Consider the following 49,674-nt stretch of genomic DNA (forward strand, 5'->3'; position numbering starts at 1 on the left):
ATATTTCACCGGAATCTGAAACTGATCGGAGATTCCGATAACAACACCTCCTTTGGCTGTTCCGTCCAGCTTTGTTACTGCTAAAGCATTTACTTCTGTTGCTGCTGTAAATTGTTTTGCCTGTTCAAAAGCATTCTGCCCTGTAGAGCCGTCAAGTACCAATAGAATCTCATGGGGTGCATCAGGAATTACTTTCTGCATCACTCTTTTGATCTTGGAAAGCTCGTTCATCAGGTTGATCTTGTTGTGAAGTCTTCCCGCAGTATCGATGATGACAACGTCTGCATTTTGAGCAACCGCACTTTGTACGGTATCAAATGCCACAGAGGCAGGATCTGATCCCATTTCCTGTTTTATAATAGGAACTCCCACTCTTTCGCTCCAGATAACAAGCTGGTCAACGGCAGCAGCTCTAAAGGTATCCGCAGCTCCAAGAACTACTTTTTTACCTTCCGATTTGAACTGGTGAGCCAGTTTTCCGATAGTTGTTGTTTTTCCCACACCATTTACTCCTACTACCATAATGACATATGGTTTTTTGGAGGTATCTATATTTCCCGTACCGGCATGTGGGTTTTCAAGCAATAACCCCGAAATTTCTTCACGGAGAATTTTGTCAAGTTCGTTAACGCCTACATATTTATCTCTGGCAACACGTTCCTCAATTCTTTCAATAATTTTGATCGTGGTAGAGGCACCTACATCGGAAGCAATCAGGACTTCTTCCAGATCATCCAGAACTTCATCATCTACTTTGCTTTTACCGACTACGGCTTTCGTCATTTTTTCAAAGAATCCCTGGCTGGATTTTTCCAATCCTTTATCTAAGGTTTCTTTTTCTTCTTTTTTGAAAATATTTTTAAACCAACTCATAGTTTTAGTTTATTCTTATTTATTTTTAATCACTGCTGTGGCTTCCACTTCTATCAATACATCATCTCTGAAAAGCCTGCTCACTTCTACAAGGCTGCTTACGGGAGGGTTTTGAAGGTTGACATGCAAATCCCTTACTTTTCTGAAATCAGGTGTTTTTTTGATGTCTGTGGTATAAATTACCAGTTTGATAATATCTTTTCCTGTACCTTCATATTCTTCCAGGATGTTTTCAATATTTTTGAAAACCTGCTGCGTCTGCTCTTCAATAGTATTTCCCACAAGATTACCTTCAGAGTTCAGAGGAACCTGTCCAGATAATAAAATCATTTTAGAATTTCCACAGTCAATACTTACTGATTGTGATAATCCTTTAATAGTGAAAACTTTTGGCGAACTTTTATATTCTACAGAATTCATTGTTTTCTGACTGAATGAAAATAGAAAAGTTGCTGTACAGGCCAGAACAAGTATCTTTTTCATACTTTACTGATTAATAATCTGGTGAGCAAAGATAACAAAAAAACTACCCAAAACAGGAGTTGTTTTTTTATATGTAAACAAAGTCTTTATTATTTTTATTTCCTGAAGTTAATTATCAAGAGTTTTATTGCTGTCTCCTCAATGAAACTGATTGTCGCTATAATTCAAACTCATCTGCCATACGTGCAATATTAAATCCTTTTTCCAGTACCTCTTTACTTTGTCTGCTCTCCGGATTTAAAATTTTATTGGTATGATTAAAGTGGATAAAGAAAATTCTTTTTTTATGTTCCGGTGACAGGTTTTTAAACAGTTCCATACTTTCCACTACCAATGGATGTGGAATATCTTCAATATTTCTGTATCCTATTTCTTCCGAGTCATAGAATGTACCGTCCAGAAATGCATAATCTACTGTTTTTATCAGCTCTGCAATATTGTATTTCCATTTATTCCATTTGTCTATATCCGGAATAAATAATGCTTTTTTATGAGGGCCTTTAATGATGAAACCAACGGTTTCCGAATATTCATCACGATGGGGAACCTGTATAGGAGTAACTTCTAAATGAGAGTTCATCTTTATCGGTGTTTCATTCTGCATTTCATAAGGAATAATATTCTGCAAACGGATCAGCTGAGACCATGGCCCATTGTTTTCGAAAAACTTTTTAAGCCGCGGCATGGTGTACACAGGAATATCCCTGGAGTTCATCCCCTCTTTTCCTAAAAATATAAGACCTGTATAATGTCCGATATGAGCATGGGTGATAAAGATACCATCAGGTACCTTCTTTCTCGGTTCTGATGAATGCTCCATCAGTAATTCTACCTGTCTGGTAAAATCCGGGCTGGCATCGAAGATGTAGTTTTTCTGCAGTATTTCATCAATGACTCCCAGAGAAGTTACTTTTCTGTTTTCCTGAGGGTGTTTCCAGAGGTCCATACAACATTCTTTATGACATCCGATCTGAGGGGAGCCGGCATCCTGTATATTTCCTAAAATAATAATTTTTACATTCTCCTGAGAACTGATTTTCTTTTGAGTAGTTTGAGAATGGTAGGGAGAACCCGTAAACAGTATCGTGGAAAATAAAATAAAGAATTGTCTCATAATGTGTTTTTATGAAATGAGTATAACAAAAAAAACTACTCAAAAATATGAGTAGTTTTTTATATTGTAAACAAAGTACTGATTATTTTTTTAAATAACCATCTACTTCATCAGCATTCATTACTTTTTCTTCGAAAACGTAAGCTCCTGATTTAGAAGACTTAATCATTTTCACCACTTTAGTCATCTTTTTAGACTGACCGCTTTGTAGGGTTGCTACTACTTTCTTTGCCATGGTAAGTTATTATTTATAAATTACTTAATTTCTTTGTGAAGGGTAGATCTCTTAAGAACAGGATTGTATTTTTTCAATTCCAATCTTTCTGTAGTGTTCTTTTTATTTTTTGTAGAAATGTATCTAGACATTCCTGGCATACCACTTTCTTTGTGCTCTGTACATTCAAGGATTACTTGAACTCTATTTCCTTTTTTTGCCATGATTTATTAATTCTTTTTAATCAATCCGTTTCTAGTAGCTCTTTCAATAGCTTCCTCGATTCCAATCTTGTTAATCACTCTCAATCCATGAGCTGATACTTTCAGTGTAACGTGCTTATCTTGCTCCGGAAGGTAAAACTTCTTCTCTAATAAGTTAATTTCAAAACGACGCTTCGTTTTGTTATTAGCGTGAGAAACGTTGTTACCAACCATTGCACGCTTTCCTGTTATTTGGCAAATTCTTGACATATCTCGATGTTCTTATTTGTATAATATTTGAGAGTGCAAAATAACAAAGAATTTTTTAGATAGGCAAATCTTTTGGAAAATATTTGCAAATAAGTGGCTGATTAATAATATTGAATTTTTAAAATAGTAGAATCCTTGGGATACAGCAGATAATCAGTGCTGATATATTTCATACGGGCTTTTTTTTACAAAGAGAATTTAATATTCTATCTTTGTTTTTAATTAATCTAAATAAAAATAAATATGAAAAAGATTTATATTTTATGCTCTATGTTACCAGTCGGCATCATGGCTCAGAACTTTACCGAGGTGCAGACAAGCATGAATAACTTTTATTATTCTGCAGCTGATATTGCGGATATAGACAATAACGGTACACCGGATATCGTGCTCAACGGAGCAATAGATTCTGATGGGGACGGAAATGTAGACAGTACTTATAATGAAGTATATCAGAATAATGGGACAACCTTATTGCCGTTTGTAGGATTGGGAGCAGATGTAACCCATCTTGGAGATATTAAATTCATTGATTATAATAATGACGGGTTAATGGATATTATTTCTACAGGACTCAGCTATATGGATGTTGTTAATTATAAACAATACCGGTTCAAAAATACCGGGACAGGATTTGTAAAAGAAGCAGAATTACCAGGTAAAATTTACGGATCCCTTGAAGTTTTTGATTTTAACCACGATGGAAAAACTGATTATGCCATTAATGGAACTCAATACGCTCATGGAGGAGGTTTTGGAAATAGACTGGATTATTACAAAAACACGGGTGCAGGTTTTGATCTTACAGAAAATTGGGTAGACGGAACTCAGAGTGGAAGTTTTAAAGTAGTAGACCTTAATAATGATAATCTTCTTGATCTTGTGATTATTGGGTCAGATATCAATGGTGATGCGGTATCCAAAGTATATATGAACCAGTCTGGAGTTCTTGTTCCTACACAGGATCTTGCGCCTGTAGCAGTGGGGAAGATAGATTTTGCAGACTTTAATGCTGATGGTTTTCAGGATATCGTAGTGATTGGAAGAGATGGCAATGATGATGTCTATTCTGCTGTTTTAATAAATGATGGTAACGGAGCATTAACTCCACAGATAATTCCCGTAGGTGATATTTCAGATGTTGCACTAAGTGTAGGAGATTTAAATAATGACGGCTATTACGATTTTATCATTTCAGGAAATGAGAATTACACAGCTGTTGTGAAAACCTATATCTATGATGTTTCCAATCATATATTTAATGAAGGAACTATAACGGGGATTACTAAACTCGGAGGTCCTGGATTGGTGCAGCTTTTTGATTGTAATAATGATCATCATCCGGACATCTTATTGGGTGGGTTCGACTGGTCTGCTTCAGATTTTCCTTCACTGACTAAAATATTTAGAAATAATTCTACAGAGTCAAACGCAAAACCTGCAGCACCAACGCAGCTGAATCTGACTAAAAACGGAAACCGTTTCAATTTTACATGGAGTGGTGCTTCTGATGATAAAACTCCGGTGAATGCATTGCGTTATGAAATTACCGTAGGATCTACACAGGGCGCTCATGATATTGCTAAATATGTAGTAACAACACCATCTTGGTTCCTTGAGCTTGATCCGTCCATTCAGAATGTGTACTGGAGTGTGAAATCTATTGACGCTTCAAAAGTATATTCTGACGCTTCTACACAAGGTGTACTGGGAACAGATGAAATCAAATCTGAAAAACAACTTGTTATCTATCCAAATCCTACTTCAGATAAAGTGTATATAAAAGGAGGAAAAGTTTCAGAAGCCGAAATGTATTCAATGGATGGAAGAAAACTTAATATCAGTGTCAATGGAGATCAGTCTATTGATGTTTCTCATCTGCCTAAAGGGGTGTATTTATTACAACTGAAGATAAAAAACGAAATAACCACCAGAAAACTTACGATTAAATAATTGAATCAATTCAATCTTCTATCAATGAGAAAAGCCAGACGTCCAGCTGGCTTTTCTCTTTTTTATGGAACAAAAATCTGCGTGATCTGCAGAGTTTGCAAGTGTGCTATTTTCTCGCTGATTGTGTTATTTGTATAAAGATTCCTGTAATTTGTGCTTAAAAACTAAACTTTCTTTGTTTTCTTTTTGAACCATTCAATCAGATAGTAGAACAATAAAAATCCCAGTGCAAATATGGAAAACCTTGAAAGAAGGTCACCTGCTCTGGTGTAAAACGTCATAGTGTCATACAGATTTACTTTCGCAAATAAAGCGGTTTGGTCACCATAGAAAGTGTCAGCGGTTATCTCACCTTTAGCATTGATATGTGCAGAAATTCCACTGTTGGCCGCACGGGCAATTTCTCTTCTGGTTTCAATAGCTCTCAGTTTAGCATAAGATAAAAGCTGTTTGTGCCCTTCTGTAACGCCCCACCAAGAGTCATTGGTCATGATACCTAAGAAATTAGCTCCTTTTTTTACATAGTCTGTTACAAATTCACCATAAATACTTTCATAACAAATGATAGGGGCTAGCTTTCCTCTGTTGTAAGGGTTTGAGAAAGCAACTCTTTCTTTATCTGTTCCTAAAGAAGCTACAGTTCCTCCCAAGTTAAGCATGGCATCTCCCAGCAATGGTTTTAAAACATTCATATAAGGAAATATTTCAACACCAGGGACTAATTTTCCTTTGTGATAAGCCTGAACTTTTTGATTAGGAACCAATTGAATGGCAGTATTATAACTACTCACCCAAACTCCGCTGTTGATCTGATATGCTTCTTTAGGTAAGTCTGCAGGATTATAAAAAAAACGGTGTGAAGAAATTCCTGTGGCAAAAACAGATCCTGGGTGACTGGATAAAAATCCTTTAATATTGTTGAGAAGTAAACTCTTTTCAAAAGCAGTTTCGGAAATAGATCCTCTTCCCGGAAGAGCTGTTTCCGGTGCTATATAATAATCAATCTTACCTGTTGAGTTTTTTTCAGCAAGTGCTAATAAATCCTGTTCTATGGTCAGACTGTCTTTCGAATATTTTTCAGCATAAGGGTCAAGATCAGGCTGCAACATCAAAACATTGACCTGTCCTATGGGTTTTTCATCAAAATTGTTGTATTTGATGACTGAAATAATCATTGGCAGAACAATTAAAGCCACAACAATAGCTGAATTTTTGATGAGATCTTTTCGCTTTCTTCCTGCCTCCCATGTTCTTACGGTGTAAAAAATAAGAACATTAATAACAAGAATCCAGAAACTTCCTCCGGTTGCTCCTAAAGTATCATACCATTGGATCAGTTTTGGGTAATCTGAAAATACATTCCCAAGGTTTAGCCAGGGCCACGTCAATTCCCATCCCAAATGAAATTTTTCGAAACTCATCCAGATGGCGATCAAGAATCCTAATCCCCAATAGGTTCCCTGTGCATTTTTGTACCAGTGATAACATTGGAATACCAGTGAATATAAAAGAGAATTGACCAGTACCGGGAATACAACAGCCATCAGAGAATGGCTTCCGTCAGGGTTTTTTGAGCCATAAAGCCATCCTGTAGTAACTACGTTCCAGATCACAAAACATAGATAAGATAATCCGAAGACCACCCAGCTTTTCCTTTTATAATCTGAGAATTTTGAAATTCCATGCTCCATCATGAGAAGAGGAACAAGAGCGAAAAATATAAAAAACGGAACCCCATAAGTTGGCCATGAAACCGACAGCAGCATTGCTGAAATAAGTGTAAGCAGAACGTATTTCATTAAATTATTTTAATACACAAATTTAATGTTTTTGAAATGAATATATTAGCAGTTCCATGTTAAAGAAAATTTATAAAATCATTATTGTTCCGTATACTCTGTTTTTGCTCTATCTGATGTTTTTAGGAATGGGCAGATTTCAATATGAGGAAAATCTCATTACGGTAGAACCTTTTTTTTCTACCATAAAATTTATTCAGGGGCCTAATAAGACTATAGATATTGTGAGTATTGTTTTAGGGAATATCATAATGTTTATTCCTTTTGGATTTTTGGGCTGGATTATTCCCGAACTGAAACAGCTGAAACCTCTGATGTTTGGCTTTATCTCATGTATTGTTATTGTGGAAGCACTTCAGTATTTTACAAGAATGGGAATATTTGAGGTAGACGATATCATCCTGAATACTTTTGGAGTGTATCTTGGGTGGGAGTTTTGCAGAATGATTGAAAAAAGATTTAATTATTAAGTTCCCTGGCGCGTTTTTCGGCGTTCAGAATTCCCTGTTTCAGAATTTCTTTGAAGCTGTTTTCTTCAAATGTTTTTAAGGCAGCTTCGGTAGTTCCGCCTTTGGATGCAACATCTTTAATCAGCTCTTCAAGATTCTTTTCTGAATTATTGATCAGATGATAAGCTCCCAGCATCGTCTGTTTTACAAAAAGTTTGGAAAGATTTTCTTCAATTCCCATTTCAATCCCTGCTTTAATCATTGCATCGATAATATAATAGAAATAAGCAGGTCCGCTTCCTGAAAGAGCGGTAACACCATCCAGCAGTTCTTCGTTTTCCAGATAAACAGATCTTCCGGTGCTGTTCAATAACCTTTCAATATTGATTAACTGGCTGAAAGAAATGCCATTGGCTGCAGTATAGCCAGTGATTCCCATTCCCAGAAGGGTAGGAGAGTTGGGCATTGCTCTTACAACAAGCGGATGATTCAGTAATCTTTGGATTTTTTCAATATTGATTCCTGCCATGATGGATAAAACCATCTGGTTTTCTTTGAACGTAAATTGAATATTTTGAGCCACATTTTGAAAATCCTGAGGCTTTACAGAGATGATAATCAGATCAGCATCGATGTCTTTTACTTCTTCAAAAGTGGAAATTTTAGATTTGGGAAATTCTTCAGCTATTTTGGAGAATTTTTCCTGACTTCTGATAATAAGGTGAAGATGTTCCGGTTTGATCAGTTCGTATTTTAAAAATGATTTTGAGAAAGAAAGGCCCATATTTCCGGCTCCAAGAATAGCTATTTTCATCGCGAATTGTAATTTTTAAGCTAAAATAATGATTTTCCGGAGACTAGATGTGAATTGATTCTGAATTAATTTTTGTTGGGTACGTGAAAAGGCGCATTGATTTTGAATAATAGATCACTTTTAAGGGTAAGAAAATCGGAGGTTTTCAACAAAATTTGGATAAAAGTCATTTTTCCAAACATCTGTGTCATCTGCAAAATCTGTGAGAAATTATATTATAAAAAATATAAAATCCTTGCGTCTTTAAGTTAATCCAAAAAATGCTATAAAAAAAGACTGCATTCATACGAATCAGCCTTTATCTATTTTTAGATTAAATAATATTTACTTCCCGTTCAAGCTCTATTCCGAACTTATCTTTCACAGAATTGATGATCTCTGTAGAAAAATCAAAAATTTCTTTCCCTGTAGCATTTCCTGTAGCATTGATGATGACCAGAGACTGCAGTTTGTGTGACGCTACATTCCCGATCTGCTTTCCTTTCCATCCACATTGCTCAATCAGCCATCCGGCAGGAACTTTTACCATCTCTCCATTCGGGTAGCCCTGAATATTTTCAAACTGTTGTTTTAATGCTTCAAACTGAGCCAAAGGAATAGTAGGGTTCTTGAAAAAACTTCCGGCATTTCCGATTTCTTTAGGATTTGGTAATTTGCTTTGTCGGATATTGATCACTGCTCTGGAAACATCCTGAATGGTAGGGTTTTCAATGCCAAGATTTTCCAGTTCAGATTGGATAGCTCCATATTCTGTCTTGATGGAGTGATTTTTTTGAGTCAGTTTAAAAGTAACTTCCAGAATAACATATCTTCCTCTTCCTTCCTGTTTGAAAATAGAGTCCCTGTACCCGAATCTGCATTGTTCAAGATTAAACGTTCTCAGTTCAAAACTTTCTAAATCCAAAACCTCACAGCTTACAAAAATGTCTTTAATTTCGGTTCCGTAAGCCCCGATATTCTGCATCGGAGAAGTGCCTACATTTCCGGGAATTAAGGAAAGATTTTCAAGACCGCCATAATTTTTTTGCAGGCAGTACATTACAAATTCATGCCAGTTTTCACCTGCTTTTGCGGTTACCCACACTTCATTTTCATGGATGCTCTCTTCAGAAATTCCTCTTAAATTAAGTCTGATGGCAAGGCCGTCAAAATCTTTGGTAAGAAGAATGTTACTTCCTCCTCCTAAAAAAAGAAGCTGAAGAGACTGCGTTTCCGCGAAAGTGAGTGCTTCTTTTAACTCATCAATGGTATTGACTTCAGTGAAAAATCGGGACCTGGCTTCAACACCGAATGTGTTATAAGGCTTTAATGAAAAATTTTCTTGCATGTTTTATTGGTATTCTTTGGGAAGAATCTTGTCTAGTTGTTTTTTAAGTTGCTGTAACTGCTCGTAATGTAAAGTGTCTGCATAAGCATTCACATAGATATGAGATTTTTTGGGAGTCCGGATCTGGAAGGTTTCATCTGTTCCGCCTACAGACTGCTGGCTGGGAGAGCTTTTGATATGGTCAAGATCTGTAATATGGACGGATGATACCAGCTTTTTCCAAATTTGCGGATGGATGGCAGATGCCCATGATTTATGGGTTTTACGGGCTGTCACTCCTTTTTCTGCAAAAACAGAATCTTTTGTGGCTTTGATAATCCTGTAATTTCCAAGATTCCCTTCAATATCGGATACGCTGATGAATGTAATCTCGTGTGGATTTTTATGAGGAACTGACTGTTCTGTCTTTTTGGAATCACAAGAAAAAAATGCCGACAGCAAAAGAATCGAAAACAGGATTTTCAGATAGAGTTTTTTTGTTGTCGGCATAGGATTTATTTTACAGACTGAATTCTTCTCTGTACTTCTTTAAAGCTTCTTTAAGAATTTCAGCACTTCTTTTTAAGTCTTCTTCTTTCAGAACGTAGGCAATTCTTACCTGTTTTTTACCTAATTCAGGATTGCTGTAGAAGCCTCCTGCAGGCGCAACCATGATGGTTTCGTTGTCAAGAGAGTATTTTTCAAGCAGCCACTGGGCAAATTTTTCAGTATCGTCTACCGGAAGTTCTGCAACACAGTAGAAAGCACCTCTTGGCTTAGGGCAGATCACGCCAGGAATAGCATTTAAAAGATCTACCAATACATTTCTTCTGTGGGTGTATTCTTCTCTTACGGCTCTGATGTAGGGGCCATCATTCTGGTGAGCTGCTGTTGCTGCAATCTGTCCTAAAAGAACCGGGCTTAATCTTGCCTGTGCAAAAAGCATGGCAGCATTGCGGATCTTGTTGGAACGTGTTACCATACACCCGATTCTTACCCCACACATAGAGTAACGCTTGGATTCAGAGTCAATGATGATACAGTTTTCTGCTAATTCAGGGAAATCAAGCATTGAAATCTGCTGCTTTCCATCATATACGTATTCTCTGTATACTTCATCAGAAATGATTACGATGTCATATTTCAAAGCAATTTCTGCCAGTTTTTGAAGTTCCTCACGGGTATAAAGATATCCTGTAGGGTTTCCAGGGTTGCAGATAATGATTGCTCTTGTTTTTTCTGTAATTTTTTTCTCGAATTCCTCAACAGGAGGCAAAGCAAAGCCTGTATCAATTGTAGAAGGTACAGCGACTACATTCACATCAAATGTGCTGGTGAAACCATTGTAGTTGGCATAATAAGGTTCAGGAATAATCACTTCATCCCCTTCGTCACATAAAGTAGAAATCGCAAAGTTAAGCGCTTCAGAACCTCCGTTGGTAACAATAAAGTTGTCAGGAGTAAGATCTGAGAAGCCTAAAGAGTGGTAGTATTCTGTAAGGGCTTTTCTGTATTCAATATTCCCTTCAGAAAGCGCATATTCCAATACTTTTAAATCGATGTTTTTTAAAGCATTTAAAGCTGTTTCCGGAGTTTCAATATCAGGCTGTCCGATATTAAGGTGATATACTTTTATTCCTTTCTGTTTTGCTTGTAATGCAAAAGGAACCAGTTTTCTTACCGGCGATGGCGGCATATGCAGTGCTCTGTTTGAAATATTCGGCATTGTTCAAAAAATTTGTATGACAAAAATAGGATTTAATTTCTCAATAATAAAATTATGAGTTAATTAAGAAGGAGTTTTCTCAAGTTTTTATATACCTTTTAAATTCTAATTATTTTGATAAATTTTGATGTTGATATTTTGTTAATATTAATTAAATATTGATTTTTAATTAAAAATAATAATTTTATATTGTTATTTTTTATAAATTTCGCCGCAAATGTAATTAAAATGATAGTAAATTTATTTTCTAGAGTGGTGCCTGCCATCGCTCTCTTCTCAGCCAGTGTAATGATGGCTCAAAATTTTCAGCCAATGCCGGTTTCTTCAGGCTATACGGCAGACGTGATTGCAAACGGAATAGGTTTCTCATCAGTTTCAACAACCAATGATGTAGATGGAGTTTCTTATGCTTTTGTTGCAAGAGATTTTCAGTTAACTTCTACAAGCCCGGCGCTTACTTATGGTCTGCCAATAAATGGAATTATTAATTCTGCTGTTGCAGGAACTCCCGGACTTAGCTATGTTTTAGGAAATTTAAGTGGGAATAACTCATTAAGACTGGCTGCTACCAATGATAACGGAACTCTTACTTTTACCACTCCTAAACCCGCTTTTACTTTGTATATGCTTTCTACCAGCGGTAGCGGAACATCTGCTGTAAATGTTACAGTTAATTTTACGGATGGAAGCAGCCAGGTATTTTCCAATATAGGTCTTGCTGACTGGTATGGTGGATCCAATTTTGCCATCCAGGGAATAGGAAGGATTAAGAGAACTACGGATGCCTTAGAATCCAGTACTACGGATCCAAGACTTTATCAAAATGCATTAGTAATAGACGCTGCTAATCAGGCAAAACCCATACAAAGTGTGATGGTAACCAAAGCAAGCGGTTCGGGTTATCCTAATATTTTTGCTTTTTCAGCAGATGTGTATTCAGACTGTGCACCTCCAGCATTGCAGGCGGTTTCCGGAGTCACAGCTAATTCTGCTTTAGTTTCCTGGACGGGGAGCGCTGCCAGTTATGATGTGTATCACAGTACCTCAAACACAACTCCTGCAAATTCAGTAACCCCTACTTATCCTGGAGTAACAGGAACAAGTACAACAATAGGAGGTCTCAATTCAAATACAACCTACTATTATTGGGTGAGATCCAACTGTAATACTGCAACCAGCCAAAGCGTATGGTCTTTTGCAGGAACATTTAAAACAGCCTGTTCTACTTTCACTGTTCCATATACAGAGAATTTTGATACAACAAGTACAGGTTCAATTTCAAATACCAATGCTCCAAGCTGCTGGGCATATCTGGAAAGTGCATCATTTGCAGGTTATGGATATGTAACAACAACAAATAATTATTCAGCTCCTAATGCTTATTATATGACCAATTCAAGTGCTACTACGGGTAGTCAGATGCTGGTTGCACCTCCTGCTATCAACCTTTCAGATGGTACGAAGCGTGTAAGGTTCTATGCAAGAGGAGGAGGAAGTAATTATACATTATTAGTGGGAACATTATCAAATCCTACAGATCCCAATTCTTTTACACCCATTGGATCTCCAATTGCTCTAACAACTACCCACACTCAATATACAGTTAATATTCCGGCGGGTACTGATTTACAGTTAGCATTTAAACATGGTTTAGGAGGTTCTTCACGTTCTATTTATATTGATAATATTACCGTTCAGAATATCCCTTCCTGTCTTGAGCCAACGGCACCTACTTCATCAAACGTAACAATGAACTCAGCAACAATCGGTTGGACCGCACCCGCTTCAGTTCCTGCAAACGGATACGAAGTATATTACAGTACAACCAATACTGCGCCTGATGCTACAACGGTTTTGAATGCTTCCAATTCTGTAACTTCTACCACTATTTCTGCGCCATTGAATTTACTATCTGCGGATACGAACTATTATGCATGGGTAAGATCTGTATGCAGTGCCGGTGACAAAAGTATCTGGAGTGAAGCTACTGCATTCAGAACAGGGTACTGTCTGCCTTCATCCGGTTCTCAGAATTCCTGGCTTTCTGATTTCAGTTCTACAGGAGGACTTGTAGATATGGCTTATTCGTCCGGTTCAAGTGTTGCAGGTGGGTATCAAAACTTAACAGCAAGCAGCAACAAAATAATAAATGCTCCGGGATCCAGTACTTCAGTATCTTTTACTGCCGGTGGTCCTACATGTGGAATTGGCGTTTGGGTAGACTGGAATAATAACTTAACTTTTGAAGCTTCAGAAAGAATGTTTGTTACCAACACTTATATTACAAGTACTTCGGGATCTATCACTGTACCTGCAGGAACACCTCTTGGAACTTATAGAATGAGAGTGGTGACTGATTATAACAGTACAGCTCCTTCAAACCCCTGCACAGCTATTTCAAGAGGAGAATTCATTGATTTTACATTTGAAGTGGCTACCTCTTTATCCACTTCAGAAACGCATTTGAAGAAAAAAGAAGTGAATGTATATCCTAATCCTTTCAAAGATGTCCTGTATATTGCGGATATCAAAGATGTAAAATCTGTAACCGTTACGGATGTGGCAGGAAGAGTAGTGAAAACTATTGATAACCCAACTACGGAACTTCAGTTAGGTGAATTAAATGCCGGGTTATACTTGGTAACAATGAACTTTAAAGATGGTTCAAAATCAACAGTAAAAGCCATTAAAAAATAAAATTTTTTGAGTTAATAATTTCTGTAGGCAGCTGCATTCGTGTGGCTGCCTTTTTTGTGATCAGGTGTAACTTCCCGAGATTTGATATTCCAATTTTTATGAGGCAGATAATTTCTAGCTTCCAAGATCTATTATTCAGAATAAGTAAATAATATTCATTATAAGTTTTTTGAGTACTAATAATTTTAGCCTTTTTGTAGCTTTTTTTTGCAATTTAAGTCAATATGTTATTTATTGTTATGTGAAATAGCTTTTTTATTATGGGTTTTTTATTTTTGGATTAGATTAAACACAAAAAAGATCTCTTTATGAAAAAAAAATTATTCTTACAAAAGCTTTCATGCGTTGTTTTATTCTCTACCGTTGTAATGCAGGCTCAAAATTTTCAAACAATGCCTGTTCTGTCCGGATGGATGATGTTATAGCTAATGGTATCGGATCTTCTTATGATTCCGTTTCCAATGATATTGATGGGGTAGGGTATGCTTTTGTAGCGACAGATTTTAAAGCAGTGAGTTCTGATCCGCCTCTGGCTTTTGGTATACCTGTGAATGGTATTATTAATTCTGTAGTAGCCTCAACTCCCGGATTGAGTTATCAGTTGGGAGATCTGAATTCCAATAATTCGCTGAGGTTGGAAACTGCCGGGCAAAATGGAACCCTTGTATTTATAACCCCACTAGCAGCTTTAAAACTGTATATGCTTGCAACAAGCGGAAGTGGTGCGGCTACCGTAATGGCTACAGTGACATTTACAGATAATACTTCTCAGGTATTTTCCAATATCAGTATTCCTGATTGGTATGGCGGCTCCAATTATGCGGTTCAGGGTCTGGGAAGAGTTGTTGTGGGTATTGATGATATAGAAGCTGATAGCTTTAATCCCAGAATATATCAGTTTGCACTGAATATGGATACAGCCAACCAGTCTAAATCTGTAAAAAGTGTTACCCTTACAAAAAGCGGAGGTGATGGTATTGTCAACCTTTTTGCTTTTTCTGCAGACAAAAATACCCAACTCAGTACTGCTGAAGTAAATGGTTTTAAAAAAGGAGATATTTATCCAAATCCTTTTAAAGATGTTTTTCATATTAATGATATAAAAAATGTTAAGAGTATAACAGTTTCAGATGTGGCGGGAAGAGAGGTGAAAGCCATAGATAAGCCATCAACAGTACTTCAGTTAGGTGAATTAAATGCCGGTTTATACTTGGTGACAATGAACTTTAAAGATGGTTCAAAATCAACAGTAAAAGCCATTAAAAAATAAAGTTTTTTGAGTTAATAATTTTTGTAGGTAGCTGCACTCGTGTGGCTGCCTTTTTTTATGGGCAGTTTAATAATAACTGGACAAAATATTATCAGAAATTGTCCATAAAATTATTATACATTTGCATTGAAAACTATAACATCCATGAATAAATTTAAACTACTTTTTTTAATACCATTATTTTATTCCGAATTTTCCCAGGCTCAGCGAATTGATAAAGAAGTAATCAGTTTTCAGCTTTTAAAAGAACCAGTGTTTCCTACGGAACTTTCTAACAGAAATTACATGATTACGGTAAAGTCTCCCTATAATATTACAAAAGACGATGTCATAAGAATTTCGAAAGAAGACCATCAGAAAAAGGTAGATAATTATCATACTAATGTTGAGAATGCCAAATATGAGCATCAGGAAAGATTAAAAGACTATGATGCTGAGGTGAAAAAACTTCAGGAAAAATACAAACTGGAATCTGCAGAATACAGCAAATTATCAGCGGTTGAAAAAATTGCAGCTACCAACGGAGCTCCTGTGCTGAGGCTTCCTTCAAGACCTGTACTTAATATTCCTTCAATGCCGGTTTATCAGCAGCCCGATCTGAGAGATGCTTTAATTGTGGATAACAAAATTCTGGCTTCCCAAATAGATGTGACCGGCTTTTCAAAAGGTGGGAATTATCTTGATATTGTGATTGAAATGGAAAGAACAAATTTTCAGGACAATCAGGGAAAGACTTTTGCCAATCAGCCAACAAAAATCACAGCGAAGCAAGGCGGTACCGTAAAGCTGGATAAAACCTATTTCTCAGATTTTACAGAAATAGCAAGTGTTCCGACTAATGAAATTAATCTGAATGCTCAGGAAAAAAGATCCCTGCAAAGAACGATTGACCGTATAAGAAATATTATCAATGAAAACTTTGGTTATCAGACCATCAGTTCTACAGTAACATTGGCAACTGTAAAAAATAAAGGAGAATATGATGATCTGGAAAAAGCGTATATCTACGTTACAACCAATCTGAAGAAACTTCAGGCAAAATCAGATTACGCACCAAACAAAGTAGCCATGGAAAATATGCAGAAAGGAATTGATCTTTGGAAAACAGCTTTAACAAAAGTAAATTACAACGATAAGAAAGCTGTTTACAATCAGAAGATTGGAGAATATCTTTATTTTAACCTGATCAGATTGAATATTGCTTTAGGAAACTATCAGGAAGCAGAGAAATATTTAAATGAGTTACAGGAGCATTTAGTGGATATCAAACTATCCTATGATGCCAATCTTGAACTGAAAAGACTGGAAGAAAAAATTTATAATAACTAAAGAAAACAATATGATTAAACAGATTTTTGCTTCGGCATTAATTACCGCTTCTGTGTACTCTTACGCACAGACCAAAGTGACAGAAGGAACAAAATTCACTGTGGATGCCAATCTTGAAACGGATGATAAACTGGTACTGGCAGATGATTATAATTCTTATATGTTCAGTGTTATCAATATTGACGGACTGATGAGAAATGTTTTCCCTCACAAAAAATTGCTGATGAGAAAACTGGATCAGAACGGAAGTCTTGTGGATACTTATGTGAAAGATTATGCCAACAAAACGAATGGGGTACTTCACAATTATCTGGGATCACAACAGATCGATGATGATAAATTGATAGCATTTACGGAAGAGTATTTCGGAAAAGAAAACAGAAAAGAAGTTTTTCAACATGTTTTCAGCAGAAAGGAAGGCACTTTTACCACAAAGAGTATTGCAAAATACAGCATTGAATCTACCAACAGATCAGGAACTACTTATGTCCTTTTCTCAGAAAATGGGAAATATGCAGCCATCTTCAATGACAGATATGCGAATAAAAAGACAGATAATGTAAATGATGTGCTGGTATTGGATCTGAGAACACTTACTCCCGTTTGGAACAAAGAAATTATATTGAGCAATGATTATGTTGAAAAGTCTTTAACATTAACTAATTCGGCCAAAATAGTTGTGTTGCGTAAGGCTGCAGGCTGGAAGGAATCTTATAAGCTGGAACTGGTTTCCAATACTGAAGATAAAGACCTTCCGTTTGATGATAAATATATTCCTGAAAAATTATATGCTTTCAGTAAAAATGACAATGATTATCTGGTGACTTTTGGAAGAAAAAATGCAACAGTTACTGTTGGATCAAGTACTTTCGGAACAGTAATGTTTTATGACATGAAATCCGGAAAAGCGGTCATCAGCAATACCAATCTGGCAGGAAGTAAAGATATGAACGATGTGAAGGTCATCAAAACGATTGTGAAAGGGGATGAGACTTTAATGGCTGTTCAGCAGGAAACAGTAACAAGACCGATGCCTACAGCAATGAACCGCTTCCCTGATCCTGTATATTCTCTGGATGCGGGAATGCTGATTAAGTTTAATAAAGAAGGTGAGGTAAAACAATTTGTAGCAGCTGGAACTTCTACCGGGAAAAGAATTCATGTGGTGGAAGCTGGAGACAAGCTTTATATTTCCGCTTTCTACCCTAAAGGAGCTTTCGGTAACACAGGGTTTTCAATGAAAGTTTTTGACTTTGCCAATCTGAAACCTCAGGAAGTAAGCCTTGATTATAAGGGAAAAAATTTCTTCCAGAACTACGGTTTTGCAGACGGGAATATGATTCAGTACGTTCCGAATGTGAATAAAATGATGTTCCTTCAAAAGAGCAGCAAAGAGGTTCAGATGTTCAGTGTATACAATTTCATAAAATAATCGTATTTTAGAAAAAAATACAATATGCAGATTCAATCGGTTTCCATAGAAGATTATATTTCAAAAACTCCTGAAGAAAGACAGGAAGCTTTTAAAAAACTTTTTGATACGGTGAATAATAATCTCCCGAAAGGTTTTGAAGAAGCCACAAATTACGGAATGATAGGCTGGGTAGTTCCTTTGTCAACATATCCTGCCGGATATCACTGTGCACCCGGAACGCCGCTGCCATTCATTAATATAGCTTCCCAAAAGAATTTTATAGCACTCTATCATATGGGATTGTATTCCACACCGGAATTACTAGAATGGTTTGTGGCAGAATATCCCAAACATTCCAAAAAGAAGCTGGATATGGGTAAATCCTGTGTACGCTTCAAAAAAGCAGAAGATATTCCTTTTGAACTGATAGCTGAACTGAGTCAGAAAATGACGCCTGATGACTGGATCAAAATTTATGAATCACAGTATAAGAAATAAAAAAAAGCCCTGATATCAAATAGATTTCGGGGCTTTTTTATGCTGGAGGCGGGAAGACTTGAAGCTGGAAGTTATATTTGTGTTTTTAGATTTATTGATTGCAATTTGATGATAATTTTTTGAGTTTTTAAAAATTATTGATATTTATATGCAATTTTACATTAATCCTGTTGTTCTCTGTCATTCTGAATGTAAAGTAGTGAAATGAAGAATCTAGGCTTTATATGGGATTCTTCCTTCGTCAGAATGACAATGGTGTAAATTGTATATAGTTGCCAAATTAATAAAATGATTTTCATCTATCCACGGCTTCCATAAAACTCCCAGCACCCATCTTCCAGCTAAAAATGAATATCCCAGATTCCCGCTTTTCGCTCAAGTTCAATCAAAGCGGCTGCGTTATCTGCAAGAGCCTCATAATAATCTTTTCTTACATTGTTATACGTTCGCTGGGCATTCAAAACTTCAAGGATAGAGCTTTCTCCTCTTTTATAGCTGTAGGTAATCCCTTCCAGAATGCTTTGTGCTTCCGAAAGCATTCCGTTATGAAATTGTCTGAGCTGTTTCTGAGTGGCTGCATAGTGTTGATAAGCTTGTATCACTTCAGCTTTTATTCCCTGTTCAATCTGTTTATATTCAACTTCCGCCTGCGAATGGGCCATTTCTGCTATTTTTAATCCTGCATTTCTTCTGTTGGAAAATTTTAAGGGAATACTAATGCCCATTTTTACCGCATTTACAGCTGGGGAAGGAGCAATTTCGTTAGTCGCTTCCGTATGTCGTTCTGCTCCGGCACTGATACCTAGATCTATGACTCTGTTTGCTTTTTCAAGATTGATCTGGCTTTTGGTAACTTCCGTATTTTGTTTGGCGGCCATTAAATCTGCTCTCTCATTCAAAGCCTGGAGGATCAGATCATCCATACTGAAATCTCTGTTGAAGGCATTAAAATCTCCGGCAACGTCTCTGCCGGTTATTTTGCTGTCTCCCAGAAATACCGATAAACCGGCGATAGCCTGCTGTTCTGCACTTTCAGCCTGATATACTTCATTGAGCAAAGAAGCGGCTTCCAGCTTACTCTGTTTGGAAGCGACTAATGTTATAGTTCCCAATTGGTAGCGGATACTGTCGGATTTTGCCAGTTGCTGCATATTTTTGTAAGAATCCTGCTGCACTTCAAGCAAAGCTTTGGATTTTAAAGCCTCAATATATCCTAAACTGGCATCTGCACGAAGATTCCTGAAAAAATCCTGCAATAGTATTTTGCTCAGCTCGGATTGATTTCTGGCGAGATTAACTCTGGCTTTTCTTTTACCACCCAATTCAAGTGTCCAGCCGATGGAAGCACCGTAGGCATATCCCATATTTTGATGTACACCGTTATTAGTGGTTTCCATTTCCAGCTCAGGATCAGGAAACATATTAGCCGTCTGGATAGCAGCTTCTGCCATACTTACATTGTACTTTTGAGAAGCATAGCCTAAATTTTTATTTCCGACAAGACTCAGGTATTCTTCAAATGGTAAAAGCTCTTTTTCCTGTGCCTTCATACCTGTAATATTAAACAATACGACAGATAATATGATAATATGAACTTTAATTTTCATCTGATTCCAAATTTTGTTTTTTGCTTAGGCGTTCAGCCATAAAATAAATAGCAGGCAGCACGAATAGGGTTAAAATAGTAGAGAACATCAGCCCGTAAACAATGACAGTTGCCAATGGACGCTGTACATCAGAACCAATTCCTGTGGCCAGTGATGCCGGAAATAATCCGATTACAGCAACCGTTGCGGTCATCAGTACAGGTCTGAAACGGTCTTTTGCGCCTTTGATGGCAGCCTGTTTCAGCTCATATCCTTTCTTCCGGAGATCATTGATATGAGAAATCATAATCACTCCGTTCTGAATAGCAACTCCAAAGAGTGCGATAAATCCTACTGCGGAGGATACATTCAGAGACATTCCCCGGATATTGAGTGCGAGCATTCCGCCAAATAATGCCAGCGGAACAATAGACATCAGAACCAAAGCTTGTCTGAAATCTCCAAAGGCACCATACAGCAGCAGAAACATAATGGCCAGTGCTAACGGAACAATAAATGCCAGCCTTGAATACGCCCTGTTTTGATTTTCAAACTGTCCGCCCCATTTGATCTGGTATTTCTCATGATCGTATTTGATCTCTTTTTCAATTGTACTTTGTGCTTTTTTCAGGAAAGAAGAAAGATCAGTACCTCTTAAATTCAGCTTTACCGTAAGATGTCTTTTGTTCATTTCTCTGGTAATAGTGCTTTCGCCGGTACTCAGTTTCACTTCTGCTACCTGTGATAAAGGAATTTTTGCTCCGGAAGCTGAGGTAAGCATCAGGTTCCCGATTTTATCTGGTGTGTCGCGGCTGTCTTCTGTATAACGGCATGAAATATCATACACCTTATTGCCGATAAAGATCTGGGAAATGGCTTTTCCTCCCAATGCGACTTCAATAAGGTCGGCAACATCTGCTACATTCAGTCCATATTGCGCAATTTTGTCTCTGTTGGCAATAATCTGCAACTGAGGTAATGGCGGTTCCTGATCAATGGCAAGGTCTGCAGAACCCGGAATTTTATTTAAAGTAGACAATACATTTTCAGCAATTCTTCTGGTTTCTTTAAAATCTTCTCCATACACCTTTACTACTAATTCGCTGTGAGCTCCGGAAATTTTATCCATTACCCCGTCAATCATAGGTTGTGAAAAACCTACGGTGAATCCCGGCATATCTTTATAATCAGCTGCGAGTTCTTTGATAAGGTCTGCTTTTGTCTTTCCTGCCGGCCATTCGCTGTAGGGCTTTATTCCGACAGAAACTTCAAAGTGGGAAGCCGTCCACGGGTCGGTACCATCATCATTACGTCCTGCCTGAACCATCATATAAGTAATTTCGGGATGTTTTAAAGTACGGGCGCGCAAGGTATCGCTCATTTCCTTTGATTGGGCTAAAGAAATCCCGGGTGGCAGCTGTACCTGAAGCCATATAGAACCTTCATCCAGCTCCGGAAGGAAGTCTTTTCCTACATGCCAGGAGAGAACTCCGGCAGATACCAGGACAATCATAATAGGAATGATAACTCTTTTGGGAGTCTGCATTATTTTTTCAATGCTCTTTCGGTAAGCTGTGCTTAGTTTTTCCAGCCATTTGTTGTGATAGATCTTTTGTGGTTTTCTATAGATCACATACGCTAATCCGGGGATCAGCAGTAATGCTACAGCCAGAGCTCCCAACAGAGCATATCCAACAGTAAAAGCCATAGGGGTAAATAATTTTTTTTCCACTCTTTCAAATGCAAACAATGGAAGATAAGCAGTAATGATAATGATGGTGGAAAAGAAAATAGGTTTGGCTACTTCAATCACTCTTTGAGTAATCGTTTTTTCTTCCAGTGTTTCTTCTGAATTTTCTTCTCTTTTTTTCAGAATGGTTTCCAGCATGACGATTGCCCCGTCTACAATGATTCCAAAATCAATTGCTCCCAATGAAAGCAGATTGGCCGGAATATTGGTAAAATGCATCAATATAAAAGCAAATAACAAAGAAAGCGGAATGGTAATAGCCACTAATAATGCTCCACGCCAGCTTCCCAAAAATACAATCAGCACAATAATAACCAAAACAATTCCTTCGGTGAGGGTGTGAGAAACTGTGGTAAGCGTGGTTTTTACAAGGTCTGTTCTATCCAGGAAAGGATGGATTTTTACACCCGGTGGAAGTGTTTCGTTATTCAGTTCTTCAATAGCTTCATGTACTCCTTCCAGCACTTGCGAAGGATTTTGACCTCTTAATAAAAGTACGATTCCTTCTACGCTTTCGGAATAATTACGCTTATGGTCTGTGTAGCCAAGGATTCCTTTTCTTTCCAGATTTCCGTATTTCAATGTTCCTACGTCATTCAGAAAAACAGGAACTCCATTTTGGGTTTTGACTACAATTTTTCCAAGATCATCCAAATCTTTTACCAAACCGATTCCGCGGATTACGTACGCAAGGTTCCCACGGGGAAGCATACTTCCTCCGGCACTCACATTGTTTTTGGAGATCGTTTCGGTAACTTCGGAAAGGGATAATCCGTATTGTTCAAGCTTATGCGGATCCAGTTCAATCTGGAACTGAGTGGTAATTCCCCCGAAGTTGGTCACATCAGCAATCCCTGAAATCTGTTTAATACGGGGGATAATCACAAACTTCTGTAAATCCGTAAGCTCCCGCAGGCTGTGATTGTTACTTTCGATAATATAACGATACACTTCGCCGATGGGCGAGGTAAGGGGATCTAATCCCGGCTGTGCACCATAAGGAAGCTCCACATCCGTCAGTCTTTCCTGGATACGCTGCCTTGCCCAGTAATCGTCTATACCATCATCAAAAACCATAGTAATAATGGAAAGCCCGAAGGTACTTTTGCTTCGCATCACATGCATTCCCGGAAGACCATTCAGGGATCTTTCCAAAGGGATAGTGATCTGCTGTTCCACTTCTTCAGCGGCAAGTCCCGGAACCTGTGTTACCACCTGAGAGGTTACATCAGCAATATCGGGATAGGCTTCTATGGATAATCTGGTCCAGGAATAATACCCGAAGAACCCCAGTAAAAGGAAGAGAGCCAGCATAAGCCATCTCTTCTGTATAGAGATTGTCAGTAATTTCTTCATCGTTTTTCTTTTACATTATTTTGCATCCGGCATATAAATTCCCCCTTCGGTCATGATGGTTTCTCCGGGTTGTAAGCCTGATGTTATTCTAACTGTTTTTTCATCGGTTTCTCCTGTTGTCACAGAACGTTTTGTATATTGATTCTTACCGGTTTTTACCCATACATACTGGGAATTGTCCTGCTGCATTAAAGCGGTTACGGGAATCATCACTGTCTTTTCCGGAGTTGTTGAAAAGTTGACTGTAGCGTACATGCCTGGCTTTAACTTTCTGTCCGGGTTGTCACATTCAATAAGGATTTTGATGCTTCGGGTATCTTCGTCTACAACTTCATTGATATGGTATACTTTTCCGTTGATATTTCTGTCTGGATAGGCACTTACTTTTACAGAAACCTGATCTCCTTTATTGACAAATCGGATGTCTTTTTCTTTTACATCACCGGAAATCCAGACTTTTGATAATTCTGCGATGATTATTACCGGATCTGCATCTCCTTTCAGATATTGCCCGTTGACAATTTTGTTGGAAATAATTTCTCCGTTAATGGGTGCTCTTACAACGAGTGGACTTCCTATACCTCCGCCTTTACTGTTATAGACTTTCAAGGCAGAAGAAGCATTGGAGAGAGAGGTTTTTTTATTTTTAAAATCAGTTTCTGCTTCATCCAGTTCTTTCTGAATGCCAACTCCATGTTTTACAAGGTCCTGCTGGCGTCTGTAATTTTTTTCTGCGAGCTGTACATCATTCAGTGCATCTGTATAATCCTTTTGAACTGAAAAATAATCTGATGATAGAATTTCAAAAAGAGGACTCCCCGCAGATACATGTTGTCCAAGCTGAATAAACGATCGGGTAATTCTTCCGGAAAAAGGACTGGCAATTTCCGCATAGTGATTGGGTATTGCCTGGATTGTTCCTGCTGAAACCACACCATCACTATGTTCCTGTTCGCTAATAACCTGCGTTTTAATTTTTTTGAAAACAGGATGGGTTTCCGGAACAGTAATCTGATTACCGCGGGTCATTATTTCCGGTTCTTTGTTTGGCTGGGTTGTATTGTCTTTACAGGAAACTGCAAAGAGAATAATACTACTTAAGATTACTTTTTTCATGATCTTAATACAATTGAGTGCTGTTGCTGATTTTTACTTTTTCTTTGTTATTTTTCCTGGTACTGAGCCATTTTTTGCTTCTGGTTTCTTTCTGAGAGGCCATAGTAGGTCTCAGAAATATATTCGTAGAGACAATGAAGAGAACTGTGATGAGGGCTTCCAAAGGATATCCCAAAGCGCATAGTGCGCCTATGGCCGCCGAACACCATAATGTGGCTGCCGTGTTTAATCCTCTTACGGTAAGACCGTCTTTCATGATAACACCGCCGCCAAGGAAACCTATTCCGCTGACAATATAAGAGGTGATTCGTCCGGCCGCATCGCCACCAATTCTGATGGCAATTAATACAAAGGCTGCAGAGCCGATACATACCAGCGTATTGGTGCGAAGGCCTGCATTTTTTTTACGCCACTGTCTTTCGAAACCAATACCGGCTCCCAGACAGAATGCGGTGAGTAATCGTAGGGTGAATTCAAATGTATTCATAACTTTTCCTGTTTTATAAAGCTTTTCAGCTGTACGGGAAAAGTGAGTACAACTAAAGCTTTTAAGATTGATAATGACGGTAAGGATCTGAGTCCATATGCTTTATTTTTTACTGTGCAAAAGTAAAGACCATTATGCTTTTTTACTGTTAGAGAAGCTTTAGAATGTTATTAGAAAATCATTAGAGAAAATCTGTACGAAAATTTATATGAAATCTGTACCCCTTGTAAGAGATAAAATTTCAATACATTTGGTGCAGGCTATTTTATATGCTGAATTTTATGATTTTTATATGAAATAAGAACTTGTTTAATCCCGGAAACTTCCTTCCAACATCTTTTGAACATTATAGTTTAGAAATGAAAAAATCAAACATAGCAATACCTGCCACGCTTTTAGCCATTATATGTGTGTAGGGAGGTGCTTCTATTGCAAAGCAGCTTTTTCCTGCCATTGGAGCTATTGGTACGGTTACTTTAAGAATTGTACTTTCAGCTGTTTTGCTTACATTGATTAACCGTCCGAAGTTTTTACAATTTAACAGCCAGAAATGGAAATATTGTGCAATCTACGGAATAGGGCTGGCCGCAATGAATCTTATTTTTTATATGGCCATTCAAAGAATTCCTTTGGGACTGGCGGTTACTGTGGAATTTGCAGGTCCGTTATTTCTTGCTTTAGCTTTGTCCCGTAAACTGCTGGATGTGATATGGGCTTTACTGGCCTGTGTGGGAATCCTGCTTATTGTCCCATGGCAGAATGATCATGTAGATTTGGTTGGACTTGGGCTTGCCTTTCTGGCAGGAATATTCTGGGCTCTGTATATTGTAATGGGTGGAATGGTTTCCAAAATAATGGATGGAAAAGATGCGGTAACCACCGGGATGATATTTGCCAGTCTTGTAATTATTCCTTTTACAATATGGGATGGAGCCGTTTTCAATCTTACCCCCAGTATTTTTATAAAAGGTCTTGGTGTGGCTGTTCTTTCCAGTGCTTTGCCTTTTTCACTGGAGATGATGGCGCTGAAAAAACTTCCGGCAAAGACTTTCAGTATTCTGATGAGTCTGGAACCTGCATTTGCTGCACTTTCAGGATTGGTTTTTCTTGCTGAAGAATTATCTTTTTTACAGTGGATTTCCATTGCATGTGTGGTTACAGCAAGTATAGGAACTTCCATTTTCAATAAAAAATCTCTTTCTCATGAGTAAGAAAGAATATTTTTAAAACATTAAGCTAATTAAGGTTTTAAGGGGAATTAATATTCAAATAAATTTAAATGAAGTCTTTTTATACGTTAACTGATCATAAAATTAACTTTAAAAGTAGTTTCATTATATTCTGATACTACAGTAATTTTTGCATGATGAAGGTGAATGATTTTCTCGGTGAGAAACAGTCCTATTCCATGACCTTTTTCACTTTTGGAATTCTCACTTCTGTAGAAAGGCTTGAAGATATGCTTTAAATCGTCTTCATTTATAGCATTTCCTGTATTGGTAAAATGGATAGTGAGAATTTTTGAATCTGTACTTACGTCAATCAGGCAAGTATTTTCCGGAGAATATTTACAGGCATTGTCAATAAGATTATTGAAGGCAACCTGCAGAAGATATTCATTTCCCTGAATGATAAGCTGGTCTTCTTCTATCGAATCTTCAATGTTCAGCGAAACTTTATATCCCGAATTTTCTTTTGTGATTTTAGTATAAGATTCCAGAAGAACTTCATCAAGACGAACTTCCGAAAAGCTGATCTCATTGGGATCATAGCTTGCTTTGGCCAGATCCATTAAACTATTGGAAAGCTTTACCATATTTCGGGCATCATCCAGTGCGAATTGAATGGTTTCCTGATATTCTTCTTTGGTTTTATCTTTTTCAGAAGCGAGTTCCAGCTCGGTGATGATGGCTGATAAAGGCGTTCTCAACTCGTGTGAAATATTGGATACAAAATGTTTTTGCGAATCAAAAGAATTTTCAAGCCGTTCCAGCATTCCATTGAAGTTCTGGGCTAGTTCATTCAGCTCGTCTTTTGCTTTTGTAGTTTTCAGACGCAGCTGTAGTTTTCCGGCTGTGATTTTTTTTATCTGAATAACCATTTCAGTCAGCGGACTTAATGCTTTTTTGGAGAGAAATATTCCAGCCAGATAAATCAAAACCAGAATGATGAAGAATGAGATAATGCTGATGGTAAGGAGATGAGTAAGATATTCATATCCGTGCTGATCATAAGCTGCGGCAGTTACTGCATACGTTTGTCCCTCATATTGATACACCATCCCGATCACCTGCAAATCATTTAAAAAGAAATTAATTTTCTTCTTTTGAAAGATCTGAGAAAGCATTTGCGAAGTTTCTTTTACATAATCTACTTTGGCGTCATCATGATAAACCAGCTGCTTATGAACATCATAAATTGCTACCTGAACTTCATTGAGCGTTCTTGTATTGTTTTTATAAAGCTTGTGCATTTCCTGTTCGGGAAGTGAGCTTCGGAAAAATAAATCAGCTTTGGCAATGGCTTCGTTCTGAAGTTCGCTGTAAAAAGATTTTTCTCTGGCTTCTTTGGATGAATAATAGATTGAAATACTGTAAACGCCCAAAAGCATTGCCGTGATTAAGGTAAAAAGCAGGGTAAGTCTGGTTCTTATTTTCATCCTGATATTTTTAGTTCATCTTACTGATTTACTGTATAGTACCTGTTTCGTAGTCTTTTTTCATTATAAATCCCATGCCGGCTTTGGTATGGATCAGTTTGGTTTCAAAATCTTTATCTATTTTCTTTCTGAGATAATTGATATAGACATCAATAAAGTTAGTGCCTGTGTCAAAATGAGTTTCCCATACTTTTTCCGCAATTTCACTTCTGGAAAGAACCCTTTCGGAATTCTCCAGCATGAATTTTAAAAGATTAAACTCTTTAGGAGTCAGCTTTATGGGCATTTGATCGCGGTACACAGTTTTTTGTTCCAGATTCATTTCAATACCTTCGTATTTAAGAACAGAAACCTTTTGATGCGGCTGTTGTGAAAATCTTTTCAGGAGTACTTTAATTCTTGCTATCAGTTCACGCATTTCAAAAGGCTTGGTAAGATAATCATCAGCTCCTGCATCAAATCCTTCCAGTTTGTCATCCGTAGTTCCCAATGCAGTAAGCATTATGACCGGAAGATTGGGTTTTAAAGCTTTGATTTCGTTACAGAATTCAAGACCATCTTTTCTGGGCAATACAATGTCTGTCACTACCAGATCAAAATGGGTCTGTAAAGCCAGCTTCAGGCCTGTGATTCCGTCATATGCTACAGTGACTTCAAATTCTGCTTCCTGAAATCCCTTTGCAATCAATTTTGATAGTCTGTCGTCGTCTTCAATTAATAAAATATGCGGCATAAGATTTCTGGAATGTTTGGGTTGGTGTGAAGAATAGATCAATATTACCACAAATGTAATGAATTCTATTTTGTAATTTTGGTCCTGAAAATAGAATCGAATGTGTGAATTTAGATTAAAAAAAATAACTGCTGCAGGGCTTTTATACTGTCTGATTTTATTATTGGTACAATGCAATAATACTGTTCCTATAAGTAATATACAGCTCAAAAATGGTGATCTGCTTTTTGTGACAGCCAAGGAATCCGGGCTTTCGGGAGCGATTAATAATGTCACTCAAAAACAAAAAACAGCCTCATTTGATCATATAGGAATTCTGGAAAAAGAAGGTAACCGGATCTTTGTTCTGCACGCTGCACCTAAAGGCGGTTCTCAGAGGCAGGATGTAAAAGATTTTATTAAAGATCAGAAAAAAGAAGGGCAGGAAGTGATTGTTTACCGGTTAAAACCGGAATATCAGAAAGCTATTCCTGAAGCGGTTAAAAAGGCGAATACCATGTTGGGTAAACCTTACAATTTCAATTATATTCTGGATGAAAATTCCTATTACTGTTCAGATTTTGTGGAAAGAGCTTTTCGGGAAGAACATATTTTCAAACTGGAACCCATGACATTTACTGATCCGAAAACAGGAAAAACAAACACATTCTGGGAAGAATTTTACGCTAAAAAAAATCTGAAAGTCCCTGAAGGTGAACCTGGCTGCAATCCAAACGGACTTGCCGGTTCTGACAAATTGGAAAGAATAGGAAATTTTTAAAATATAGTGAGAAGCTGAACAGGGCTTCTTTTTTTATGTTAAATTTTTTAAAATATTAGTCTACTAATTTGGTAGACTAATATTTTTTTATATTTTTGTCACAGATTTAAAAGCAGAGTGCCCTATGATCTGACAGATTTTAACCCAAAATGTTTAGCAATGATTACACTGAATCCCGGCCTGCAGGTTTTACAAAATAAAATAAACCTGCCTAAAAAAGAATTATTACTGGAAATAGAGTTGAATGGCAAAATGAAATTTGAACATTTGATGAATACGATCTATAATCAATTCGGCATTTGTCATAAAGTGTTATCTGCTAATGTAGAGTATGTGAACGGATACAGTTTCGGTTCAGTACAGTTATATATAAATGTGAATTCAGATGATTTTCAGCAGCTTGAAGTGTATCTGAATAAAAATAAACTTATCAATACAGCGGTAGAATATACCTGCAGAACCTATTTTTAAGTGAGATTCATATAGTTTTAATTACTCAAAGTGTCTGGTTTTTACCGGGCACTTTTTATTTTATACTAAAAAAAGCAAATAATCGATTGGTACAAAATTCCCCTCCTCTGGAGGGATGGCGAAAATTCAAAGAATTTTTGACGGGGTGGTTAAAAAAAAGCGTTCAGAACCTTCTGAACGCTTTTCTATCATTAAATAAAATAATTTTAGATTCTTTCGATGTCAGCACCAATAGCTCTTAGTCTTCCATCAATATTCTCATATCCTCTGTCGATCTGCTCGATATTATGGATAATAGATTTTCCTTCTGCAGAAAGTGCTGCAATAAGAAGTGCATTTCCGGCTCTGATATCCGGGGAAACCATGGTTGTTCCTCTTAACGGAGCTTCCTGGTTTAATCCGATTACCGTGGCTCTGTGCGGATCACATAAAATGATCTGCGCGCCCATATCAATTAATTTATCTACAAAGAATAATCTGGATTCAAACATTTTCTGATGAACCAGAATACTTCCTTTTGCCTGGGTGGCTACTACTAAAATAATAGACAATAAATCCGGTGTAAATCCAGGCCATGGCGCATCTGAAATGGTAAGGATAGAACCGTCAATAAATTTCTGGATTTTATAATGTTCCTGAGCTGGAATGTAGATATCGTCACCGCTTTGCTCAAGCTGGATTCCTAATTTTCTGAAGGTATTCGGGATAACACCAAGCTGGTTCCAGTTTACATTTTTGATGGTGATCTCAGATTTTGTCATCGCTGCAAGACCAATCCATGAACCGATTTCTACCATATCCGGAAGCATCGTGTGTTCAGTTCCTCTCAGATATTCAACACCTTCAATAGTAAGAAGATTGGATCCGATTCCTGAGATATTCGCTCCCATTCTGTTCAGCATTTTACACAATTGCTGAAGATAAGGTTCACAGGCAGCATTGTAGATTCTTGTCTTTCCCTTTGCTAAAGCGGCTGCCATTACAATATTGGCAGTTCCGGTTACAGAAGCTTCTTCCAATAAGATGAATTTTCCTCTCAGTTCCTTAGCTTTTAAAGAATAGAAATATTGCTCCTCATCATAATTGAATTCAGCGCCTAATTCTACAAGTCCCTGAAAGTGAGTATCCAGTCTTCTTCTCCCGATTTTGTCACCTCCCGGAGTCGGCATATAAGCCTCACCGTAGCGGGCAAGCATGGGTCCCATCAGCATAATGGATCCACGGAGTTTTGCTCCGTCCTTTTTGAACTCGTTAGATTTTATATAATCAAAATTAACCTGATCAGCCTTGAAAGTATAATCTCCCTGTCCGTTTTTAGTAATTTTTACACCAAAATCTCCAAGAATTTCAATCAGTCTGTTAACATCATGGATATCCGGAATATTTTTGATTCTTACTTCTTCGTCCGTCAGAAGAACAGCACATAAAATTTGCAGAGCCTCATTTTTGGCTCCTTGTGGAGTTATTTCACCCTGCAGTCTTTTTCCTCCTCTTATTTGAAATGTTCCACTCATTATTTTCTGTTTTTATGATTGTTATTATGCCTTCTTTTGTTGGGCTGGTTATTGTTTTTATTATTGTTATTATTCCTGTTGTTACTATTGTTATTATTTCGGTTGTTGTTATTGCTCGTGTAATAGATTTTACTCTTCTCAAGAGAATCAATTCCGGTAAGATCCAACCTGTTTTCAGACAGTTCTTTCAGGTGGCGGAAAATAACATCATCCGTCACATGTTCTTTATTATAGACATTATAAGACTTCTTCATATTGTTGGCGATCACTTCGATAAGGGCTTCTTTTTCATCACCCGTTTCCAGTTCGATTGCTTTTTCGATCAATTGAAGAATACTTTTTCCGTAGAACTTAAAGTCACCTTGAAGTTTTGGATATTCCATCCTTTTAGGTTTTTCTGCCAATTGTTCAGGAGTAGGGAACGGATATGGGGACTCTACATCCAGATCATAATTGGCAAGAATAAAAAGATGATCCCAAAGTTTATGTTTATAATTTTCCTCGTCGCGAAGTTGTGGGTTTCTCTGACCCATAAAATCGATGATTGCCATAGCCATTTCATTCCTTTCGTCTTTGGAAGGAAGTTCTTTGCAGCGCTCAACCAACTGTTGTATAATTCTGCCATATTCCGGCATATGAAGCTGAGTTTTTTGGGTATTGTATTCCATAGTATGCAAATATATGCATTAAAAGAAAAATTGTCTCGGGAATCTGAAAAATTTATGATTTTTTAATGAAAAACTTGAATGTCTTTCTTCTTTATTTATTGCTGAAAATGAAAATATTTCCCATTGGTTTGAGTTTATATCTAATAAAATCGTATCTTGTTTAATACATTGATAATTTATTAAAGCGATGAAAAAAACAAACTTTTTCCTTTCAATGCTGGCTTTGGCATTGGTAAGCTCATGCAGAACCACTGATGAATTAACAACTGAGACTTCCAGGCAAGAAGAAGTTCATAACAAAACAGTGAATGTGACCCATCATGATGGCCGGCCATTCAGTACAGGAAGTAGTTCAGGTTCTGCGCAAGGTAAATTCACAGCCGGACCCGGTGGAGGAGTTCTGATGCAGGGCTTTTACTGGGACGTTCCGCAAGGTGGCAACTGGTGGAATACTGTTAAAGATAAACTGACAGCGTGGTCCAATGCAGGAATTGGCGCTGTATGGTTACCGCCGGCATCAAAAGCACAGAACGGAGCCTATTCTATGGGATATGATCCTACAGATTATTATGATTTTGGAGATTTTAATCAAAATGGAAGCACGGAAACCCGTTTCGGATCCAGAGCCGAACTGGAAGCTTTGATTACAAAGGCTCATACTGAAAATATGCAGGTATATGCAGATATTGTAATCAATCACAACAGTGGAGGGCAATCCGAAGCCAATCCTTTTACAGGAAACAATACCTGGACCAATTTTTCAGGGGTTGCTTCAGGAAAATTCCAGAGAAATTATAATGACTTTTACAAAAATTCCTATGGAAATAATGATGAAGGAGCTTTTGGCGGTTTTCCGGATTTATGCCATGCGAATCCTCATGTGCAGGACTGGCTTTGGGGAAGAGATGATTCTGTTGCCAAATATTACAAAAATGTAATGAAATTTGATGGCTGGAGGTTTGATTACGTTAAAGGGTTCGGTCCGTGGGTCGTTAATACATGGAATTCTAAAGTAGGAGGATTTTCTGTCGGAGAATTATGGGATTCAAATGTAAATACACTCGAGTGGTGGGCAAATAATGCCAACAGTTCCGTATTTGATTTTGCGGCTTATTACAAAATGGATGAAGCCTTTGATAATGGTAATTTAAATGCTTTGAATGACGATATGATGTGGAAAAGAAATCCATACAAAGCAGTCACATTTGTTGCTAATCATGATACAGACATCATTTACAATAAAATGCCTGCATACGCCTATATATTAACCCATGAAGGGTATCCCACTATTTTTTACAGAGATTATGAAGAATGGTTAAATAAAGAAAGACTGAACAATCTGATCTGGATTCATAATAATAAAGCTACCGGAACAACTTCTATTCTCTACACCGATAATGACGAATATATTGCAAGACGTAACGGTTATAATGGTAATCCGGGACTTGTTGTTTACATCAATACGTCTTCAAACTGGCAGGAAAGATGGATACAAACCAACTGGAGCAGCCAGCAGATCAAAGACTTTACAGGGAACTCAAACTGGTACCCAACAACCCAGGGAGATAAATGGGTGAAAATCCAGTGCCCGCCGAATTCTTATTCTGTATGGTCGCTTAATTTATAAGCAATGAGCAATGGGTAATAATAAATGATGGAATTATGAATGATAAGTTGGTAATAGGTTGTTATTCAGTTTGATTTCCATTAAACAGGAACACCTATCCGTCTTATTTGTCATTCCGTAGGAATCTATACAATGCATTAATATTGCAGGTAACTCTTACGGAATGATCTTTTTATAAGTTAAATGAAACGGTGTAAGAACAATTAATTAAACCTGGATAAACTTTTTCTTCTGCTGCTGATCCGGTAAATAACATTTCTGATTGGCCAGTTTCATTCTGTTTCTGGAAATGACATCATACACTTTGTCACTTAAAGATACAGGCAGAATTTTCCCAACAACGGAAAGTTTATAAACTCCTCCCAGTAAATTAGCGATTTCCAGTACAGCTCTTGATTTGATATGATAATACCGTCCGGGTTTCCATAAATACATGGTGTTGAATACATTGGTTTCCAGCCCTCTTTCTGATAAGAACTGCTGTCCGAAATCAGATTGAAGAGAAGCAAACATGAACTGGTCTTTATTATCCCGCTCCAAAATCCACTGCACCCAGAAATTACAGACACCGCAATCTCCATCAAAAAATACAATATGCTTATTTTTCCAATTTTCCATGATGTTATTTATTAAACAGGATTCCTCTTTCAGTGTCTTCTTTTACTTTTTTAAAATATTGAATAAGATCTGCACGCTGCTCATCAGACAGTTTAGCATTCTGATGACCTAAATAATAAGATTCAAGAGGCATCTCTTTTTTCTCAATCATTTCTATACATTCTTCCAGTTTATGAACCTGTCTCTGAGGCTCATATACTGCAAAGGTAGAAAAATTAAGATGTTTCCTGCCTTCATTAATATGGTTTTTTACCCACCATGAAGTTGGTGAAATATTGCTGTACCATGGATACTTTGTTTCATTGGAATGACAGTCATAACATGATGTTCTGAGGGTATGGGCAATTTTCTCCGGTGTATTTTTAATTTTTAGAAAGTCCATTCCCGGAGTAAGTGGTGGATTTGTTTTATCGATAGGGAAAAACTGAATAATGATAAACGTAACGAGAATTATAACAATTATTTTTTTCATAGCAGATGTTCATATTTTGTCAATATAAAGATAGATAATTTATTTTTAGTGAGATAAAGCCTGAAGTTGGGTGATGGAAGCTGGAAGTACTTTTTAGTGGGGTCTTTAAATAGGGCGTTTTTTCTTTTTTTAGAAATTCTTAATTTATATTTCATGATGCTGTTAAACTTTCTCTTTCCAGCATCCAGTTTCCTTTTCCCTTTAAATTCTTACCTTGAGTAATTCTAAATTGGACTCTATACTGCTGTTTTTATTTAAGTTAATCTGAAAAATGACTAACTTAATACCACAATTGCGTCCAGAAACTGTGCCGTTAAAAATATTAATTTATAGTTTTTAACTATCGTTGAAATAAAAATTAATAGATTGTATTTATCAATCAAACGTTGTAGGTTTGTCATAATCTTACAACAGAAAATTGAAACTGTATTAATCAACATAAAAAATAAAATAAACGACAATGGAAAAAGATTTGAATGACATCAGTAAATGCCCGTTTCACAACGGAACAATGAAGAAGAGTGTAGCCGGAGGAGGAACCCAGAATTCTGATTGGTGGCCGGATCAGCTTAGAGTAGATCTTCTGCGTCAGCATTCTTCCCTTTCAGATCCTATGGATAAGGATTTCGATTATGCCAAAGCATTTGAAAGCCTTGATCTGGAAGCAGTAAAAAAAGATCTTCATGCATTGATGACAGATTCTCAGGATTGGTGGCCGGCAGACTTTGGTCATTACGGTCCTTTGTTTATCCGTATGGCATGGCACAGCGCCGGAACATATCGTGTGGGAGACGGAAGAGGTGGAGCAGGAGCAGGACAACAGCGTTTTGCACCTTTAAACAGCTGGCCTGATAACGTAAGTCTTGATAAAGCAAGAAGATTGCTGTGGCCGATCAAACAGAAATATGGAAGAAACATATCATGGGCAGATCTTCTGATCCTTACCGGGAATATCGCTCTTGAATCCATGGGCTTTAAAACATTCGGATTTGCGGGAGGACGTGCAGATGTATGGGAACCGGATTCCGACGTATATTGGGGATCTGAGAAAACATGGCTTGGAGGGGATTTACGATATGCTCACGGTTCGGAAGGAGTAGAAGAAGGTCATTCGGCAGTTCTTCCTGCTGATGATAATGCAGATGGAGATACTCATTCAAGAAATCTTGAAAATCCATTGGCTGCCGTACAAATGGGACTTATTTATGTAAACCCTGAAGGTCCGGACGGAAATCCTGACCCTATTGCCGCTGCTAAAGATATCCGTGATACTTTCGGCCGTATGGCGATGAATGATGAAGAAACCGTTGCTTTGATTGCCGGAGGACATACTTTCGGAAAAACCCATGGAGCGGGTCCGGCAGATCATGTAGGAAAAGAGCCTGAAGCAGCCGGAATTGAACAACAAGGGCTTGGATGGGCAAGTACTTATAAGTCTGGTAGCGGAAGAGATGCTATTTCCAGCGGTCTGGAAGTAACCTGGACGGAAACGCCTACCCAATGGAGTAATTATTTCTTTAAAAACCTTTTTGAAAATGAATGGGAATTAACAAAAAGCCCTGCCGGAGCTCACCAGTGGGTAGCAAAAGATGGAGCAGATATTATTCCTGATGCGTTTGATTCTTCTAAAAAGCATAAACCAACAATGCTTACAACAGATCTTTCCTTAAGGTTTGATCCTGTTTATGAGAAAATTTCAAGACATTTTTATGAAAATCCTGATGCGTTTGCTGATGCTTTTTCAAGAGCATGGTTTAAACTGACACACAGAGATATGGGACCGCGTGCCCGCTATCTGGGACCGGATGTGCCGCAGGAAGAACTGATCTGGCAGGATCCTATTCCTGAAGTAAACCACGAACTGGTTGATGAAAACGATGTGGAAGCGCTAAAATCAAAAGTTTTAAACTCAGGATTAAGCCATTCCGAACTGATATCTACAGCCTGGGCTTCTGCTTCTACTTTCCGAGGAAGTGATAAGCGTGGGGGTGCCAATGGAGCAAGGATCAGACTGGAGCCTCAAAGAAACTGGGAAGTCAACAATCCTTCACAGCTGAATAAAGTATTGGGAGTACTGGAAGGAATTCAAAAAGAATTTAACGATTCTCAAAACGGAGGTAAAAAAATATCATTAGCCGATCTGATTGTTTTAGGAGGTAACGCCGCATTAGAAGTGGCTGCCAAAAATGCGGGTCAGGATGTAAAAGTTCCTTTTGCTCCGGGAAGAATGGATGCTTCTCAGGAACAGACGGATGTAGAATCTATGGGTTATCTTGAGCCTGCAGCGGATGGATTCCGTAATTATCTGAAGAGAAAATACACCGTATCTACAGAATCTTTACTGATTGACAAAGCTCAGTTATTAACACTTACTGCCCCGGAATTAACCGTATTGATAGGAGGAATGCGTGCTTTAGATACGAACTTTGACGGTTCAAAACATGGCGTATTCACCAGCCGTCCGGGAGTTCTTACCAATGATTTCTTTGTGAATCTTCTGGATATGGGAACTCAATGGAAAGCAATGTCAGATGATAGAGAGCTTTATATCGGAACTGATCGGAAGACTGGTCAGCCAAAATGGACAGCAACCCGTGCAGACCTTGTTTTCGGATCTAATTCTGAATTGAGAGCCGTGGCTGAGGTATACGGAAGTGCTGATGCACAAGGTAAGTTTGTAAAAGACTTTGTGGCAGCATGGACGAAAGTGATGAATCTGGACAGGTTTGATCTGGTTTAATAAATAAAAATGAAAATAGAGAAAGGCAGCTTTTATGGCTGCCTTTCTTATTGATTATAAGGAATGTATTTGCATTAATTTCAGGAGAACTAATTAATTTTGATCATTGTTAAACGTAACGTCTTTCGTAATCCATTTATATAAAGTTGTTTTAGGTATTTGGTATTCATTTATAATTTCACTTCTTGTTTTTTTTCCACTTTTTATTAGGTCTAAAATGAAATCTATTAATTCTTTGGTGTATATATTTTTACGGAATTTAGGAAGTCCTTCTTTTAAGGAATGCTTTTTTACAGAGGTTTGAGGAGCATATAGAATTAAGTGCTGGCTATATATTCTGAAAAAATCATATTCAAGTAACTTACTCCATTTTAAAAGTATATCAGTATCTATATTTTTATCATGATACATATTTTCAATTTCTTTTTCACTTATTTTCATGAAAGAACATATCCGGTCTGAATGTATACCTAAATATTGAACTCTTTTTTTTATTAATTCACCGATATTAATATTTTTATATTTCATGATTAATTAAAGATTAATTGATGTTGTGAAATGTAATGAATTGTACTTTTTTACATCTCCGATGCAGGCATTGATTAATTTTTGAGGGAAGGATCCTGCATCGAAGAATCAGTAAAGATAAAATTGAACATTTATAAAATGAGAATCTTTACCAGGATAGAATTGTGTTTTTAGAATCGTTTATCTAATAATTCTCTAAAAGTTATATTTAATAGTTTCATCATTTTTACACTGAATATTATTTATTAGTATCTGCCCCTGAATTGTAAAATACAGTATTTAAATATATTTCAACAGGTGTTATTGGATGATGCAAAAGTATGAGTCTGAATAAATCAATAAAACATATTTTAAACTAAAATCTGTAAAATGCTTTAATATTACTTATGTATTGTATTATAGTAAGTTACGATAGTTGATTTCATATAATTGATTGTTTGGTATTTATAGATGTAACTTATTCTTGAAAATAACTATTACAAAATGAAGAAGTATTTTTTACAAGATGCTTTTATTATAAATTTTGTTGCAACTATAATAAATGAATATTCAAAAAATAGAATTGACAGATTGTAGTTTTTATTTTCGGATGATGGCTCTTTTACGAAATAACACTATCAAAGATTAAATAGAAATATTAAAATTGGAAATTTTATTTAATTCTTTGAGTGATGAACTGAATTTTCTCAGTTCATTTTTATTTATCCCAATCAATGAATATTTTAAGACCTTGGTTTTATTGCCATGATAAGGAGTAAAGCAAATAAAAATTGTAGATTTTATGCTATACCTTAAAATATCAATTTGTTGTATGTAAACTATCGGGATTTCAATGGGTGGATAGAATTTATAGAAGCCAATGAGGTGTTTGGTTTTTATAGTAATTATTTCTCCTGAGTTTTCTAATTCACTATATTTCACTTTTTTGATTATAAAGAAATTTATAAATACAAGTATGCTAATTGAGACAAAAGTGATAGCCTTATGATATAATGGAGTAAAAAGGAATACTATATTGCCGGCTACGCAAATCACTGAAAATAAAAGTAAGACAATACTCATTCTATTTATATTTTTTTTATTATCTATTTTCATACGTTTGATTAAAGGATCTATTGTTTTTAATATTTTTTTTAATAAAAGATTATTGAAGTCTTAGTATAGCAGTATTTTAAATAGTCTTGTGGAATGTTAAAAAACTCCGATACTATTACTGTTTTTTAACTGATAGCATCGGAGAAAAGTAGGGTGAAAAAAAAGATTTTTAAAAAAATCTAAAAAATGAATTAATTAAGTTTTTTTGAAGGATCTGAAACGGCGTTAATCCGGAAATCTCCTATTTTGAATTTCATCGTACATATTTTCATAGTTTGGATATTCTGTACCTAACATTTTATCCCAAAACCTAAAATATAATCCATAATTTCCTTTAAATTTAGAATGATGCAGATTATGGTAGGTTGAGGTCGTTATTATAGTAAATAAAAAAGACCCTCTTAACCACTTTGGAGCAATTTCATACCCTAAATGTCCATAGGCGTTGATAAATAAAGAAGAGACAAGGAATAATAATAAACTTATAGGATGAAATGGGAGCAGAACTATGATGATGGGGACAATACATGCTTCTCCAATTGCTTCTAAAAAATGGAACGAATAGGATGCGTACGGGGTTGGATTTGTGGATTTATGGTGTGTCAGATGTGCGTATTTAAAAATACGTTTTATATGAAGCAATCTGTGCAGCCAATAAAAATAAGTATCATGAATTATTAAGCCCATAATAAAAGCCCCCGGAATCCACCACCATGAATATTGATTGATATCTGTATACCATTGGGTGTATTTTACCAAATCAGTATTTATAACTGTAACAATTGTTACAGTCATAACAAATGTAGACAGCAGTGAATTTATGATTTCTCTTCGAATGTCACTGCTATTTAAATTTTTCTTTTGAATCTTGGACTCTTTCAGTACACGACCGAATATTTTATAACAAATGATATAAAAAAAACTTGCTATAAAGAAATATTCCAAAATAGAAGTTGCGTATGTATTAATTATTTCCCTTGAATCCATATCTTAAGTTTTATTTCATGAAAACCGGAGAGAACTGATGTTTTAATATAGTTCTTTCCGGAAACATATAATAATAAAATTTGAAAATGCAGGCAGCTTACAGATTCACCACCAGAAGTTAAATTATTTCTATCTGCAAAGATAGGATCCCGGATCAATCAGAAAATATGCACGTAAATCAATTTCAGTAAAATCATTTAAATTTTATTGGTTTGTAAATTAATGATTTATGGTGTGTTTATATCTAATGGTAATTATTTTTTGATTTCATTCATTTTCTTTTGAATATAATCGGAAGGAGTAATGCCTTCAATTTGTTTAAAGACACGATTAAATGTGGATTGGTTAGAAAAACCTGATTCAGTATAAATATACATCAATGTTGTCTTTTGTAAGTCAACTTCGTCTAATAATTTTTTAATATAATTTACTCTGTAATTATTGATATAGCTGTTAAAATTAGAATATCCTTTATTTCGGATTGCTTTTGAAATATAATGATGGTTAGTATGTAAAGCAGCGCTTAATGAGGACAGATTAAATTTGCTGTCCTTGAAGAATAAGTTTTTTTCCATGCTCTCATCAATCCTGCTGAAAATATTTTCCAAAGCATCAAGATCTATATCATTATTGATCACCTGTCTCTCTCTAACTTTTGCTTTGTAAGATGAGCTATTCAGTCTGCTTTCTTCCAGTTCTAATTTTATTTCCTGTTTTCTTATTAAATCCTTATAATATACTAATAGGCATACTATCAAAATATTGGACATAAAAAGTAAGACATCGGTAACAATTATTTGTGATTGTGAATATTGCTGAAAATTAAAAGAAAAATTTTCAGCAATGATATAAATGATAATGACTAAAAATAGTAAATATCCGGTATAAATTATTGTTTGTTTTTTCTGAAAGAAGATATTTGATCCTAAAGGGATGGGGATAAGCCAACATAAGCTGGCAACAGAACTTTTCCAAAAAAAAAGTATAATATAAATATTATATAAAGGAGCTAGTATTAAATAAGTATGTACAATTGAGTTTATTGAATATCTTCTTCTTACAATAATATAACCATAGGATAGAAAGCATATTCCGCTTAGTAAATATATGATAACTATTTTATTGTATAAATAAAAATAGAAAATGGAAACATAGATAATAAATAGAGTAATCATTAACAATATATATTTATCTAATAATTCTTTTTTCAACCTCTCAATGCTATCAATTATATTTTTTTTTGCAGTCATTTTGTTATTTTGAAAGTTATTTACTAGTAAATGCTTTTTGTAGTATGTTGAATAATAGGGTTTTGTGTAATTTAAGTTATTTTAAGGTTTTTGATTTGTATTGCCTTTATTTGATTTGTTTTTCATCCTACATTTGCACCTGTATATGTCTTTCGAAAATATTTGTTTTGAAAAATTATAATGCAAAGATATAAACATTAAAAAATATTTTGAAAATTATTTTAATTAAATTATTTGTTTATTGTTGTTTTATTAAGGTTAATTTAAAATTAAGTTTAAATAATTAATAAATGATTATAATTTTAATTATTTCAGTGTGATTTATTTAATTTATTATCTGGGTCCTGATGCTGTATTATTCTGGAAACAGGTAATGGAAAGTATAAATCCATACAAATGTAAATGCCACTATTTTATATTTCTGAATTTGTCTTTTTATAACCAATCTTAATAATACAATATATTATAATTAAAATGCAAAATTCATTTGACAAAGAAAAGATGTCATTATCAAGGCCACCTCCTTATACTGGGAATAGTATCTTAAGAATCTGGTCTTCGGACCGTAACGAAGTAATTTAAATAAAAACAAAAAAACAAAAAATGAAAAAATATATATTATTCATTTTCATAATGATGATCGTTCCTTTTCAAGCATATGCTCAAGTTGGAATCAATACAACTAGTCCCAATAGCAAATCTGCGCTTGACATTGTTTCTAAAGATAAAAATACAGGAACTTTGCTAACCCGTCTTACAACTGCTCAAAGAAATGCTATTACCGGGTTGGCAGCTACTGAAGATGGGTTAACTATTTATAATACTGATGAAAAGTGTTATAATTACTATCAAGCCACTAATGCCACCTGGTTAAGTCTTTGCGGAACATATAAACCTGCTGTTTATACCGTAGACTGCAGCAAAATAAAGGTTTTTGGAACTTATACTCAAGGTACTTCCCTTAATGTAAATAATTACATCACGATGCCGGTTACAGTTGCAACAGCCGGAACCTACCATATAATTGCAAAAACAACCAATGGCTATTATTTTGAAAAGACAGGAGTATTTCCGAATGCCGGAACTTTTACCATTTCCTTGTCTGGCTCAGGAGCTCCTAGTGCAGGACCTCAGACGGATACCATATCTTTTGAATATGATGGAACTATTGACACTTCATGTACATCTGTAACTGTAGCGGTAAGCGGCTCACAAATCAGTTATGGTATCACCTGTGGTAGCGCAGTTGTAAACGGAACCTATAATGCACAAACTGTTTTGGATTATAATACCAATACGGTGACAATACCTTTATCTAACGTAGATACAGGAGGACAGGTAACCATTATTAGTTCATCTAATAACGGTGTCAATTTTACCGATACAGAAACAATCACAACAGGAAGTACTTCAATAACGCTTCACGGTTCAGGAACTCCAACAAGTGCAGGTGTATTTACTTATACTTTTACAACGAATGGTGCCAATTCACAAACCTGTACATTTTCTGTAACATTTGATACTACCAAAGGTACTTTTGCAGATCCGGCAGACAGATGTTTAGATATTTACAATCTTGGTAAAAGAACGGATGGGGAATACTGGATCAAGACTGGTTCTGCAGATGTTACACCTATTAAAACCTATTGTGATATGACTCATGGAGGGTATACTTTGCTGTGGTCATACTCTGAAAAAACCGCTTATACAGGTGGTGGTCTTTACGGAACGGCTAATAGTATGTATATTGGCGCGAACTCAGGTGCTGTAGCACTTTCTGCGAACTCACCACAGAATGTTGTTACAACTGCTGCAGGGGTTATGAATTATACTAACTACAGAATACCTCTTACAGCAATGCAAAACTCTAAAAGTGCAACTCTGGGCGACTATAGGGTTCAAATCACCAATAATCCAACTAATATGAATGATAGCTGGGGAAATGGTAATTTTTTCAATGCAAAACCAACAACAGGGTATGATTATATCGCGAATGTTGCATCAACTTGCGAGCATCCAATTGTTCCAACTACAGGTAAAATCTTCGGATATGTTTATGATGCCCGTACCAATAATGCTACTTACAATAATGTTGCGACAGCAGGGAGAGTTTGCCCGTATATTAATTCTGGTTATACTTCTCACTGGGATGCAGGAGGACGTATTGCGGGTACGATAACTGCACCTGACGGTACTTCAATAAATGCATCATCATTTAATAATTTATTCGGATTCTTTGGTGAAGTTGAAGGGAATCACCTATTTGGAAAATGTACTACAGATGATAACAGCTTTGCTACGCAAACGTGTTCTTACACAAGCCTAAGGCCACATTCTTTTAATAGTGGAGAAGGTAGATACTTGCAATGGTTTGTTAAATAATCTCATATTATAATCTATATATTATATATTCAAAGATCATAAGCCCGGAACTATTACCCGGGCTTATTTTCGAATGAGAATTCCTTGTCTCATCAACTTAATAGTCTAAAAATATCATAATATGAAATTGAATGAGTTGCAAAAGTTAATAGGACTGAGTAAAAAAGAAGTATTGTCAGAATTTGGAAGTGAATTTAATCATTATCCTGCTGATGTATGGACTTATTATTTGAATTCAAATTGGATAGGTATGAAAACCTATATCATCATCTGTTTCAATAATGAGATTGTAGAAAATGTAAAAATGGTAAAGCGATTTGGACGAATTAAGTTTTAGGAAATTTAAATAGGAAATTATGATAAAAGGACCCAATTATAAAAAAATATACCAAGACATGGTGCTTGCTAAATATCCAGGTAAAATTGAGTTGTGCAGCAATATTTTAAATAAAGAATATATGAGTATTCTTGATGTGATTAAGCTCAATAGACTTTTATTTGAAACAGATAATGAAATCGCTAATCAAAAATTGAGATCGTATGATAAAAGAACTGTTTTGGAGATTCTTCACTATCAGAAGGAAAATAAATTGAATAATATACAGACTGCAGTGCATTTTAAATTAAGTCGTAATACAATTACCAGATGGAAGAAATCATTTTTGTAAAGGAGTAAATTTTATTGATAATCAGGTATTTACCATAACGGAAGTTAATCCTAACAGACCTGCTTATCTTATAATGAATGAATCAGGAAATTATGAATATTTAAAAAGGCTTAGTTTAATCTTAAAAAATGAAACAAAACAGCGAAATCGAATTGTCTGGACTGAGCATCATATGAAGAGGAAAGGTGAAAATTTCTATCAGTGTATATAAAAAGAAATTCATTGTCTGAAAATAAAATAACCATCTAAGAATTAGATGGTTATTTTATTGTTTGTAGACCCACAGGGTTTAACCATTGAATTTAGCTGTTTTTAGATGAATCATTAAAAGCCCAGATAATGGGCTTTTTTACTTATTTGAATTAAAATGAATACAACCGAATTTAATATAATATAGCGTAAATTCGGGAGTAAATCGGAAAAATTAATTATCTTTGTACAACCCTAGAACAGGCGATTTATGGCAAATATAGAATTCGGAGTCTACAGTAAAAAAGTACCTATAAATCTCAATATACGGTTTTATCACAATAAAATTGATATTAACGCAAAAACGAACATCTTTGTTTTTGATGCGGATTTCAAATATAAGAAAATTGCGAAGGGCAAAAGAAGCTCACGGAGCGTAGATATTACTAATGATTCCGTAAAAGCGAAAACGGAGAAATTGAAAAAATTGGTGTATGAAAGGTTTGTCGAAGATTTTCCGAAAGGTCATGCCATCACTCCGATTTGGTTACATAAAATTATCAATGAGTTTCACGAACGACCAGACGGAGAAAACGATCCTAAATTTTTTGTTATCCCGCTTTTCGACCAGTATATCGCCGATGCAAAAAACAAAATCAACACCGTTACAGGCGAACCGTTGGCAGAAAAGACGATAACGAGGTTTGAGTACACTAAAAAGCATATCCAGCAGGTTGAAGAGTATTTCGGCAAAAAGTTACGAATCTTGGATGTTGATCTGGATTTCTGCAACGAGTTCATCCGTTATCATAAGGAAGTAAGCAAATATGGCAATACCACCATCAACAAATCCATCAAACAAATAAAGCAGGTTTTGAATGCATCTGTTGCAAAAGGCGTTAAAATTAATCCTGAATTGAGCAGTGACCGATTTACTATCAAAAAAGATGAAACCATTGATACCTACCTGAATGAGGACGAAATAGAACGAATCTTTAACTACGACCTGTCAGATAATGACAGACTGGATAAAGTCAGAGATTTGTTCATTACAGGGCTATGGACGGGACTTAGAATCTCGGATTTGAAACGAATCAACAGCTTTGATATTTCCAATAACAGAATTAAGATCGTAGAAATCGAGAAAACTAACAGTTTTATTGAAATTCCCATCCATCCGCAATTAAAACAAATTATCGAGAAAAGGGAGGGGATATTACCAGAGATCAGCGACCAAAAGTTTAACTTGTATGTCAAGGAGTTATGTGAGTTAGTCGGAATTGATGAAGTGATTTTAGGAGGATTGAAAAATCCCGAAACCAACCGAAAGGAGAAAGGTTATTATCCAAAACATAAACTCATTGCATCACATACCTGCCGTAGGTCTTTCGTATCAAACCATTACGGAAAACTGGATGATAAAACCATTATGGCAATTACAGGGCATAAGTCGCACAGCCAGTTCCTGGATTATGTCAAAACATCCAAAAGGGAACATGCGGAAAAGCTGGAGCAATACTGGGCGGAGCAGGAGAAAAACAAGAAAGTAAAGAGAATTAGTAAAAGTTAAAATTTGTTAAAATTTTGTTAATCAGGAAAAAAGCTATAAATTTGCAATTGAATCGGAAATCGAAGCATAATCATATCAGTTTTCGTATTCAGCAAAGGTATCTTTAACAATTCATTAAGTAGCTGTTCGTTTCAGTATTGAAATGATAACAGTGATGCCAAAATTGTATTATCACTTTTTTGATGATTTCGGGAGCCTCCGAAATTAAAATAAGAGCGCGGATTGTAAAATATGCAGAAAATGATTATCTGTATAGTGTCTGTGTAAAAAGTACCACATTTTGAAGACCTCGGAACCTCAACCTCACCAAATGACGGATTATTTTTCTTAGGATAATTATGTCTTCATAACAAATACAATTTTGATAGATGGAGTCCAAACCATTAAAAACAGCGAACGAATTAAATACTATAGGATAATTATATCCAAACATCAACGAAATTAAATCAAACAACAATATACAGACCTAACTTTTTAAGTTGGGTCTTTTTTATGCCCGAAATTGGGCGAAACAATCAGGGAACCTCAAAAGGGTTCCCTTTTTTTATGTCTAATAATTAAAAATCTACAATATGAATACTACAAATAACAATAATAACACACTACTATTCCAAATCACTAAAGAAGAACTTATGCAAGACTTTGAACAAGTGGTTCGCAAAGTAGTCAACCAAATACAGGTTGAACAAACATCAAAAGATGAGAAACAGGTTTATACTCGCAAAGAAACATCGGAACTTTTAAATGTTAGTTATACAACACTTCACAATTGGAAAGTGCAGGGGATTTTAATACCTACCAAATTAGGTAAAATTGTTTACTATTCTAAAGATAAAGTTTTGTCAAGACTCAAAGGAAATAATTGATCGAGTAAAGAAATCTTTTTCTTATTATGTCGCACAAAACACAGTAACAACCTTAAATTCCTTGTTTTATAGCGCAGTAATAGATATCTTAAACTGAACTGTAAAACTGTTAAATACCCCTTAAATCAATCTTAAACAAGCAGACAAAACCTTAGTAAAATTACATAAGGGGGCTATTGGTATGTCTGTATTTAAAATATTATGAAAAAATCATTAATAAAGTGGACAAAACACACATGGAATCCTACCACAGGATGTACAATTTTTTCTAAAGAATGTGAAAATTGTTATGCTAAAACATTCACTGACAAACTTCAAGAAAAGCTAGATCCAAAGTATATACATGGCTTTGATACTTTTGTTGAACATAATTACACATTAAAGCAACCTTTTATTAAGTGGAAAAAGCCAACCGTAATTTTTGTTAATAGCATGTCAGATCTTTTTCACAAAGATTGTAGTCTGGGATTTCTTAAAAAAGTATTTGAAGTAATGAATAATACTCCACATACATATCAAATATTGACTAAAAGAGATGCTAATTTGGTTAAGCTTTCCGATCAACTTTATTGGAGTAATAACATTTGGATGGGTGTTTCTGTGGGGAGTGTGGTTAGTGTGAGAAAAATTGACAGTTTGAGAAAATGTGGTGCAAAAAACAAGTTTCTTTCAATAGAACCATTAATTGAAGAATTGCCAGATCTTAATTTGGCTGGAATTGATTGGGTAATCGTCGGCGGTGAGAGTGGCTCGGGTAAGATAAGACCCATGAAAAAAGATTGGGTACTTAAAATCAAGAAAAATTGCGAAGATCAGAATGTCCCTTTTTTCTTTAAGCAATGGGGAGACGTAAGATCTAATCCCGATCCTAATGATCCAACCATAAGTAAAAGTCATTCTCAATATGAAAAAGGAGGTTGCATGTTAGACGGTAAGCTATATCTTGACAATCCTTGTATTGTAAAACCTATTATCGGGGAATTACCTTTTTAATATCATTACTATGCAGGAGTAGAATCTTTTTACTACTAACCGCAACCCTGCATAAAAACCATACCTAAAAATCTTTTATAACAAAACTTAAAGGCACAGTAAATCTACTGTGATAGCCATTGCTGTGCTTTTTTTTAGAAACAACAACAACAAAATGAAACAATACAAAAGTAAAAAATCAAATCGCAGTATCAACGCATCAGCTTTTTACCATGAAGGTTACCAATGGAAGGTAGTACTTCCTACAATCATAGTAAATTATCTTCAGGGAAAAGTTCAGGAGGAAACACCATTCAAAGAATTTAAAATGAATAATGCGCTGTATTTCCTGAGTTTAGTTATCAGTATTCCTGCTTATAAAAAAGATAAAGCTTATCAATATGGGTTTATTCCTATGGATTCTCAACGATTAAAAAAGAAAGATTCCAATTATAATAAATATTTTGAATATTTTGTACAGATTGGTATTCTGGAGAAAAAAAAATATTCAAAAGGTCGCTTCTGCGCACGTTATCGATACAATTGGAAAAATATTAATTTGGAAGGTGTTGAATGTCTGGATTTTTCAATATTTGAAATGACGGATAAGTTTCTAGTTAAAAATCTATTGAAAGAAAATGTAAGTAATAAAGACTGTCCGCATCTTGCTAGATGGTTTGATGATGGACTGTTCCTTGATTTTGACCGCTTGAATGATGATTTATCATCTGAGTTCTGCTACAATAAGTACAGTTTGAGTTACACCAGACTAAATCCAGTAATTGCTAAAGCATACAAATACTGGCACTCTGCATTGATGCTGAAAGAACAATGTTTCCGTATTTCCCGCAGACCTGATTCGGATAACAGACTTCATACTAATTTAACCAATATGCCGTCTAAATTCCGCCCATATTTGACATATCATAGCGAAAACATTCAAAGTTTGGATATTAAGAACTCACAACCATATTTTATGGTTTTAGTATTGGAAAGTTTGAGTAATAGTAAGATTATTGAGATTATGAGTAAAGTGTTTGGAAATAGTAATATAGGTACTATGTTGCAGAAATTACAACAAATTATGTTCAGTAAGGCGTTTCAAGAGGAATTCGTTCCGTTGAAAAAGGCGGTGCTGACAGGCGAATTTTATGAATTTTTAATGCCATTTTTTGCAGATATTAAACCTGATTATGATGGTAAGTTTAGAAAGAAATTTTATGATTCAAACACTGGTAAAGCAGAATTGTGTAAGTTCGCGACTAAACGAGATTTGATGAAAAAACTTACATTACAGATTCTTTATACTCCGCTAAAAAGACCGTCAAAAGAATATCTCATATTCAAACAACATTTTCCTTTGCTATGTGAGTGTATCGAGGTTTTTAAAATGACTTCCAATGAAAAGGATTCATTCAAACTGTTTCCCAGACTTTTGCAACAGGTTGAATCTGATTGTGTGATTGATACTATTACGAAACAAATTGCAGAAACAAATCCTGATATGCCACTTTGGACAATACATGATTCTTTCTGTACTACACAGAGTTGGTTTCCTGTTCTGGAATCTCTGGTGCAGAAACTATTTTTAAGCTATTCTAGCGGTATTTTGCCGAGTTTTAAGACTGAATTATGGTGTAATAGTGATGAGTGCCTGAAAGTGGCTTAAAATCAAAATGATTGGCTTTGCTTATCTATACTAAAGCCAATCATCATATATATTTTAATATAATTTATACTTCCCGTGAGCGTATATTTAATTGATTGATTTTAACTTTTTTAACAGAAATACATTCCATTAATTCTTGATTGAAAATAACTAAATTGTTACCTGTAATATGAACTGAACTTCTAAATTTAATTCCTTGAACTCCAGTGAAAATCTTTATAAACTCACAAATAAATTGAGTAGGAATATAATCCAATTCAGAATCATATCTTCTCATTGGCTTTGATAAATCATTACTAATATACTGTTTTAATAATGTTGATTTAATTTTTTTTGAAACTTCATTGGGATGAAATATGGTGGGGACTTCTGTAAAATCAGAAATATAAATATCGTCGACAATTGATGGTTTTAGAGTGAAAGTGGCTGTAGAAGGTAGTGTTTCACTAACTGTGTAAGTTAAAAAGTTATTCTGGAAAATTTTGAGCCCTCATAGCTCAAAAAATTTTACGGAAATAACTTTTTATTA

General features: G+C 35.8%; 44 protein-coding genes and 1 pseudogene (1 of these 45 cut by a window edge). 19 read left to right on the plus strand and 26 right to left on the minus strand.

The features are described 5' to 3' along the window. The 6 genes from ftsY to rpmB all read right to left on the minus strand — a co-directional run. Positions 1-873: the 5' portion of a signal recognition particle-docking protein FtsY gene (gene ftsY, locus BW946_RS09065; RefSeq protein ID WP_076595870.1), read on the minus strand. It extends 81 nt beyond the left edge of the window; the window shows 873 of its 954 coding nt (coding positions 1-873); the start codon lies at positions 871-873; its stop codon lies off the left edge, out of view. A 15-nt stretch (positions 874-888) separates the two neighbouring features. After that, a complete protein-coding gene (locus tag BW946_RS09070; RefSeq protein WP_076595871.1) occupies positions 889-1,356 on the minus strand; it encodes a RidA family protein in 468 nt (155 codons plus the stop codon). A gap of 157 nt (positions 1,357-1,513) precedes the next feature. After that, a complete protein-coding gene (locus BW946_RS09075) occupies positions 1,514-2,470 on the minus strand; it encodes an MBL fold metallo-hydrolase (RefSeq protein WP_076595872.1) in 957 nt (318 codons plus the stop codon). Positions 2,471-2,552: 82 nt separating this feature from the next. Beyond that, positions 2,553-2,705 carry a DUF4295 domain-containing protein gene (locus BW946_RS09080; protein WP_073175385.1) on the minus strand — a complete coding sequence of 51 codons (153 nt, stop codon included), beginning with the start codon at positions 2,703-2,705 and terminating at the stop codon, positions 2,553-2,555. A 20-nt stretch (positions 2,706-2,725) separates the two neighbouring features. Beyond that, positions 2,726-2,908: a 50S ribosomal protein L33 gene (gene rpmG, locus BW946_RS09085; RefSeq protein ID WP_027373683.1), complete on the minus strand. Its 183-nt coding sequence runs from the start codon at positions 2,906-2,908 to the stop codon at positions 2,726-2,728. A gap of 6 nt (positions 2,909-2,914) precedes the next feature. Then, entirely contained in the window at positions 2,915-3,157 is a 243-nt protein-coding gene (gene rpmB, locus BW946_RS09090) for a 50S ribosomal protein L28 (protein WP_002976757.1), read from the minus strand. A 243-nt stretch (positions 3,158-3,400) separates the two neighbouring features. Between rpmB and BW946_RS09095 the strand changes: the two genes are divergently transcribed. Then, complete coding sequence (locus BW946_RS09095) at positions 3,401-5,110, plus strand: T9SS type A sorting domain-containing protein (protein WP_076595873.1); 1,710 nt, start codon at positions 3,401-3,403, stop codon at positions 5,108-5,110. 164 nt (positions 5,111-5,274) lie between these two features. Here the strand turns inward: BW946_RS09095 and lnt are convergent, their stop codons facing one another. Beyond that, complete coding sequence (lnt, locus tag BW946_RS09100) at positions 5,275-6,909, minus strand: apolipoprotein N-acyltransferase (RefSeq protein WP_076595874.1); 1,635 nt, start codon at positions 6,907-6,909, stop codon at positions 5,275-5,277. Positions 6,910-6,965: 56 nt separating this feature from the next. Here lnt and BW946_RS09105 point away from each other — a divergent pair, with 56 nt between their 5' ends. Further along, on the plus strand, positions 6,966-7,379 hold the full coding sequence (locus BW946_RS09105) for a VanZ family protein (protein WP_076595875.1): 414 nt from the start codon (positions 6,966-6,968) through the stop codon (positions 7,377-7,379). On the opposite strand, the gene proC is transcribed toward BW946_RS09105, so the two are convergent. From proC to BW946_RS09125, 4 genes are all read right to left on the minus strand, one after another. Continuing rightward, positions 7,369-8,172, minus strand: coding sequence for a pyrroline-5-carboxylate reductase (proC, locus tag BW946_RS09110; protein WP_076595876.1), 804 nt, complete (start codon positions 8,170-8,172; stop codon positions 7,369-7,371). The two genes, BW946_RS09105 and proC, sit on opposite strands and share 11 nt — an antisense overlap. A gap of 313 nt (positions 8,173-8,485) precedes the next feature. Then, positions 8,486-9,499: a UDP-N-acetylmuramate dehydrogenase gene (murB, locus tag BW946_RS09115; protein ID WP_076595877.1), complete on the minus strand. Its 1,014-nt coding sequence runs from the start codon at positions 9,497-9,499 to the stop codon at positions 8,486-8,488. A 3-nt stretch (positions 9,500-9,502) separates the two neighbouring features. Further along, entirely contained in the window at positions 9,503-9,988 is a 486-nt protein-coding gene (locus tag BW946_RS09120) for a hypothetical protein (protein WP_076595878.1), read from the minus strand. Positions 9,989-9,998: 10 nt separating this feature from the next. After that, a complete protein-coding gene (locus tag BW946_RS09125) occupies positions 9,999-11,204 on the minus strand; it encodes a pyridoxal phosphate-dependent aminotransferase (RefSeq protein WP_076595879.1) in 1,206 nt (401 codons plus the stop codon). 228 nt (positions 11,205-11,432) lie between these two features. On the opposite strand from BW946_RS09125, the gene BW946_RS09130 reads away from it, so the two are divergent. The 5 genes from BW946_RS09130 (at position 11,433) to BW946_RS09150 (ending at position 18,412) form a co-directional block, all read left to right on the plus strand. Further along, positions 11,433-13,901, plus strand: coding sequence for a GEVED domain-containing protein (locus BW946_RS09130; protein WP_076595880.1), 2,469 nt, complete (start codon positions 11,433-11,435; stop codon positions 13,899-13,901). A 340-nt stretch (positions 13,902-14,241) separates the two neighbouring features. Continuing rightward, positions 14,242-15,171, plus strand: coding sequence for a T9SS type A sorting domain-containing protein (locus BW946_RS09135; protein ID WP_083688830.1), 930 nt, complete (start codon positions 14,242-14,244; stop codon positions 15,169-15,171). Between the two features lie 144 nt (positions 15,172-15,315). Continuing rightward, positions 15,316-16,500, plus strand: a complete 1,185-nt coding sequence (locus BW946_RS09140) for a hypothetical protein (protein ID WP_076595882.1) — start codon at positions 15,316-15,318, stop codon at positions 16,498-16,500. Positions 16,501-16,510: 10 nt separating this feature from the next. Continuing rightward, entirely contained in the window at positions 16,511-17,932 is a 1,422-nt protein-coding gene (locus BW946_RS09145; protein WP_076595883.1) for a hypothetical protein, read from the plus strand. 24 nt (positions 17,933-17,956) lie between these two features. Beyond that, positions 17,957-18,412, plus strand: a complete 456-nt coding sequence (locus BW946_RS09150) for a DUF1801 domain-containing protein (protein ID WP_076595884.1) — start codon at positions 17,957-17,959, stop codon at positions 18,410-18,412. A gap of 341 nt (positions 18,413-18,753) precedes the next feature. Here the strand turns inward: BW946_RS09150 and BW946_RS09155 are convergent, their stop codons facing one another. Genes BW946_RS09155 through BW946_RS09170 form a run of 4 tightly spaced genes read right to left on the minus strand, consistent with a single transcriptional unit; the run spans position 18,754 to position 24,707 of the window. After that, on the minus strand, positions 18,754-20,019 hold the full coding sequence (locus BW946_RS09155; RefSeq protein WP_076595885.1) for a TolC family protein: 1,266 nt from the start codon (positions 20,017-20,019) through the stop codon (positions 18,754-18,756). After that, positions 20,009-23,104, minus strand: coding sequence for an efflux RND transporter permease subunit (locus BW946_RS09160; RefSeq protein WP_076595886.1), 3,096 nt, complete (start codon positions 23,102-23,104; stop codon positions 20,009-20,011). Before BW946_RS09160 ends, BW946_RS09155 begins: the two co-directional genes overlap by 11 nt. Positions 23,105-23,119: 15 nt before the next feature. Beyond that, a complete protein-coding gene (locus BW946_RS09165) occupies positions 23,120-24,220 on the minus strand; it encodes an efflux RND transporter periplasmic adaptor subunit (RefSeq protein ID WP_076595887.1) in 1,101 nt (366 codons plus the stop codon). A 4-nt stretch (positions 24,221-24,224) separates the two neighbouring features. Then, positions 24,225-24,707 (minus strand): MgtC/SapB family protein, encoded by a 483-nt coding sequence (locus BW946_RS09170; protein ID WP_076595888.1) that lies wholly within the window; start codon positions 24,705-24,707, stop codon positions 24,225-24,227. A 359-nt stretch (positions 24,708-25,066) separates the two neighbouring features. Here BW946_RS09170 and BW946_RS09175 point away from each other — a divergent pair. After that, positions 25,067-25,918, plus strand: a pseudogene (locus BW946_RS09175) (EamA family transporter). Positions 25,919-26,004: 86 nt separating this feature from the next. Here the strand turns inward: BW946_RS09175 and BW946_RS09180 are convergent. After that, a complete protein-coding gene (locus tag BW946_RS09180; protein ID WP_076595889.1) occupies positions 26,005-27,366 on the minus strand; it encodes an ATP-binding protein in 1,362 nt (453 codons plus the stop codon). Between the two features lie 28 nt (positions 27,367-27,394). Next, entirely contained in the window at positions 27,395-28,099 is a 705-nt protein-coding gene (locus tag BW946_RS09185) for a response regulator transcription factor (RefSeq protein WP_076595890.1), read from the minus strand. A 100-nt stretch (positions 28,100-28,199) separates the two neighbouring features. On the opposite strand from BW946_RS09185, the gene BW946_RS09190 reads away from it, so the two are divergent. Next, positions 28,200-28,859, plus strand: a complete 660-nt coding sequence (locus BW946_RS09190) for a YiiX/YebB-like N1pC/P60 family cysteine hydrolase (protein ID WP_076595891.1) — start codon at positions 28,200-28,202, stop codon at positions 28,857-28,859. 159 nt (positions 28,860-29,018) lie between these two features. Next, positions 29,019-29,330 carry an NIL domain-containing protein gene (locus BW946_RS09195; protein ID WP_076595913.1) on the plus strand — a complete coding sequence of 104 codons (312 nt, stop codon included), beginning with the start codon at positions 29,019-29,021 and terminating at the stop codon, positions 29,328-29,330. Between the two features lie 206 nt (positions 29,331-29,536). On the opposite strand, the gene murA is transcribed toward BW946_RS09195, so the two are convergent. Next, positions 29,537-30,844, minus strand: coding sequence for a UDP-N-acetylglucosamine 1-carboxyvinyltransferase (gene murA / locus BW946_RS09200; RefSeq protein ID WP_076595892.1), 1,308 nt, complete (start codon positions 30,842-30,844; stop codon positions 29,537-29,539). Next, on the minus strand, positions 30,844-31,512 hold the full coding sequence (locus tag BW946_RS09205) for a DUF4290 domain-containing protein (RefSeq protein ID WP_076595893.1): 669 nt from the start codon (positions 31,510-31,512) through the stop codon (positions 30,844-30,846). The genes murA and BW946_RS09205 overlap by 1 nt, the downstream gene beginning before the upstream one ends. A 187-nt stretch (positions 31,513-31,699) precedes the next feature. On the opposite strand from BW946_RS09205, the gene BW946_RS09210 reads away from it, so the two are divergent. Continuing rightward, positions 31,700-33,139: an alpha-amylase gene (locus tag BW946_RS09210; RefSeq protein WP_076595894.1), complete on the plus strand. Its 1,440-nt coding sequence runs from the start codon at positions 31,700-31,702 to the stop codon at positions 33,137-33,139. A gap of 207 nt (positions 33,140-33,346) precedes the next feature. Here the strand turns inward: BW946_RS09210 and BW946_RS09215 are convergent, their stop codons facing one another. Together BW946_RS09215 and BW946_RS09220 are read right to left on the minus strand one after the other, a co-directional pair. Next, positions 33,347-33,757, minus strand: coding sequence for a thiol-disulfide oxidoreductase DCC family protein (locus tag BW946_RS09215; protein ID WP_076595895.1), 411 nt, complete (start codon positions 33,755-33,757; stop codon positions 33,347-33,349). Between the two features lie 4 nt (positions 33,758-33,761). After that, complete coding sequence (locus BW946_RS09220) at positions 33,762-34,229, minus strand: heme-binding domain-containing protein (RefSeq protein ID WP_076595896.1); 468 nt, start codon at positions 34,227-34,229, stop codon at positions 33,762-33,764. A gap of 460 nt (positions 34,230-34,689) precedes the next feature. Between BW946_RS09220 and katG the strand changes: the two genes are divergently transcribed. Next, positions 34,690-36,969, plus strand: a complete 2,280-nt coding sequence (katG, locus tag BW946_RS09225; protein ID WP_076595897.1) for a catalase/peroxidase HPI — start codon at positions 34,690-34,692, stop codon at positions 36,967-36,969. A 93-nt stretch (positions 36,970-37,062) separates the two neighbouring features. Here katG and BW946_RS09230 read toward each other — a convergent pair whose 3' ends face one another. From BW946_RS09230 to BW946_RS09245, 4 genes are all read right to left on the minus strand, one after another. Next, positions 37,063-37,497 (minus strand): transposase, encoded by a 435-nt coding sequence (locus BW946_RS09230; protein WP_076595898.1) that lies wholly within the window; start codon positions 37,495-37,497, stop codon positions 37,063-37,065. A 624-nt stretch (positions 37,498-38,121) separates the two neighbouring features. Further along, the gene (locus tag BW946_RS09235) at positions 38,122-38,592 is read right to left on the minus strand and encodes a hypothetical protein (RefSeq protein WP_076595899.1); all 471 of its coding nucleotides are present in this window, start codon (positions 38,590-38,592) and stop codon (positions 38,122-38,124) included. Positions 38,593-38,817: 225 nt separating this feature from the next. After that, positions 38,818-39,579, minus strand: coding sequence for a sterol desaturase family protein (locus tag BW946_RS09240; RefSeq protein WP_076595900.1), 762 nt, complete (start codon positions 39,577-39,579; stop codon positions 38,818-38,820). Between the two features lie 254 nt (positions 39,580-39,833). Further along, positions 39,834-40,829: a helix-turn-helix domain-containing protein gene (locus BW946_RS09245; RefSeq protein WP_076595901.1), complete on the minus strand. Its 996-nt coding sequence runs from the start codon at positions 40,827-40,829 to the stop codon at positions 39,834-39,836. A gap of 603 nt (positions 40,830-41,432) precedes the next feature. Between BW946_RS09245 and BW946_RS09250 the strand changes: the two genes are divergently transcribed. From BW946_RS09250 to BW946_RS09280, 7 genes are all read left to right on the plus strand, one after another. Further along, a complete protein-coding gene (locus BW946_RS09250; RefSeq protein ID WP_139325988.1) occupies positions 41,433-43,211 on the plus strand; it encodes a fibrinogen-like YCDxxxxGGGW domain-containing protein in 1,779 nt (592 codons plus the stop codon). Between the two features lie 136 nt (positions 43,212-43,347). Beyond that, positions 43,348-43,548 (plus strand): hypothetical protein, encoded by a 201-nt coding sequence (locus tag BW946_RS09255; protein WP_139325989.1) that lies wholly within the window; start codon positions 43,348-43,350, stop codon positions 43,546-43,548. Between the two features lie 19 nt (positions 43,549-43,567). After that, complete coding sequence (locus BW946_RS09260) at positions 43,568-43,879, plus strand: transposase (RefSeq protein WP_076595904.1); 312 nt, start codon at positions 43,568-43,570, stop codon at positions 43,877-43,879. Positions 43,880-44,339: 460 nt separating this feature from the next. Then, positions 44,340-45,638 (plus strand): phage integrase SAM-like domain-containing protein, encoded by a 1,299-nt coding sequence (locus BW946_RS09265; protein ID WP_076595905.1) that lies wholly within the window; start codon positions 44,340-44,342, stop codon positions 45,636-45,638. Positions 45,639-46,210: 572 nt separating this feature from the next. Further along, positions 46,211-46,504, plus strand: coding sequence for a helix-turn-helix domain-containing protein (locus BW946_RS09270; RefSeq protein WP_076595906.1), 294 nt, complete (start codon positions 46,211-46,213; stop codon positions 46,502-46,504). Positions 46,505-46,705: 201 nt separating this feature from the next. After that, a complete protein-coding gene (locus BW946_RS09275; RefSeq protein ID WP_076595907.1) occupies positions 46,706-47,497 on the plus strand; it encodes a DUF5131 family protein in 792 nt (263 codons plus the stop codon). Positions 47,498-47,651: 154 nt separating this feature from the next. After that, positions 47,652-49,145 (plus strand): hypothetical protein, encoded by a 1,494-nt coding sequence (locus BW946_RS09280; RefSeq protein WP_076595908.1) that lies wholly within the window; start codon positions 47,652-47,654, stop codon positions 49,143-49,145. Between the two features lie 64 nt (positions 49,146-49,209). Here BW946_RS09280 and BW946_RS21650 read toward each other — a convergent pair whose 3' ends face one another. Then, the gene (locus BW946_RS21650) at positions 49,210-49,422 is read right to left on the minus strand and encodes an RES domain-containing protein (protein WP_228402509.1); all 213 of its coding nucleotides are present in this window, start codon (positions 49,420-49,422) and stop codon (positions 49,210-49,212) included. Between the last annotated feature and the right edge of the window lie 252 nt (positions 49,423-49,674).

The sequence above is a fragment of the Chryseobacterium sp. RU33C genome (genome assembly GCF_900156015.1).
GTDB lineage: Bacteria > Bacteroidota > Bacteroidia > Flavobacteriales > Weeksellaceae > Chryseobacterium > Chryseobacterium candidae.

Coding starts and splice junctions, on each gene's coding strand:
- BW946_RS09070 (WP_076595871.1), bottom strand. CDS start 1,356: ATGAAAAAGATACTTGTTCTGGCCTGTACAGCAACTTTTCTATTTTCA.
- BW946_RS09075 (WP_076595872.1), bottom strand. CDS start 2,470: ATGAGACAATTCTTTATTTTATTTTCCACGATACTGTTTACGGGTTCT.
- BW946_RS09080 (WP_073175385.1), bottom strand. CDS start 2,705: ATGGCAAAGAAAGTAGTAGCAACCCTACAAAGCGGTCAGTCTAAAAAG.
- rpmG (WP_027373683.1), bottom strand. CDS start 2,908: ATGGCAAAAAAAGGAAATAGAGTTCAAGTAATCCTTGAATGTACAGAG.
- rpmB (WP_002976757.1), bottom strand. CDS start 3,157: ATGTCAAGAATTTGCCAAATAACAGGAAAGCGTGCAATGGTTGGTAAC.
- BW946_RS09095 (WP_076595873.1), top strand. CDS start 3,401: ATGAAAAAGATTTATATTTTATGCTCTATGTTACCAGTCGGCATCATG.
- lnt (WP_076595874.1), bottom strand. CDS start 6,909: ATGAAATACGTTCTGCTTACACTTATTTCAGCAATGCTGCTGTCGGTT.
- BW946_RS09105 (WP_076595875.1), top strand. CDS start 6,966: ATGTTAAAGAAAATTTATAAAATCATTATTGTTCCGTATACTCTGTTT.
- proC (WP_076595876.1), bottom strand. CDS start 8,172: ATGAAAATAGCTATTCTTGGAGCCGGAAATATGGGCCTTTCTTTCTCA.
- murB (WP_076595877.1), bottom strand. CDS start 9,499: ATGCAAGAAAATTTTTCATTAAAGCCTTATAACACATTCGGTGTTGAA.
- BW946_RS09120 (WP_076595878.1), bottom strand. CDS start 9,988: ATGCCGACAACAAAAAAACTCTATCTGAAAATCCTGTTTTCGATTCTT.
- BW946_RS09125 (WP_076595879.1), bottom strand. CDS start 11,204: ATGCCGAATATTTCAAACAGAGCACTGCATATGCCGCCATCGCCGGTA.
- BW946_RS09130 (WP_076595880.1), top strand. CDS start 11,433: ATGATAGTAAATTTATTTTCTAGAGTGGTGCCTGCCATCGCTCTCTTC.
- BW946_RS09135 (WP_083688830.1), top strand. CDS start 14,242: ATGCGTTGTTTTATTCTCTACCGTTGTAATGCAGGCTCAAAATTTTCA.
- BW946_RS09140 (WP_076595882.1), top strand. CDS start 15,316: ATGAATAAATTTAAACTACTTTTTTTAATACCATTATTTTATTCCGAA.
- BW946_RS09145 (WP_076595883.1), top strand. CDS start 16,511: ATGATTAAACAGATTTTTGCTTCGGCATTAATTACCGCTTCTGTGTAC.
- BW946_RS09150 (WP_076595884.1), top strand. CDS start 17,957: ATGCAGATTCAATCGGTTTCCATAGAAGATTATATTTCAAAAACTCCT.
- BW946_RS09155 (WP_076595885.1), bottom strand. CDS start 20,019: ATGAAAATTAAAGTTCATATTATCATATTATCTGTCGTATTGTTTAAT.
- BW946_RS09160 (WP_076595886.1), bottom strand. CDS start 23,104: ATGAAGAAATTACTGACAATCTCTATACAGAAGAGATGGCTTATGCTG.
- BW946_RS09165 (WP_076595887.1), bottom strand. CDS start 24,220: ATGAAAAAAGTAATCTTAAGTAGTATTATTCTCTTTGCAGTTTCCTGT.
- BW946_RS09170 (WP_076595888.1), bottom strand. CDS start 24,707: ATGAATACATTTGAATTCACCCTACGATTACTCACCGCATTCTGTCTG.
- BW946_RS09180 (WP_076595889.1), bottom strand. CDS start 27,366: ATGAAAATAAGAACCAGACTTACCCTGCTTTTTACCTTAATCACGGCA.
- BW946_RS09185 (WP_076595890.1), bottom strand. CDS start 28,099: ATGCCGCATATTTTATTAATTGAAGACGACGACAGACTATCAAAATTG.
- BW946_RS09190 (WP_076595891.1), top strand. CDS start 28,200: ATGTGTGAATTTAGATTAAAAAAAATAACTGCTGCAGGGCTTTTATAC.
- BW946_RS09195 (WP_076595913.1), top strand. CDS start 29,019: ATGATTACACTGAATCCCGGCCTGCAGGTTTTACAAAATAAAATAAAC.
- murA (WP_076595892.1), bottom strand. CDS start 30,844: ATGAGTGGAACATTTCAAATAAGAGGAGGAAAAAGACTGCAGGGTGAA.
- BW946_RS09205 (WP_076595893.1), bottom strand. CDS start 31,512: ATGGAATACAATACCCAAAAAACTCAGCTTCATATGCCGGAATATGGC.
- BW946_RS09210 (WP_076595894.1), top strand. CDS start 31,700: ATGAAAAAAACAAACTTTTTCCTTTCAATGCTGGCTTTGGCATTGGTA.
- BW946_RS09215 (WP_076595895.1), bottom strand. CDS start 33,757: ATGGAAAATTGGAAAAATAAGCATATTGTATTTTTTGATGGAGATTGC.
- BW946_RS09220 (WP_076595896.1), bottom strand. CDS start 34,229: ATGAAAAAAATAATTGTTATAATTCTCGTTACGTTTATCATTATTCAG.
- katG (WP_076595897.1), top strand. CDS start 34,690: ATGGAAAAAGATTTGAATGACATCAGTAAATGCCCGTTTCACAACGGA.
- BW946_RS09230 (WP_076595898.1), bottom strand. CDS start 37,497: ATGAAATATAAAAATATTAATATCGGTGAATTAATAAAAAAAAGAGTT.
- BW946_RS09235 (WP_076595899.1), bottom strand. CDS start 38,592: ATGAAAATAGATAATAAAAAAAATATAAATAGAATGAGTATTGTCTTA.
- BW946_RS09240 (WP_076595900.1), bottom strand. CDS start 39,579: ATGGATTCAAGGGAAATAATTAATACATACGCAACTTCTATTTTGGAA.
- BW946_RS09245 (WP_076595901.1), bottom strand. CDS start 40,829: ATGACTGCAAAAAAAAATATAATTGATAGCATTGAGAGGTTGAAAAAA.
- BW946_RS09250 (WP_139325988.1), top strand. CDS start 41,433: ATGAAAAAATATATATTATTCATTTTCATAATGATGATCGTTCCTTTT.
- BW946_RS09260 (WP_076595904.1), top strand. CDS start 43,568: ATGATAAAAGGACCCAATTATAAAAAAATATACCAAGACATGGTGCTT.
- BW946_RS09265 (WP_076595905.1), top strand. CDS start 44,340: ATGGCAAATATAGAATTCGGAGTCTACAGTAAAAAAGTACCTATAAAT.
- BW946_RS09270 (WP_076595906.1), top strand. CDS start 46,211: ATGAATACTACAAATAACAATAATAACACACTACTATTCCAAATCACT.
- BW946_RS09275 (WP_076595907.1), top strand. CDS start 46,706: ATGAAAAAATCATTAATAAAGTGGACAAAACACACATGGAATCCTACC.
- BW946_RS09280 (WP_076595908.1), top strand. CDS start 47,652: ATGAAACAATACAAAAGTAAAAAATCAAATCGCAGTATCAACGCATCA.
- BW946_RS21650 (WP_228402509.1), bottom strand. CDS start 49,422: ATGAGAAGATATGATTCTGAATTGGATTATATTCCTACTCAATTTATT.